This is a genomic window from Lysobacterales bacterium (genome assembly GCA_016721845.1).
GTDB lineage: Bacteria > Pseudomonadota > Gammaproteobacteria > Xanthomonadales > Ahniellaceae > JADKHK01.
Window position 1 is genome coordinate 235,001 of record JADKHK010000005.1, and the last position, 57,671, is coordinate 292,671.

Genomic DNA, 57,671 nt, shown 5'->3' on the forward strand with positions numbered 1-57,671 from the left:
CGTTGCAAAGGTAGGGGATGAGGTGTGGCTAGGAGTGAAAAGCTAATCGAACCTGGAGATAGCTGGTTCTCCTCGAAAGCTATTTAGGTAGCGCCTCATATGTATCCTCTTGGGGGTAGAGCACTGTTATGGCTAGCGGGTCATCGCGACTTAGCAAACCATTGCAAACTCCGAATACCAAGACGGACTGTATGGGAGACACACGGCGGGTGCGAACGTCCGTCGTGAAAAGGGAAACAACCCAGACCCTCAGCTAAGGTCCCAAAATTACCGCTCAGTGGAAAACGATGTGGGAAGGCTAAAACAGCCAGGAGGTTGGCTTAGAAGCAGCCACCCTTTAAAGAAAGCGTAATAGCTCACTGGTCGAGTCGGCCTGCGCGGAAGATTTAACGGGGCTAAGCGGTATACCGAAGCTAGGGATGCACAGCAATGTGCGTGGTAGAGGAGCGTTCTGTACGCCTGCGAAGGTGGCTTGTAAAGGCTGCTGGAGGTATCAGAAGTGCGAATGCTGACATGAGTAACGATAATGCGGGTGAAAAGCCCGCACGCCGAAAGCCCCAGGTTTCCTTGCGCAACGTTCATCGGCGCAGGGTGAGTCGGCCCCTAAGGCGAGGCAGAAATGCGTAGTCGATGGAAAGCTGGTTAATATTCCAGCACCGCTCGTGATTGCGATGGGATGACGGAGAAGGCTAGGTGTACCGGGCGTTGGTTGTCCCGGGGAAAGGCGGTAGGTGTGGGTCTTAGGCAAATCCGGGACCCTCTACACCGAGCACCGAGACGAGTTCATTAGAACGAAGTCACCGAGGCCACGCTTCCAGGAAAAGTCTCTAAGCTTCAGATCACGAGGACCGTACCGTAAACCGACACAGGTAGGCAGGGTGAGAATCCCAAGGCGCTTGAGAGAACTCGGGTGAAGGAACTAGGCAACATAGCACCGTAACTTCGGGAGAAGGTGCGCCCAGTATCGTGGTGATATGCATCACTGAGCGATATTGGGCCGCAGTGACCAGGCCGCTGCGACTGTTTATCAAAAACACAGCACTCTGCAAACACGTAAGTGGACGTATAGGGTGTGACGCCTGCCCGGTGCCGGAAGGTTAATTGATGGGGTCAGCGCAAGCGAAGCTCTTGATCGAAGCCCCGGTAAACGGCGGCCGTAACTATAACGGTCCTAAGGTAGCGAAATTCCTTGTCGGGTAAGTTCCGACCTGCACGAATGGCGTAACGACAGCGGCGCTGTCTCCACCCGAGACTCAGTGAAATTGAAATCGCTGTGAAGATGCAGCGTTCCCGCGGCAAGACGGAAAGACCCCGTGAACCTTTACTACAGCTTTACACTGAACGTTGAGTTCGTCTGTGTAGCATAGGTGGGAGCCTTTGAAGTCCAGGCGCTAGCTTGGATGGAGGCGACGTTGAAATACCACCCTGATGTGCTTGACGTTCTAACCTAGGCCCGTAATCCGGGTCAGGGACCGTGTATGGTGGGTAGTTTGACTGGGGCGGTCTCCTCCTAAAGAGTAACGGAGGAGCACGAAGGTGAGCTCAGCGCGGTCGGACATCGCGCAGTGTGTGCAATGGCATAAGCTCGCTTGACTGCAAGATCGACGGATCAAGCAGGTACGAAAGTAGGTCATAGTGATCCGGTGGTTCTGTATGGAAGGGCCATCGCTCAACGGATAAAAGGTACTCCGGGGATAACAGGCTGATACCGCCCAAGAGTTCATATCGACGGCGGTGTTTGGCACCTCGATGTCGGCTCATCACATCCTGGGGCTGTAGTCGGTCCCAAGGGTATGGCTGTTCGCCATTTAAAGTGGTACGCGAGCTGGGTTCAGAACGTCGTGAGACAGTTCGGTCCCTATCTGTCGTGGGCGTTGGATATTTGAGAGGGGCTGCTCCTAGTACGAGAGGACCGGAGTGGACGTATCTCTGGTGTTCCGGTTGTCACGCCAGTGGCATTGCCGGGTAGCTAAATACGGAAGAGATAACCGCTGAAAGCATCTAAGCGGGAAACTCGCCTCAAGATGAGATATCCCGGGACACAAGTCCCCTAAAGGAACGATGAAGACTACGTCGTTGATAGGCAGGGTGTGTAAGACCGTGAGGTTCAGCTAACCTGTACTAATGATCCGTGTGGCTTGTCCCTATAACCTCAAGACGCTTTACGCCTCGATGACACATCGAAGCAAGCCTCTTACCTTGTTACGTCCCATCACCCCATGCGAGTCCGCGCTCATGCGCGACTCCAGCCGTCTCCTTGGCGGCCATAGCGCAGTGGTCCCACCTGTTCCCTTCCCGAACACAGAAGTGAAACGCTGCAGCGCCGATGGTAGTGTCGCTTAAGCGATGCAAGAGTAGGTCACCGCCAAGGGCTTTATCCTCAAAACCCTGCATCGTTCTCGATGCGGGGTTTTGTTTTTTCCGGATCGGGCGCACGAACAGATCGTCAAATGTCGCAATTGACAACCCCGGTGTCGTGTGATGTTCTGAGACGACGTTGACGAAGAATTAACAAGAGTCCCGCCGTGCGATCCAGCCGCTTCGACCAATCCCGCTTGCGCCGCCACGCGGCTTGGAGGACATGGTGAGCGCCTCGACTGCCGAAACCACGGATGACCTGCGCGTTGCGTTGACGCATGCCCGCAGCCTTCTGAGCCAGAGCCCGGCCTTGGCTGCCGAGCAAGCGCGAGAAATCCTCCGTGTCGTTCCCGGGCAGTCGGATGCCGAGTTGCTATTGGCCGGCGCTTTGCGTCGCATCGGTGATCTGGACCACGCCCGCGCACTGTTGCATCCGTTGCGCCAGAAGTACCCGCGCTCGGCGCCGATTTGGCTGGAGTGGGGCGAGTTGTGTGCATGCGCCGGCGAAGACGAAATCGCGGCTCGCGCATTGAAGCGGGCCGTCGACCTTGACCCCGGGTTGGTTCGCGGCTGGCTGGCGTTGGCCGACCACTGCAGTGCAACCGAGGACGCTCGCGGTGCAGCGGTCGCCTACGCGCAATTTCTCCGTCACTCGACGCGCGATCCCGAACTGTTGCGCGCTGCGGAGGCGCTCTGCGCGAACCAGATACCCGACGCCGAGCACCTGCTGCGCGTCCGTCTCTACAAGGCGCCGACCGATGTCGCCGCGATCCGGATGCTGGCCGAGGTCGCGGCACGCCTGGGGCGTCACGATGACGCCGAGCACCTGCTTGCTCGTTGCCTCGAACTTTCGCCGCAGTTCGCCGCGGCCCGTCAGCAATACGCGATGCTGCTGCATCGCAACAACAAGCCGCAGCTGGCATTGGCGCAGATCGACTGGTTGCAGCGCGAAGATCCGGGCAATGCCAGCGTCAGCAACTTGAAGGCAGCCGTGTTGTGCCGCACCGGCGACTACGGCCCGGCCATCGATATCTATCGCGACCTGGTCCGCCAGTTTCCGAATCAGGCCAAGTTGTTCCTCAGCTACGGCCATGCGCTGAAGACAGCGGGTCGTGGCGACGAGGCGATTGCGGCCTATCGTCGCTGCATCGCCATCGAACCTGGTTTCGGCGAAGCGTACTGGAGCCTCGCCAACCTCAAGACCTTCCGCTTCGACAGCAATGATGTGGCGACGATGCGGACGCAGTTGCGACGTGACGACTTGCCTCAGGAACAGCGCGCGCAATTCGAGTTCGCGCTGGGCAAGGCGACAGAGGATGACGAAGCCTATGCCGAGTCGTTTGCGCACTACGCGCAAGGCAACGCCTTGCGCCGCGACATGATTCCCTATGACCCCGCCGACGCCAGGGTGAGGGTGCAGCGTTCGAAAGCATTGTTCGCGGCCAACTTCTTTGCTGAACGCGTGGGTTGGGGGGCCGAGCAGCCCGATCCGATCTTCGTGGTTGGGCTGCCGCGCTCCGGCTCGACCCTGATCGAGCAGATCCTGTCGAGCCATTCCGCGGTCGAGGGCACGATGGAGCTGCCCGAAATCATTTCGATCACGCGTGAATTGCGCGAGGAGTCGATCGGTAGCGGTCGCGGTTCCTATCACGATGCGCTCGAACGCAAGTCGGCGGATGAAATTCGCGCCCTAGGCCTTGCCTACCTCGGACGGACGCGCATCCAGCGCAAGCAGGACATGCCGTTCTTCATCGACAAGATGCCGAACAACTTCTTCCATGTCGGCCTGATTCACCTGATCTTGCCGAACGCCAAGATCATCGATGCCCGCCGGCATCCGCTGGCATGCTGCTTTTCCGGGTTCAAGCAGTATTTTGCGCGCGGTCAGAACTTCAGCTACGGGCTGGAGGATCTTGGTCACTACTACCGCGATTACGTCGAGCTGATGGCGCATTTCGACGCCGTGCTCCCGGGGCGGGTGCATCGCGTGATCTACGAGCGGATGGTCGATGACACCGAAAGCGAGGTGCGACGGCTGCTCGACTATTGCGGCCTGGCCTTCGAGGACCGGTGCCTGCGCTTCTTCGAGAACAACCGGCCGGTGCGCACCGCAAGCTCGGAACAGGTGAGGCGTCCGATTTACCGCGAGGGCATCGACCACTGGCGACATTTCGAGCCGTGGTTGGGTCCACTCAAGACGGTCTTGGGCGACGTGCTCGAACACTATCCCGATCCGCCCGGTTTTCCGGTCGGGCGGCAACAACGAAGCAACCACGACACGATGGGAGATGGACCATGAGGGGCAACACACTTACACGGCGCACGGCATTGTCGCGTGCCCCGCTCGCTGCGGCGATCTGGCTGGCGATCGGCAGCACCGTCGCGATCGCCCAGGACAGCGCGCCCGCTGCGGACGCAGAAAAGACGAGCGAGCAGAAGAAGGACGATGGCGCCGTTCTCGAGACGATCACGGTGACCGCCCAGAAGCGCACCGAGAATCTCCAGGAAGTGCCGATCAGCCTGCAGGTGCTCGGCACCGAGACCCTGGAAGAGCTGAATATCGGCGACTTCGATGACTTCGCGGTGTTGCTGCCCAGCGTATCCATCGACAGCGGTGGCCCTGGCTTCACGCGTGTGTACATGCGCGGCGTCGCGTCCGGCGAAAACGGCAACCATTCCGGTCCGCAGCCGAGCGTCGGCATGTATCTCGACGAACAGCCGATCACCACGATCGTCGGTGCACTCGACGTGCATGTCTACGACATGGAACGGGTCGAATCTCTGGCCGGCCCGCAAGGCACGCTGTACGGCGCTTCATCGCAGGCCGGCACCATCCGCCTGATCTCGAACAAGCCCGACCCGACCGCATTTGCGGCTGGCTATGGCGTCGAGGTGAACACGGTCGAGCACGGCGGCAACGGTTTCGTCACCGAAGGTTTCGTCAATCTGCCGATCAATGAATCGACGGCCTTGCGCGTGGTCGGCTGGGACAAGCGCGACGCCGGCTTCGTCGACAATGTCTACGGCGAACGCACCTTCCCGTCCTCGGGCATTACCGACGACAACGCCGACCTGGTCAACGACAACTACAACGACTACAAGACGATCGGCGCGCGCGCCGCCTTGAAGATCGATTTCAACGACAGCTGGTCGGTGACGCCGACGATCATGACCCAGCGCCAGAAGCAGCGCGGCATCTACGGGTATGAAGAAGCCGTCGGCGATCTCGAAGTGTTCCAGACCTACCCGGAACGGGTCGAAGACGACTGGCGCCAGCTGGCATTGACCGTGCAGGGCAAGGTCGGCAATTTCGACCTGACCTACGCCTTCGCGCACCTCAAGCGCGATGTCGAAGGCGAGTCGGACTATTCCGACTACGGCTACTGGTACGACACCCTGTTCGGCTACGGCACCTATTTCTACGATGACAACGGCGATCTGGTGAATCCGTCTCAGTACATCCAGAGCGAGGACGGCTACCGCAAGCGCAGTCATGAATTGCGCATCGCGTCACCGGCCGAGGATCGCCTGCGTTTCGTCGCCGGCGTGTTCTGGCAACAGCAGTCGCACGACATCCAGCAGCGCTACAAGGTGGATGACCTGGCCTCCGACCTGTCGGTCACCGGTTGGGAAGACACGATCTGGCTGACCAAGCAGGTGCGCCAGGACCACGACGAAGCGATCTTCGGCGAGCTCTCGTACGATCTGACCGAGCAGTTCACCGCGACGGTCGGCGTGCGCTCGTTCAAGGCCGAGAACAGCCTCCAGGGCTTCTTCGGATTTGCACGCGGCTATTCGTCGCAGAGTTCACGTCCGCCGGAACAGCGCTACGGTGAAGCCGGTTGTGCGGCCGTGTACGGTGACGACGCCTCGCAGTGGGAAGACTTCCACGGCGCGCCCTGCAACCAGTTCCAGAAGAGCACCGACGAAAGCGACTGGCTGGGCCGGGTCAACTTGTCGTACACGTTCGATCCGGAACACATGGTCTATGCGACCTGGTCGGAAGGCTATCGCCCGGGCGGCATCAACCGTCGCGGCACACTGCCGCCGTATTTGTCCGACTTCCTGACCAACTGGGAGGCAGGTTGGAAGACCTCATGGGCCGACAACTCGGTGATTTGGAATGGCGCCGTATTCCAGGAAGACTGGGACAACTTCCAGTTCTCATTGTTGGGTCTCAACGGGCTGACCGACATCCGCAACGCAAACGCAGCGCGGATCCGAGGTCTGGAAACCGACCTGACCTGGGCCGCAACCTACAATCTGCGCCTCAGTGGCGGTATCGCGATGTATGACGCCAAGCTGACGGACGACTATTGCAGCGAAACTCAGGAGGATGGGTCCCTGTACGACGTTTGTCCGGCCGACATGATCGGCGCACCGAGTGGAACGCGTTTGCCGATCAGTGCCAAGTTCAAGGGCAATGTCAGCGCGCGCTACAGCTGGGATGGCGAGATGGAGCCGTTCTTCATGGCCACCGTCTCGCACGAAGGCAAGCGTGAGTCCGACCTGCGGCTCGAGACACGCGCGATCCTCGGTGACCTGCCGGCCTATACGACGCTGGACCTGTCGGCCGGATTCAACTGGAACACGTGGAACATCGACGTCTTCCTGAAGAATGCCACCGACGAGCGCGCCCAGTTCAGCCGCTCCGTGCAGTGCCCGGAATCGGTCTGCGGCGAGCAGCGTTATATCTCGACCAATCAGCCGCGCACGCTCGGCATCCGCGTCTCCCAGGAATTCTGATTCCTGCAGCCGCGCCCGACCCGTTGCATGACGGGCCGGGGCAACAAAAAAAACCCGCCAGCAATGGCGGGTTTTTTTTCGTTCGATGCTCGACGACCGTGGTCAGGACAAGGCGTAACCGAACTGCTGTCGGAACTGGTCGGCGAACTGGTCGTAGTCGAAGCGCTGGTTCTGCGGGCCGAGGTGCTCGATCTTGATCGCACCCATCAGCGACGCGATGCGGCCGGCAGTGGCCATGTCCATGCCATTCATCAGCCCGAAGATCAGGCCGGCGCGATAAGCGTCGCCGCAGCCGGTGGGATCGACCACACGCATCGCCGTCGCGGCCGGGATGTGCATCATGCCGGACTTGGTGTGGACCTCCGAACCCTTCGGGCCGCGCGTGATCAGGTAGGCCTGCACGCGCGAGGCGATGTCCTTCTCGCTCCAGCCGGTGCGCTCCTGCAGCAGGCTCGATTCGTAATCGTTCACGGTCACGTAGGTGGCCTGTTCGATCATCTGCGACAGCTCGCGGCCATTGAACAAGGGCATCGCCTGGCCCGGATCGAAGATGAAGGGTATGCCGAGCTCGGCGAACTCGTTCGCGTTCTGCAGCATCGCTTCATAACCATCGGGCCCGACGATGCCGAACTTCACGTCAGCCACGTCACGCACGTGATTCTCGTAGGAACGCATCATCGCGCCGGGATGAAAGGCGGTGATCTGGTTGTCATCGAGATCGGTGGTGATGAAGGCCTGTGCGGTGTACAGGTCCTCGATCTCCTTGACGTGCCTGAGCGTGATGCCGCAAGCGTCGAAGTGTTCGCGATAGGCCGCGAAATCCTGGCCGACCGTGGCCATCGGGATTGGGTCGCCGCCCAGCAGCTTCAGGTTGTAGGCGATATTGCCGGCGCAGCCGCCGAACTCGCGGCGCATGCGTGGCACCAGGAAGGACACGTTCAGGATGTGCACCTTGTCCGGCAGGATGTGGTTCTTGAACTGGTCCGGGAACACCATGATGGTGTCGTAGGCGAGGGAACCGCAGATCAGTGCCGACATGATGAATCCTTGATTTCGAAGGGCGCGAGTCTAGCGGCTCGCGTCGAGGCGTTCGCGCAACAGTTCGTTGACCTGAGCCGGGTTGGCCTTGCCCTTGGTCGCCTTCATGGCCTGGCCGACGAGGAACTGAAACAGTTTCGCGTCGCCGCCGCGATATTTCTCGACCTGGTCCGGGAATTGCGCCAGCAGGTCGTCGAGTACCTTCCCGATCGCGCCGGTATCGCTGATCTGGCGCAGGCCGCGCGCGTCGATGATGGCGTCGGCCGAGCCTTCTCCGGCCCACATCGCCGCGAACACGTCCTTGGCGATCTTGCCGCTGATGGTGCCGTCGACGATGCGTGCGAGCAGCGCGGCAAGATCATGGGCAACGATGCGCGATGCGGTGATCTCGATCTGCGCCTCGTTCAGCGCTGCAGCCAGTTCGCCGTTGACCCAGTTCGCGGCCAGCTTCGCCTGTTCCGGCAGCACCACAAGCACGGCTTCGAAATAGTCGCTGGTGGCACGGTCTGCGGTGAGCGTGTCGGCGTCGTAGGGGGTCAGGCCGAGCGTGTCGATGTAGCGTGCCCGGCGCGTATCCGGCAGTTCCGGCAGCGCGGCACGCAACGTGTCGAATTCGGCGGGCGTGATGCGAATCGGCGGTAGGTCCGGGTCCGGGAAATAGCGGTAATCCTCGGCGTCTTCCTTGCTGCGCATGGTCCGCGTCTTGTTCGCGGCGGCATCGTACAGACGCGTTTCCTGGACGATGCGTTCGCCGTTCTCGATCGCCCGGATCTGGCGTTCGATCTCGTAGTCGATGGCCTTTTCGACGAAGCGGAACGAGTTGACGTTCTTGATCTCGCAGCGCGTGCCGAGCGCCGTACCGGGTTTGTGCACCGAGACGTTGGCGTCGCAGCGGAACGAGCCTTCCTGCAGGTTGCCGTCGCAGATGCCGAGCCAGCGCACCAGGCGATGCACCGCCTTCATGTACGCCACGGCCTCGGCCGACGAATGCAGGACCGGTTCCGAAACCACTTCGATCAAGGGCGTGCCGGCGCGATTCAGGTCGATGCCGGAGGCGGCATGGAAGGCATCGTGCACCGACTTGCCGGCGTCCTCCTCGAGATGCGCGCGGGTCAACTGCACGGTGATTTCGCGGCCGTCGTCGAGACGCGCGAGCACGTGGCCACCGGACACGATCGGACGTTCGTACTGCGAGATCTGGTAGCCCTTGGGAGAGTCCGGGTAAAAGTAGTTCTTGCGCGCGAAGATCGATTCTGCGGCCACGTCGGCACCGACGGCCAGGCCGAACATCGCGGCCTTGCGGATCGCCTCGACATTCGGCACCGGCAGAGTGCCCGGCAGCGCGACATCGACGAAGCTCGCCTGGGTGTTCGGTTCGGCGCCATAGGCCGTGGATGCGCCCGAGAACAGCTTGCTCTGCGTGCTCAACTGCACGTGGATTTCGAGACCGATGACGGCCTGCCAGTCGCTCATCGCAGCGCTCCCGGGGCCAGCGCCAGATGCCAGTCGCTGCGCGTTTGCAGCGCATGCCCGGCGGCGAACAGGCGGGCCTCGTCGAAGGCCCGGCCGATCAGTTGCAGGCCGGCGGGCAGGCCATCGATGAAGCCCGCAGGTACCGACATCGCCGGCAAGCCCGCGAGATTGACCGCGACCGTGTTGATGTCGGCGGCATACATCGCCAGCGGATCGGCGGTCTTCTCGCCCAGTTTGAACGCGACATCGGGCGTGGTCGGGCCGGCGATCAGGTCGACGTCGTCGAACGCGCGCGCGAAGTCGTTCGCGATCAGTCGTCGCACCTGCTGTGCACGCAGGTAGTAGGCGTCGTAGTAGCCCGACGACAACACGTAGGTGCCGGTCAGGATGCGCCGTTTCACCTCGGTGCCGAATCCTTCGGCGCGCGAGTGGCTGTAGAGGTCGCGCAGACCCTTCACCTCGGCGGCGCGGTGGCCGTAGCGGACGCCGTCATAGCGTGCGAGATTGCTCGACGCTTCCGCCGGTGCGATCACGTAATACGCGGGGATCGACAGCGGCAGCGCGGGCAGGTCGATGTCGACCAGCACGGCACCGGCGGCTTCGAGTTCGCGCAGTGCCGCGTGCACGGTCGCTTGCATGGCATCGCGCACGCCGGCGCTGAACAGTTCGCGCGCGATGCCGATGCGCAGTCCGTGCACGCCGTGTCCGAGCGCGGCGCGGTAGTCGTCGACCGGGCGGTCGACCGAGGTTGCGTCACGCGGATCGTGGCCGGCCATCACCTGCAGCACCTCGGCACAATCCGCGGCGGAGCGTGCGATCACGCCGGCCTGATCGAGGCTGGAGGCATAGGCGACCATGCCGTAGCGCGACACGCGGCCATAGGTGGGCTTGAAGCCGGTGACGCCGCAGAAAGCCGCCGGCTGGCGCACCGAACCGCCGGTGTCCGAGCCGGTCGCGAAGGCCACGACATTGGCCGCGACGATGGCCGCCGAGCCGCCCGACGAGCCACCCGGCACGCGCGTGGTATCCCACGGATTCAGCACCGGTCCAGAGGCGCTGTTTTCGTTCGACGAGCCCATCGCAAACTCGTCCATGTTGGTCTTGCCGATCGACACGGCACCTGCGGCAGCCAGACGCTCGACGATGGTCGCGTCATAGGGCGGCACGAAGTCGGCTAGCATCTTCGATCCGCAGGTCGTGCGCAGCCCCTGCGTGCAGAACAGATCCTTGTGCGCGAACGGGATGCCGGCCAGCCTGCCGTCGGCGGACGCCGGGGCCCCGTCGTGGCCGAGCGTGATCAGCGCATTCAGTCCCGCAGCGGATTCGGCACGCGCACGCGCGTCGCCGACGATATCTCGGCCGGCGGCACGCGCGGCGCGTTGCGAAGCCAGCGTCAGCGCACTCATTCGATCACCTTCGGCACCAGGAACAGGCCGGATTCCATCTCCGGCGCGATGCGTTCGAGCGCGCCGGACCGGTCGGCCTCGGTCACCATGTCCGGGCGCAGCGCTGCGGCCACGTCAAGCGGATGCGCCATCGGCGCCAGGCCTGCGACCGGCGCGTCCTGCAGTTGTGCGATCAAGCCGAGCAAGCCGTCGAGATCGCGGGCGAGACGCATCTCTTCCTCGACGGGCAGATCGAGTCGGGCGAGATGCGCCAGACGATGCAATTGGGCGGTTTCGAGGGCCATGGGCAGCTTCGTGACAAGACCGCCATTTTGCTGGGGAATCGCCTTGTCCCACAAGCGCGCGCGCGTTAGAGTCCCGCGCCATTTGCGAACCCGGTGCGCGCTTTGCGCCCGAGCCGTTCGCAATCACTCCCCAAATACTGGATTCGCGCCATGTTCAAGAGCCTGCGCGGCGTCTTCTCGAACGATCTTTCGATCGATCTCGGCACTGCCAATACCCTCGTCTATACCCGCGGTCAGGGCATCGTCCTGAACGAACCCTCGGTCGTCGCCATTCGTCAGGACCGCGGTCCCGGCGGCCCCCGTGCCGTCGCTGCAGTGGGTTGGGAAGCCAAGCGCATGCTGGGCCGTACCCCCGGCAACATCGTCACCATCCGTCCGATGAAGGATGGTGTCATCGCCGACTTCACGATGGCCGAGCAGATGCTGCAGCAGTTCATCAAGAAGGTGCACAAGTCGCGCTTCCTGCGACCGAGCCCGCGCGTGCTGATCTGCGTGCCCTACGGTTCTACCCAGGTGGAGCGTCGTGCGATCAAGGAATCGGCCGAGAATGCCGGTGCCCGCGATGTCTACCTGATCGAGGAGCCGATGGCGGCCGCCATCGGTGCCGGCATTCCGGTGCACGAGGCGCGCGGCTCGATGGTCGTCGACATCGGCGGCGGCACCTCGGAAGTCGCGGTGATCTCGTTGAACGGCATCGTCTACGCCGCGTCGGTGCGCATCGGCGGCGACAAGTTCGACGAAGCCATCATCAACTACGTGCGCCGCAACCACGGCACCCTGATCGGCGAATCCACGGCCGAGCGCATCAAGATCGAGATCGGTTGCGCTTACCCGCAGTCGGACGTGCGCGAGATCGAAGTCTCCGGCCGCAATCTCGCCGAAGGCGTGCCGCGCATGTTCACGATCAATGCCAACGAGATCCTCGAAGCCCTGCACGAGCCGCTGGCCGGCATCGTCGGTGCGATCCGCGCCGCGCTCGAACAGACGCCGCCGGAACTGTGCTCGGACGTGGCCGAACGCGGCATCGTGCTGACCGGTGGTGGCGCCCTGCTCAAGGATCTCGATCGCCTGATCTCGGAAGAGACCGGTCTCGCCGTGCATGTCGCCGACGATCCGCTGACCTGCGTCGCCCGTGGTGGCGGCCGTGCACTCGAGTTGATCGACCTGCACGGCAGCGAATTCTTCTCGCCGGAATAAGCGCCGCGTCGGGAGTTCGCCATGCCGGTCTACAGCGCTGAAGGCGCGCCGCTGTTCTCGGAAGGGTCGGGCGGCTCGCTGCGTTTGCTGGCCTACCTGGCGATCGCCGCCGCCCTGATGGCGGTGGATTTGCGCACCGGCCTGCTGCATCAGGCGCGCGCCGCTGCGGGCGCGGTGGTCGCGCCGCTGCAGACGATCGCGACGGCGCCCTTGCGGGTCGCCAAGGCGGCACGTGAAGCGACGGTGCAGCGCGCCGGCCTGGTGACCGAGAACGCCGACCTGCGCAAGCAACTGCTGTTCGCGCAGGCCAAGCTCGATCGCCTGGCGATCGTGCAGGAGCAGAACAATCGCCTGCGCGAACTGCTCGATGCGCGGCAGAAACTCGGACTGAAGGCGCAGTTGGTCGAGCTGATCGATGTCGATCTCGATCCGTACCGGCACCGCATCCTGATCAACCAGGGCAGCATGCATGGGGTCTTCGTCGGTGAAGCGGTGATCGATGCCAAGGGACTGGTCGGGCAGGTGCTCGACGTCGAGCAGGAGCATGCGACCGTGATCCTGCTGAGCGATCCCAGTCATGCCGTGCCGGTGCGCGTGCAACGCACCGGCCTGCGCGTGATCGCCTATGGCAGCGGCGACCCTGCGCGCGTGGAATTGCCGCATGTCCCGTTCAGTGCCGACATCAAGGTGGGCGACTTGCTGGTCACGTCCGGCATCGGCGGGCGCTTCCCGCCGGGTCTTCCGGTCGCGATCGTGTACGAAGTGCAGACCGACAACAGTGCAACTTTTGCGGTGGCGGAAGCACGCCCGCTCGCAGGGATCTCCAATGCCGCCGAACTGCTGCTGGTCAGCGACGAAGCCCTGGCCCTGAGCCCCTTGCCGGCACCGGACAGCGAGTTCGTCGGGCCGCCCGAAGGTCTGGGCGCCGGTGCGCCGGTCGAGGAATCGCCATGAGCCGCAGCCGATCATTGACCGCCTGGTTGCTGCTCAGCATTGTCCTGGCTTCGGTCCTGACCCTGATCGCCCTGCCCGAGCCGTTGCGCGTGTTGCGTCCGTTCTGGCTGGCCCTGATCGTCATCTACTGGACGATCGAAGCGCCCGAGCACTACGGCATCGGCTTTGCATTCCTGCTCGGGCTGCTGCAGGACGTGCTGATCGGCACGGTGCTGGGCGAGCACGCGTTCCGACTCGCGATCATCAGCTTCATCGTGTTGCGTTTTCGCTCGCGCATGCGGTTCTTTCCGATGTGGCAGCAGGCGCTGGCGGTCGGTGCGTTGCTGCTGAACGACCGCATCGTGGTGCTGCTGCTGCGTGCGATCGCCGGCGAATTCGCGATCGACTGGCGCTACTGGCTGGCGCCGCTGGTCGGTGCGGCGCTGTGGCCCTGGATCTTCCTGTTGCTCGATGATCTGCGTTCGCGCGGACGGCAACGCGACGCATGATCAGGTTCGGGCGCAGCAGGCGTGCGGTGAAGGATCCGGTGCAGGAGTCCAACCTGTTCCGCGTCCGGGCTGCCGAGGGTTTCCTGATCATCGCGATCTGCCTTGCGGTGCTGGTGGCCCGTTATGTCTGGCTGCAAGTGCTGCGCCACGACGAATTCAGCGGCCGTGCCGACGAAAACCGGATCAAGCTCAAACCGTTGCCGCCGAGTCGAGGCCTGATCTACGACCGCAACGGGGTGCTGCTGGCCGAGAACATCCTCGATTACCGTCTGGAGCTGATTCCGGAGCAGGTCGGCGATGTCGCGGAGACCTTGCAGCGGCTCGGTCAGGTGATCGCGATTTCGGCCGACGATCGCGACCAGTTCGAGGCGCTTCGCAAGGTCAAGCGGCGCTTCCACAACATTCCGCTGCGCTATGCGTTGAGCGAGCAGGAAGTGTCGCGCTTCGCGCTCGAGCGGCATCGTTTCCCGGGCGTGGAAGTGGTGCCTTATCTGACCCGTTTCTATCCGCAGGGCAGTGATTTCGCGCATGTCATCGGCTACGTCGGACGCATCGACAGCGAAGACCGCGAGCGCCTGGAAGAGGCGCGCTACAGCGCGACCACGCACATCGGCAAGACCGGCATCGAGCGCTACTACGAAGACCTGCTGCTTGGCGACGTCGGTTACGAACGCATCGAAACCAATGCCGAAGGCCGCGCGCTGCGCGTGCTCGGGCGCGTGCCGTCGAAGCCGGGCCAGCATTTGCGCCTGAGCATCGATGCCCACCTGCAGCGGGCGACCGTGGCGGCTTTTGCCGGACGCCCCGGCGCTGCGGTCGCGATCGATCCGCGCAATGGCGAAGTGCTGGCGATGGTGTCGCAGCCGGCCTTCGATCCGAATCTGTTCGTCAACGGCATTTCGCGTCGCGATTACGCCGATCTGCTGAATGCCGTGCAGCGGCCGCTCTACAACCGTGCCGTACTCGGCGGTTACGAGCCGGGTTCGACGATCAAGCCGTTCATCGGCCTCATGGGCTTGCGGCTCGGGTTGCGCACGCCGGAAACCACGATCTGGTCGAGCGGCGAATACCGCCTGCCCGGACAGAACGCGGTCTGGCGCGACTGGAAGCGCGGCGGCCATGGCACGGTGAATCTGCGCGAGGCGCTGGCGCAGTCGGTGAATACCTATTTCTACGATCTCGCGGTCGACACCGGCATCGATCGCATGGAACCCGAGATGCGTGCTTTCGGCTTCGGTGCGCCGACCGGTCTCGACCTGACCGGCGAGCCCTCCGGGGTGGTGCCTTCGCGCAGCTGGAAGCAGAAGCGCTTCGGCAAGGCCTGGTATCCGGGCGAGACCGTGATCGCCGGCATCGGGCAGGGCTATTGGGTGGTGACGCCGGTGCAGCTCGCGCATGCGCTGGCGACGCTGGCAGCGCGTGGGGTGTCGCATCCGCCGCACCTGCTGATGAGCCTTCAGGCAGGCATCGATACACCGCCGCAACCGGTGCCGATCGCCGCGAACGGCCCCCCGATCGTTGCCGCGCCGGAAATGTGGGAGGCAGTCCGCGACGGCATGGAAGCGGTGATGCATTCGCCGACCGGCACTGCGCGCGCGTTCGGCATCGACGCGCCCTATCGCATCGCCGGCAAGAGCGGCACCGCCCAGCGGGCGCGCCGTCGTGGCAATCAGGAATACAACGAGAACACCACGCCGGAGCATTTGCGGCATCAGGCGCTGTTCGTGGCCTTTGCGCCGGCCGATGCGCCGACGATCGCGGTCGCGCTGGTGGTCGAACATGGCAGCAGTGGTTCGAAGGCGGCGGCACCGGTGGCGCGCGCGATCCTCGATGCCTACCTGCTTCGACCGAAGCCGGAGCCGGCACCGTGATCGATTTCGATCTGATGGCGCGGCTGGAACACCGGCTTGCGCGCTGGCTGAAGCGGCCGCGCGTCGATCTGGCCTTGCTCGCGGCCTTGCTGGCGGTCGCGGCGGCGGGTCTCGTGGTGCTCTTCAGCGCCAGTGCCGAAGACCCCGGTCAGGTCGTGAATCAGGCCCTGCGCCTGACCCTCGGCTTCAGCGTGTTGTTCGTGTTCGCGCGCATTCCGCCGACCGCATTCCGGACCTGGACGCCGTGGTTCTACGCCTTCACCGTGATGTTGCTGATCGCGGTGCTGATCTTTGGCGAAGGCCGCGGCGCCCATCGCTGGCTCGATTTCAAGCTGATCCGCTTCCAGCCCTCGGAGTTCGCCAAGCTGGCGTTGCCGATGATGGTCGCCTGGTACCTGCATGACCGCGCCCTGCCGCCGACCTGGCGCAATCTCGCCGTGTGCGCCGTGCTGATCGGGTTGCCGGCCGGACTGATCATGGACCAGCCCGATCTCGGCACCGCGCTGTTGGTCCTGGCCAGCGGTGCGTTCGTGGTCTTCCTCGCCGGGCTCAGCTGGGGTCGCATCGCATTGATCATCGGCGCTGCGCTGGCGGCTCTGCCGGTGCTCTGGCATGGCATGCACGAATACCAGCGCAACCGCGTGCGCATGTTCCTCGATCCCGAGGCTGACCCGCTGGGCAACGGCTGGAACATCATCCAGTCGCAGATTGCCGTCGGGTCCGGCGGTGTGGTCGGCAAGGGCTGGCTCGGTTCGACGCAGGCCCGCCTCGACTTTCTGCCCGAGCACACCACCGACTTCATCTTCGCGGTGTTCTCCGAAGAGTTCGGCCTGATCGGCGTGATCGCGATCATCGCCGCCTACCTGTTCATCATCGGCCGCGGACTGTGGATTGCCGCGAACGCGCGCGATACCTATTCGCGCCTGCTGGCCGGTTCGATCAGCATGACGTTCTTCGTCTACGTCATGGTCAACGGCGGCATGATCGCCGGGCTGATGCCGGTGGTGGGCGTGCCGATGCCGCTGGTGAGTTACGGCGGTACCTCGGCGGTCAGCCTGCTCGCCGGCTTTGGCATCCTGATGTCGATTCACGCGAACCGCCTGCGCGGGCGCTAGGCTAGGGGCTTCCATGAACGGATTTGGCATGACTGCACTGCTACGGCTTGTCCTGATCGTCCTCATCGCCTCCGTGCCGTCCCTCGCAGGAGCGAAAACGCGCGAGTCCCATCCGGGGGCCAACGCGCTGTTGCGCGAGCTGCGCCAGGAGACTCACGCCGATCGTGCGACGGTACAGCGTTGGCGCACGCTGCTGGCGCAGGCGAAGAAGCAGGACAGCATCCTCGTCGCGATCAGTCGGCCGGCCGAGAAGACCAAGCCCTGGAAGGACTATCGGCCCATTTTCATGACCGCCCAGCGTCGCGACGCCGGCATCGCCTTCTATCGCGACAACCAGGTCCTGCTCGACCAGGTCGCGCACGACACCGGCGTGCCGGCCGAGATCATCGTCGCGATCATCGGCGTCGAGACCAGCTACGGCCGCATCACCGGTTCTTACAAGGTCATCGATGCGTTGACCACGCTGGCGCTGTACTACCCGCCGCGTGCGCCGTTCTTTCGGGGCGAACTGAAGCAGTTGCTCAAGTTGGACGGCCAGTTCCCGCAGCCGCTGGAGGAGTTGAAAGGGTCCTATGCCGGTGCGATGGGCTGGGGCCAGTTCATGCCGACCAGCTTCGCGCAGTGGGCGAAGGATGGCGACGGCGATGGCCGCATCGACCTGTGGGCATCGAAGCCGGACATCGTGCACTCGGTGGCCAATTATTTTGTCGCGCATGGCTGGACCCGCGGTGCCCCCGTCACCGGCCGCGCGATCGCCGCGCCGGACGCGACCTTGCCCGAGATCCGCGCCACCGAGACCATCCACAGCATCGATACGCTGGCCAAGGCCGGCTACACGCTGGCCGAGCAGTTCGATGGCACCTCACCGGCGACCTTGCTGGTGCTGGACGGTGCCGAAGGCACCGAACACTGGATCACCTTCCAGAACTTCTACGTGATCTCGCGCTACAACCGCTCGCCGCTGTACAGCATGGCGGTCTGGCAACTGGCGCAGGAGATCGCGCGCGGCGCGACGGCGACACCGTGATCGGGGCGCGTCTCGTCCTGGTCGGCGCGGTCGCGCTGCTCGCGGCCTGCGGACGCGACGGCGTGCGTCCGGGGGTGCCGCCCTCCGGTCCCGGCCGCGACAGCGCGCCAGTCGGGGATGTCGATGTCAGTCGGATCCCCGAGCCGGTGCCGCGTGCCGAGCCGCGCGCGCAGTACGGCAACCACTCGCCCTATACCGTGCTGGGTCGCAGCTATCGCGTACTGGACAGCGCCGAGGGTTACCGCGAACGCGGTGTCGCGTCGTGGTACGGCACCAAGTTCCACGGCAAGCTGACCTCGACGCGCGAACCCTACGACATGTATGCGTTCACGGCGGCGCACAAGACCTTGCCGCTGCCGACCTATGTGCGCGTGACCAATCTCGGCAATGGCGAGCAGCTGATCGTGCGCGTGAATGATCGCGGTCCCTTCCACGACGGCCGCATCATCGATCTGTCGTATGCCGCGGCGATCCGCCTCGGCATTGCCGCCACCGGTACCGGCCTGGTCGAAGTGGAAGCCATCGATCCCGAGCATCCGCAGGCCGGCGCGTCGCCGCGCCCGCAAACCGCCACGCCGCATCCGCTCTATGTGCAGGCCGGTTCATTCGCCAGCCGCGATAATGCCGTGCGATTGCGTGATCGACTGGAAGCGGCCGGTTTCGACGACCTTTTCCTCGATCGCGTGCTCACCCGCGGCGAGTTGTTCCATCGCGTGCGCCTCGGGCCGGTCGATTCGATCGATGCGGCCGACGCGCTGATCGAACGTCTCGCCGCGATCGGCATCCGCGCTCTCTCGACGCAAGTCGAGTAACCCTTCCCCATCGAGTTCCGCTGTGTCCATGAATGTTTCCCTGAAGTCCCTGATCGTCGCGTTCGCCCTGTCCACCGGCGCCTTGGCGCAAACCGCCGCGCCGCCCGCGACGCCGCTGTCCCTGCCTGCGGGCGGAGCCGCGAACGTGGTCGCGCCGGTGCCGCCGCCACCGACGGTGAGCGCGAAGCAGTATGTGCTGGTCGACTACCAGACCGGCCGCGTGCTGGCTGAGCAGGGCGGCGACGAACGCGTGCCGCCGGCCTCGATCACCAAGGTCATGACCTCCTACGTCGTCGCCGCCGAACGCAAGGCCGGCAAGATCAAGGACACGGACCTGGTCACGATCAGCGAGAACGCCTGGCGGCACGGCGGCGCGGTCACCGATGGCTCGACCAGTTTCCTCGAGCTGAACTCGCAGGTGCCGCTTGGCGACCTGCTCAAGGGCATGATCATCCAGTCCGGCAACGACGCATCGATCGCCATCGCCGAGCACGTGGCCGGTTCCGAATCGACCTTCGCGGCACTGATGAACCAGTACGCCGAGAAGCTCGGCCTGAAGAATTCGCACTTCGTGAATTCGCATGGTCTGTTCGACCCCGAGCACTACATGAGCGCGCACGACATCGCCGAACTGTCGCGCGCACTGATCCGCGATTTCCCCGAGGAGTATGCGCATTACTCGCTCAAGGACTACACCTGGAACGCACACACCCAGCGCAACCGCAACATCCTGCTGTGGCGCGACCCGAGCGTGGACGGCATCAAGACCGGGCATCTGAGTCAGGCCGGTTATTGCCTGGCCGCTTCCGCGAAGCGTGGCGACACGCGCCTGATCGCGGTGGTGATGAACACGGCCGGCGAGAAGGTGCGTGCCGACGAGGCGCACGCGTTGCTCAACTACGGCTTCCGCTTCTTCGAGACGCACAAGGTCTACGAAGCGATGGCGCCGGTCAGCGATGTGACGCTGTGGCATGGTGAAGCGGCCAAGGCCCGGTTGGGTGTTGCGCAGCCGGTGCTGGTCACGTTGCCGCGCGGGTCCTATCAGCGACTGGCCGCGACCATGAACGTGCAGAAACCTTTGTCCGCACCCTTGAACAAGGGCCAGGCCGTCGGCACCTTCAAGCTGGCGCTGGATGGCCAGACCGTCTACGAAGCGCCGCTTGTCGCGCTGGAAGATTACGCCGAAGGCGGATTCTTCAAGCGCATGAGCGATTCGGTCTGGTTGTGGTTTGACGACGGCGAGTGAGTGATGACTGAGCAGACGACGGAACGTGGCTTCACGTTTCCGACCACGCTGGAGGTGAGTGCAATGGGCGCGGCCGACGCCGGGCTGCTGCACATCGTGCCGGATGTGCTGGCGGGGGTCGGCGTCGACGTGATTGCTGGGTCCTTGCGCCAGCGGCCGTCGCGCGAGGGCCGCTACGTTTCGGTCACGGTCGCGTTCGCGTGCCCGGACCGGGAGACCTACGACGCCGTGCAGCGTGAACTGCGCGCGCATCCGGCGGTGAAGTGGACGCTCTGAGCCCGCGACCGCTGCAAGTGCGCCAATTCGGGCGCATGGCCTACGAACCGGTGTGGCGCGCAATGCAGCGCTTTACCGACACGCGCGGTGCCGACACCCAGGACGAACTCTGGGTGCTTGAACACGATCCGGTGTTCACGCTGGGTCAGGCCGGCAAGTGGGAACACGTGCTGTTGCCGGGCGAGATTCCGGTTGTGCCGGTCGATCGCGGTGGCCAGGTGACCTATCACGGTCCCGGCCAGATCGTTGCCTATCCCCTGTTCGACCTGCGGCGTCTCGGCATCGGCGTGCGCGAGCTGGTGCAGCGGATCGAGCAGGCCATCATCGACACCTTGGCGCGTTACGACATCGTGGCCGCGCGCCGCGACGGCGCACCCGGCGTCTATGTCGGCGACGCCAAGATTGCCGCGCTCGGGCTGCGCGTGCGTCGCGGCTGTTCCTTCCATGGCCTCGCCTTCAATGTGCAAATGGACTTGACGCCTTTCGGGCGCATCAACCCTTGCGGTTACCAGGGCCTGGCGGTGACCCAGGTGTTAGACTGCGGCGGCCCGGGCGCGCTGTCCGTGGTGGCCGCCGACCTGATCGACGCGATGTGCGTGCAGTTCGGCTTTGCCGCGATCGCAGCGGACGCACACCTACCCGAACCCGCGGACGCCTGAGATGAGCGAGACTCCCAGCAAGACCATTCCGCTGAACCTGGTCGAGGCCCCGGGCCTGACGCCGGGCGCGAAGCAGATCGCGCGCGACAAGATCGCCCGCAACCCGGTCACCTTCGATGCCGAGCGTCCGTTGCTGCGCAAGCCGGACTGGATCCGCGTGCGCCTGCCGAGCACGAATGCGGTCGAAGTGCTGAAGCACAAGTTGCGCGAGAACGCGCTGGTGACGGTCTGCGAAGAGGCCTCCTGTCCGAACATCCACGAATGTTTCTCGAAGGGCACGGCCACCTTCATGATCCTCGGCGAAGTGTGCACGCGCCGCTGCTCGTTCTGCGACGTCGCGCATGGCCGACCGAAGCCGCCGGATGCGAACGAACCGAAGCAGCTGGCGCAGACCATCGCCGACATGAAGCTGCGGTACGTCGTCATCACCTCGGTCGACCGCGATGATTTGATGGACGGCGGGGCCGGCCATTTCGCCGACTGCATTCGCGAGACGCGTGGGCTCAGTCCGGACATCCGCATCGAAATTCTCACGCCCGACTTCCGCGGCAAGGGTCGTGTCGATCGCGCGCTCGCGGCACTGGCGGCGAATCCGCCGGACGTGTTCAACCACAATCTGGAAACCGTGCGTCGCGTCTATCGCGAAGTGCGTCCCGGGGCCGACTACGACTGGTCGCTGCGTCTTCTGCGGCAGTTCAAGGCCGAGCACCCGGGCATTCCGACCAAGTCCGGGATCATGCTCGGGCTGGGCGAGACGCTGGACGAAGTTCGTGAAGCCATGGCCGACCTGCGCGCGCATGCGGTCGACATGATCACGGTCGGCCAGTATCTGCAGCCCTCGCGCCACCATCATCCGGTCGAGCGCTATTGGACACCGGACGAATTCAAAGAGATTGAAACGATCGGTTACGCGCTCGGCTTCGGCCATGTCGCTTCCGGTCCGCTGGTCCGCTCCTCCTACCACGCCGACCAGATGGCCCACGCCGCCGGCTATGCCTGACGGCACCCGCGGGAACCTCCGGGTTGGGCTAATGTCGAACCCTCCAATGTCGTCTCGGGAATTGCCATGAACTTGCGTCTGATCGCTGCCATTGCCTTCGTCGTCGCACCCTTCGGCGTGGCCCTGACCAAGTCCGAGGCGGCGGCTGTCTACAGCTACAAGCCGAGCAGCGAGCAGGCCCAGGCGGCGTTGCTGGCGACCCGCTTCCTGACCAATTTCCATTACAAGCGCGTGCCGCTGGATGACGCGATGTCGAAGACCATCTTCGACCGCTATCTGGAATCGCTGGATGGCGACAAGCTGTTTCTCACTGCCGCCGATGTCAGCGAATTTCGCGCCTATGCCGACGCGCTTGACGACGCCATCTTCGACCAGCGACTGGCGCCGCCTTTCGAGATTTATGCGCGCTATGTCCAGCGTGTCGCCGAACGCACCGCGCATGCGCGCGCATTGCTCGCGAAGGGCTTCGATTTCGGCGTCGACGAGCAATATCGGTTCGATCGCGAACATGCGCTCTGGGCCGCCGATGCGAAGGAGCTCGACGAACTCTGGCGCCTGCGCGTCAAGAACGACTGGCTGCGCCTGAAGCTGGCCGGGCGCGACGACCAGGGCATCCGCGACACGCTCGACAAGCGATATGCCGGGTTCGAGAAGCGCCTCGGCGAACTCGATGGCGACGATGTGTTCCAGACCTTCATGAATGCCTATTCGTCGGCGATCGAGCCACATACCAACTACATGTCGCCGCGCGCCTCGGAAAACTTCAACATCCAGATGCGCCTGTCGCTGGAAGGCATCGGCGCGGTGTTGAGCCGCGAGGACGAATACACCACCATCCGCCAGATCGTGAAGGGCGGCCCGGCCGATCTGTCGGACAAGCTCCAGGTCGGTGATCGCATCGTCGCGGTCGGGCAGGGTGACAAGGGCGCACTGACCGACGTCGTCGGCTGGCGCATCGACGATGTGGTCGACCTGATCCGCGGCAAGAAGGGCACGACCGTGCGCCTCGATGTGCTCGCCGCCGACGCCGGCGCCGACGGCAAGCCGGTCCAGCTGACCCTGGTGCGCGACAAGGTGCGCCTGGAAGAACAGGCGGCGAAGTCGGAACTGATCGAGGTCGGGACCGGCAAGTCGGCGCATCGCATCGGCGTGGTGCGGCTGCCAACCTTCTATCACGACTTCGAAGGTGCACGTCGCGGTGACGCCAACTACGCCAGCTCGACGCGCGACGTCGCCAAACTGATCAAGGAACTGAAGGGTAAGCAGATCGATGGCCTGGTGATCGACCTGCGCGGCAACGGCGGTGGTTCGCTGACCGAAGCATCGGATCTGTCCGGCCTGTTCATCGACGAAGGTCCGGTGGTGCAGGTGCGGGACGCCCAAGGCCGGGTCACGATCGAGGGTGATGCCGAGAAGGGCGCCGCCTGGGACGGCCCGCTGGCCGTGATGATCGACCGCGAGTCCGCGTCGGCTTCGGAGATCTTCGCGGCGGCGATGCAGGACTTCGGCCGGGCCCTGATCATCGGCGAGAACTCGTTCGGCAAGGGCACGGTGCAGAACCTGATCGACCTCGACCAGTATGCACGCGATCCGAGCGTGCACTTCGGCCAGCTCAAGCTCACCGTCGCGCAGTTCTTCCGCATCAATGGGGGCAGCACGCAGCATCGCGGCGTGGTGCCCGATATCGCTTATCCGCAAACCGCCTGGGGCAGCGAGGACTTCGGCGAGAGTTCGCTCGACTTCGCGTTGCCCTATACCGAAGTCAAGGCCGCCGACTTCGTGCGCAGCGGCGACCTGTCAGCGCTGAAGCCGTTGCTGGAAACGCGCCACGAGACCCGCATCGCCAAGGACCAGGAGTTCAAGTGGTGGTTCGACGACCTGGCCGAGTACCAGAAGCAGCGCGAGCGCAAGGACATGTCCTTGCTCGAGAGTGCGCGTCGCAGCGAGCGCGATCAGAACGAGCTGAAGCGCGCCGAGCGCAAGGCGGCACGGATCGCTGCCGGCATCGATCCGCCGGGGAAGGAAAGCGTCGATGGCGATGATGGTTTGCTGGCCGACGAGCGTCGCAACGACAAGGCTGCGGCAGACGCGGAGGATGCGGTCGAGAAGCCCGATTTCCTGCTGCGCGAAGGCGCCTACATTCTCGCCGATGCGATCGATCTGCTCAGCACCGACCAGCGTCTCGCGGCGCAGGTGAAGAGCTTCGATCTGCACGCCGACAAGCCTGTCGTCGACTGAACGCTCAGTCGGCGTAGCGCCGCTTCAACAACTCGTAGACCGCACGCAGGCCCATCGCCTCGCCGCCGCGCGGGCGACCGGGGCGTTCGCTGTCGTTCCAGGCGTAGGTGTCGAGGTGCAGCCACGGGATGCCGGGCACCACGAAGCGCTGCAGGTACAAGGCCGCGGTGATCGCGCCGGCATGGCGTGAGGCGCCGCTGTTGGCGAGATCGGCGATGCCGGACTCGAGCATCGTCAGGTAGGGCTGCCACAGCGGCATCGGCCACAGCGGGTCCTGGACATCGCGACCGACGGCCACGAGCTGGTCGCGCAGCGCCTCATCGTTGCCGAACAGCGCCGGCAAGTCCGGACCGAGCGCGATCCGGGCAGCGCCGGTCAGGGTCGCGAAATCGATGATCAGGGCCGGTTTCGATTCCGCGGCGTAACTCAGCGCGTCGCACAGGATCACGCGGCCTTCGGCGTCGGTATTGTCGATCTCGACCGTGATGCCGGAGCGCGTCCGGATCACTTCGCCGGGCCGGTAGGCGTTCGCGCTGATCGCGTTCTCCACCGCCGGCACCAGCAGTCGCATGCGGATCGGCAGACGCCGTTCCAGCACCAGTTCGGCCAACGCGATCGCATGCGCGGCGCCGCCCATGTCCTTCTTCATGTGGCGCATGCCGTCGGCGGCCTTGATGTCGAGGCCGCCGGTATCGAAGCAGACACCCTTGCCGACGATCGCGACTTCCGGATGGGTCGGGTCGCCGGCCAGCACTTCCAGCAGGCGCGGAGCCCGATGGCTGGCGCGGCCGACGGCGTGGATCGCAGGGAAATTCGCGTCGAGCAATTCGTTGCCGATCCATTCGCGGTAGTCGGCGCCGAAGCGCGTCGCGATCGCGCGCATGGCCTCGCCGAGCTCGGCCGGCCCCATGTGTTCGGTCGGCGTGTTCACCAGGTCGCGCGTGCGCGTCGTTGCGGCCGCCAGCGCGGCGACTTCATCCAGATATTGCCCCAGCGGCGCCAGCAGCCTGGCCGGTTCGCGGCGCGGCTTCTTGTAGCGCGTGAACTGGTAGCTGCCGAGCGCGAAACCGAGGGCGACGCGCGCGGCGTCCAGCGGGAGCCCGCGCTCGGACAAGGTGTAGTCGCCGTGCGGCAGCGTCTGCGGCAGATGCGCCAGCGTGTTCACGTCGCTGCCATTGGCGACGCCGACCAGGACTTCGGCGATACCGCCGTCGTCGTTCGGCACGATGCACAGCGTCAGCGGCAGCGCCTTGAACTGCTGGCTCGCGATCCAGCGCCGGGTGCGCTCGCCGGCGCTCGCAAGATAGGCGTCGAGGTCGGCGGCGGTCAGCGCGACCAGGGGGATGGTGTCGGACATCAGTTCACTCCAGAAACATGCGGCTGCTGCACGTCCAGCCACGCGCACAATTGATGCAGATCGGCGACTTCCAGATCGGGACGCAGCGCATGCGGCCATGCCCGACCGTCGCGATTCAACCAGATCGCGAACAGGCCTGCGTGCTTGGCACCGAGCACGTCGAGTTCCGGATCGTCCCCGATGTGTGCGATCTGCGTCGGCATCAGATCCAGCACCGCGCACAGGTGCGCGAAGATCGCGCCGTCGGGTTTCATCACGCCGACGTCCCGCGCCGAAATGCGCTGCTCGAAATGCGCGGCCAGACCAATCTGTTCCAGATCGGCATTGCCGTTCGACAGGCTGGCCAGGCGGAAGCGCGCCGACAGCCGGGTCAGTGCGGCGGCAGCATCGGGATAGAGCGTGACTTCGTTGCGCGCCGCATAGAACGCCGCGTAGGCCGACTCGACCAGCTGCTCGCGTCCGGGTTGATCGGCCAGCACCTCGTGCAGGCTGCGGCGACGCTGGGCGCTGTAGTCGTGGGCGAGATCGGGATGGCGCGCGGCGATGTCATCGCGATGCGCACGCAGGCGCTCGTTCGGCCAATGTGCCGCGATCGCCGGTACCTGCGCATGCAGCCATTGCTGCAGACGACGTTCGGCGTGCAGGATGGTCGGCGCGATGGGCCAGAGCGTGTCGTCGAGATCGAAGCTCAGTGCGCGGATCACGCACCGGCTCCGGGCGCTTGCGGCGCGGCGGGGACGGGTTCCGGCAGCGGCGTGGTGACAGCGGCGCCGTCGGCGGGTGCAGGTTCCTTCTTCAACAGATCAAGCAGGCGCTGCTCGCGCGTCGCGAAAGTCTGGTTGAGCAGTCGCGCCTCGCCGATCGGCAGCAATTTGCGCCGCTTCAGCCAGCTCGTCGTGGCCGGGGCTTCGAGGAAGCGCACGTAACGCATCGCGACTTCACTCGGGATCAGGTCGCCCCGGTGCACGAAATACAGTGGTGTGGTCAGCAGATATTCGCCGCTGCGGATGGTCTTGAGCAGGGGCGTCACGCCTTCGACCTTGATCGCGCGCAGCTTCTTGTTGGCGAACACGTTCGACAGTGCGCTGACGCCGAGCGCACTCGGATCGATTGCGATCGCCGCTTCGAGTTGTTCGGTGTTGAGATACCAGCGGCTCGCCGCGACCGGGCGGTGCCCGGCGCCGAACAGGGCGCGGCGCAGGCCGTATTCGGCGCCATCGAGCGGACCGGCGACCGCATACAGGTTGATCGCGCGCGGCGGTCCTCCGACCTGGTCCCAGCGCGTAATCTTGCCGAGATAGATGTCGCGGATCTGGCGCAGGCTGAGCGAGGGCGTCGGATTGCCCGGATGGGTGATCAGGGTCAGGGCTTCCCAGGCGACCGGGTAGAAATCGAGGACGACCTCGTCCGGCTTCAGGGCATGCGGGCCGCGTGCGGTCAGCGCGATCTCGACCTCGCCGCGCGCCACCGCCTCGATCGCGCTGACGGTCGACAAGGTCGACAATCGCACCCGGCGTTGTTCCCCCGCCTGGAACAAGCGCACCGATTCGTCGCCGAAGGCGCGCATGCTGACGCTGTCGGCACGACCGTCGATGACGTTCTGGGCATGGATCGGGGCGCAGGCCAGCGACAGCGCACAGGCAAGGCGGAAGAGGCGCGGCGACAACGAAAAACGCATGGGCGAAGACACGGAAGTGCAGCGCGCACCTTAGCATGCACGCCGCACTTCGGTCTGAATGGCGCGGCCTCGGCGGCGCTTATTCGACCAGCATGTAGAAGGCGCTGCGACCGCGCACGACGGTCAGCAGCAACTGCTCGCTGCGCCGCTTTGCGATGCGATTTTCGAGTTCGGTCAGGTCGCGTACCTCGACCTGGTTGACGGCCGCGATCAGGTCATTCACACGCAAGCCGTTCTTGGCCGCACGCGAGTCGTTGCCGACGGCGGTCACCAGCACGCCGCTCAGACCCTGGCGTCGGAACTTGTCGGGCAGGTCGCCGAGGGTCGCTCCGGCGAGGCCGGCATCGAGTTTGTCGCCGCTGGCCTGCCGCAGTTCAGTCGGCTTCAGGGTCGCGGTCAGCGTGAGCGGAGCGCTCTCGCGCAGCACCGAGATCGTGACCTGGGTGCCCACCGGCAACAGGCCCTCAAGGTTGGCAAGTTCGTTCGCGGCATTCACCGGCTTGCCGTTCAATGACGTGATCACGTCGCCCTCGCGCAGACCGGCCGCAGCGGCCGGCGAACTCGCGAGCACGCGCGTCACCACCGCGCCCTTGGCGGCTTTCAGGCCCAGCATCGGCGCGAGGTCGGCGGTCACGTCCTGGGTGTCGACCCCGAGCGAGCCGCGCTTCACTTCGCCATAGGCGAGCAATTGCCGCATCACGTCGCGCGCCAGCTTGGCCGGGATCGCGAAGCCGATGCCGACATTGCCGCCCGAGGGCGAATAGATCGCCGTATTGATGCCGACCAGTTCCCCGCGCAGGTTGACCAGCGCTCCGCCGGAGTTGCCGGGATTGATTGACGCATCGGTCTGGATGAAGTCCTGGACGCCGACGCCGCGCAGACCCGATCTCCCCATCGCGGAGACGATGCCCGACGTAACCGATTGCCCGATGCCGAACGGATTGCCGATCGCGACCACGAAATCGCCGACGCGCAACTGGTCCGAATTGGCCAGCGGCAGGGCGGCCAGCCGCTCGGCCGGAATCTGGATCAGGGCGACGTCCGAATCCGGATCGCTGCCGATGAACTTGCCTTTCAGCGTCCGGCCGTCGGACAGCGTGACCTGGATGTCGTCGGCGCCATCGATGACGTGGTTGTTGGTCAGCACATAACCCTTGACGGCATCGACGATCACGCCGGAACCCAGCGACTGCTGGACGCGTTCGCGGGGGGTGGCCGGGCTGTTGAAGAAGCGCCGGAAGAAGGGATCGTCGAAGAACGGATCGCGCACCTTCACATGCGTTTGCGAATTGATGTTGACGACCGCCGGCTGGGCGCGTTCGATCATCGGTGCCAGCGAGGGCAGCGGCTGCCCGTCGACGGCGGCCGGCAATTGTGCCCAGGCCGGTGCGGCCAGCAGCCAGGGCAGCACGAACATCAGCGAGCGGATCGACATCGGCGGTACTCCGGGAAGTGGCGCGGGGTGCGTGAATTGGGGGCAGTCCTCGGACCTGCAAGCGGGCCGCGGGTTCCATTGCCCTCACGACGCTTTTCCGCGGCGCAGCAATGATTTGCACGACGACGCCAGGCGGGAACAGCGGTTGACACCCTCTGACACGAAGCGTAAGGTGCCGATCCGCTGAGTCACAACATCTAGTGGTGAGGAGCCTTCATGAACCCAACCAATTGGGTTTGCCATGAGGTTGAACCGGTCGGTGCCGCAGGGCGCCGCGGCCTCGCCGCAACTCACGGAACCCGTCTTTGATGAGAAACGATGGGCAGCGCTGCTGCACCGTCGCGGGCGGTTTCCGGGTCGTGGCTGGCGGGGATGACGACACCTTGTGGGAGGAAACAACGGAATGAGTTCGGTGCGCCTTGAAGCTGTGGCCCGCGAGACGGTGGAAATCCCGCTGCAGCCGGCTTCGTTCGACATTTGGGACAAGAAATACCGTCTGAAGAGCAAGCGCGGTGAGGCGATCGATGAAACCATCGACGACACCTACAAGCGTGTCGCCAAGGCGCTTTCCGAAACCGAACAGACCGCCGAGAAGCAGAAGTACTGGTACGAACGGTTCCTGTGGGCATTGCGCCGCGGTGCGATTCCGGCCGGCCGCATCACCTCGAACGCGGGCGCGCTGGAGCACAAGCCGGCGACCAGCACGATCAACTGCACCGTCTCCGGCATCATCACCGACTCGATGGATGACATCCTCGGCAAGGTCCACGAGGCCGGGCTGACGCTGAAGGCCGGTTGCGGCATCGGTTACGAATTCTCGACGCTGCGCCCGAAAGGCGCGTTCGTCGCCGGCGCGGGTGCGTACACCTCGGGTCCGATGTCGTTCATGGATATCTACGACAAGATGTGCTTCACCGTGTCGTCGGCCGGTGGCCGTCGCGGCGCGCAGATGGGCACCTTCGATGTGTCGCATCCGGACGTCAAGGATTTCATCCGCGCCAAGCGCGAGGACGGGCGCCTGCGCCAGTTCAACCTCAGCCTGTTGATCACCGATGAATTCATGGACGCGGTCGCGGCTGACGGCGACTGGCCGCTGGTGTTTCCGGTGCACGTCAAGGAACAGGGCGAAGTCGAACTCGGCGATGCCACCCAGGTGGTCTGGCGCGACTGGCCGACCAAGCAGAACTACGTTTCGCGCGACGACGGTCTGGTCGCGTGCAAGATCTATGGCCACATCCGTGCGCGGCACCTGTGGGACATGATCATGGTCTCGACCTACGATTTTGCCGAGCCCGGGTTCATTCTCATCGACCGCGTCAACGAGATGAACAACAACTGGTGGTGCGAAACCATCCGCGCCACCAATCCCTGCGGCGAACAGCCGCTGCCGCCCTACGGGTCCTGCCTGCTCGGCTCGGTGAATCTCACCAAGTTCGTGCGCGATCCGTTCACCGCCAAGGCGCGCTTCGACTGGGACGAGTACAAGGAAGTCGTGCGCGTGTTCACCCGCATGCTCGACAACGTCGTCGAGATCAATGGCCTGCCGCTGGAACAGCAGCGCCACGAGATCACCAGCAAACGGCGTCACGGCATGGGCTTCCTCGGTCTCGGCAGCACACTGACCATGCTGCGCATGGGTTATGGCTCGAACGAATCCTGCAAGTTCACCGAGGACGTGTCGCGCGACATGGCCGTGGCCGGCTGGGAAGTGGCGTTGTCGCTGGCCGAAGAAAAAGGCCCGGCACCGATCATGGACCAGGACTTCACCGTCACCGGTGAAATGCTGCGCAAGCGCCCGGAAATGATCCGCGACGGCATCAAGATCGGCGACGTGCTCAAGGGTCGCGTGCTGCACGCCAAGTATTCGCGCTACATGCAACGCGTGGCATCGGTGGCGCCGGAGCTGGTGGCCAGGCTGGCCGAGACCGGCGCGCGCTTCACCCACCACAGCTCGATCGCGCCGACCGGCACGATCTCGCTGTCGCTGGCGAACAATGCATCGAACGGCATCGAGCCGAGCTTCGCGCACCACTACAGCCGCAACGTCATCCGCGAAGGCAAGAAGTCGAAGGAAAAGGTCGAGGTCTATTCCTACGAACTGCTGGCCTACCGTACGCTGGTGAACGCGAAGGCGATGCCCTACGCAACCGATGCCGAGTCGAAGCTGCCGGACTACTTCGTGTCCGCGGACGACATCACGCCGAAGGCGCATGTCGACATTCAGGCGGCGTCGCAGATCTGGGTCGATTCGTCGATCAGCAAGACTGCGAACGTGCCGACCGACTATGCCTACGAGGATTTCAAGGACATCTATCGCTACGCCTACGAAAAAGGCTTGAAGGGATGCACGACTTTCCGCTTCAATCCCGCCGCGTTCCAGGGCGTGCTCGTGAAGGAGCAGGATCTCGAGAACACGACGTACCGCTTCGAGCTCGAAGATGGTTCGCTGGTCGAGGTCAAAGGCAACGAAGAAATCGAATACGACGGTGAGATTCACACTGCGGCGAATTTGTTCGATGCACTGAAAGAGGGCTACTACGGAAAATTCTGATCGGACGCGTCCGAATTCGTGCGGATGTTGCGTTAGATCAATGTGTGCGTCGGTGGAAGCGCCGACGATGCAACGGGCCATGGATGGCACGTTCGGCCGGGCGTGGCAACACGATCGGCCTTCGGCCGTCCGGGTAACCGGCGGTTGCGGTGGCGGGACCGGATGCCGACCACTGACCACAATAAAATCAACTGAAGCAGCTGGAGGGTTCGTCCCATGAGTAATGATTCGATGATGTCCAACGTGGCCGATGCAATGGCCGACATGAAAGCCGCCGTAGCCGACAAGGCCAGCGACGCGATGGCCGGTGCGAAGAAGGTCGTCGCCAAGGCGAAGAAGGCCGTCGTCAAGGCCGAGAAGGCCGTGGTGAAGAAGGCCGGCGCGGCCAAGAAGGCCGTGAAGAAGGTCGTCGCGAAGGCGAAGAAGGCCGCCGCTCCGAAGAAGGCCGCGAAGAAGGCCGCCAAGCCGGCAGCGAAGAAGGCTGCACCGAAGAAGGCCGCCAAGAAGGCCGCTCCGAAGAAGGCCGCCAAGAAGGCCGCTCCGAAGAAAGCGGCGAAGAAGGCTGCCAAGCCGGCCGCGAAGAGAGTCGTGAAGAAGGCCGCTCCGAAGAAGGCTGCGAAGCCGGCAGCGAAGAAGGCCGCTCCGAAGAAAGCAGCCAAGAAGGCTGCAAAGAAGAAGTAATTGCACGGGCGACCTGGTCGCCCTGCGTTTTGGCGGTCCAGCGGGCGCTGCAATCTAGGCGTTTCGCAATTGACGGGCCGAGGTCTCGCACACGCCGGGTCAGCGTGTGTTTGAGGCGCGTCCACCGGCGTTTGCGCTTGCGCAACACCGGTTCGGACATCCTCCTGCGCATGACCATGCGCAGGAGCCTCTTTCCAGAGATGTCGCGCGATCAAGCATCGCGCGGCGTCGGCGCTTCGGCGCCTTTCGACAACCATGCAGCGCGGAGACGCGCCAGACCGGACGGGAACAGCGATGGCGATCAAGATCGGCAAGAAGATCAAGGGCTACAACGTGGTGCGGGCCGACGACAAGGCCAGGGCCCTTCCCGAAGTCGCCATGAGCGCGCCGGTCGAAGCCATCGCGATGCCGAAGTCCGCTGAAGTCATCCAGATGACCGAGCAGGTCGAGCGCCCGGACGTGCTGATCGGCTCGACCTACAAGGTCAAGTCGCCGCTGTTCGAGCATGCGCTGTACGTGACGCTCAACGACATCGTGCTGAATCAGGGCACCGAGCACGAACTGCGGCGCCCGTTCGAAGTCTTCATCAACTCCAAGAACATGGACCACTTCCAGTGGATCGTGGCGCTGACGCGCATCATGAGCGCGGTGTTCCGCAAGGGCGGCGACGTCACCTTCCTGGTCGAGGAAATGAAGGCGGTGTTCGATCCGCGTGGTGGCTACTTCAAGGCCGGCGGGGTCTACATGCCCTCGATCGTCGCCGAGATCGGCACCGTGGTTGAAGCGCATCTGAAGTCGATCGGTCTGATCCACGATCCCGAAATGAGCGTGGAAGCGCGCAAGCTCATCGCCGAGAAGCGCGCGCAATACGAGTCGCGCTCAAAAAAAAACACTGACGTAGAAGCGGAAGCGGCCGTAGTGCCGGCCGACCTGGCCGAGAAGTTTCCGCCCAGCGCGACCATGTGCAACAAGTGCAATACGCGAGCCAGCATCATCATGGACGGCTGCGCCACCTGCCTGAATTGCGGCTATTCGAAATGCGGCTGAGCGTTTGACGCGGCGAGCGCTGCGCGCACCGCGCGGCGCCAGATTTCGGACTTGCCGCTCGCCGCGATCGATGCGTGCGCCGGGCTGGTCGACGGCAGGACAGTGCCTTCAACGGACCATCCGGGGAAATGACGACGCAGGCTGGATGCGGCCTTGTGACCGTTGAACAGGATGCGGCGGATTGACGGATGAGCGGCGAGCAGGCCCGGGACGTCGTTCGGCTGCTCGCTCATCGTATCGATGGCGCTGTCGAGGCTGCCGTCGCGTTCGCATTCGGCGAGCACGTCCCACACGGCGATGCCGGCCCTGTGCAGTGCCTGCACGCGCAGGGCGTAGTCGGCGGACGGATCGAAACCGAGCAGTTCGCCGAGAATCGGCCAGAACTGGTTGCGCGGATGGGCGTAGTACTGCTGGGCCCGGAGCGAGGCGACACCGGGCATCGAGCCCAGAATCAGTACGCGCGCATGTGCTGCGATCAGCGGTGGAAAACTTCGTGCCTGCATCGTCAACGCCGCTCGAAGGATTGGTCGGTGCCGCCGAGCGCCACACCCATCGGTCCGAAGCGACGTTCGATGAAACGCACATGGTCGTCGGCCACCAGCACGACGGTACTGGCGCGGGTGCCGTAGGGTTCGCCGACGATGAAGGCTGCGGACAGGCGTCGCTCCCAATCCATCGGCACACCGGTCTGCGGCAGTTCGTCGTCGGCCGCGAGGCGCGGATCGGCGAGCGCGTCGAACAGCGGTGCGACATCGTCGGTGCCGGTCTCGATCCAGTCGACCATGCGCGCGCGCAATTGCAGCGCCTTCGGCCAGGGGGTGTTCAAGTCCGCGTTCGACAGCGCGTGGACGCCGAGCTCGACGGCGCGCATGCGCACCTCGGGATGACTGCCGGCGTACCAGAGCCCATTCGGCTCGAAGGCCAGCAGGTTGTAGCGGCCGAAGTCGTGCGCATGCGCTTGCAGCGAACTCAGTTCGTCGTGCAAGTCACTGGCCGATGCCGCGCGCCGCACCAGATCACCGCGTGAGCGCAAGCCGGATTCCGGCGCCCCGGTGCGGACATTGGTGACCGCGAGCACGCGTCCTGCGCGCGTGGCCAGCAACCAGCTGCCACCGGCCTGCAGGTCGCGGCCACCGAAGACCTGCGGCGCATCCTCATGGAAGTCCGCGGCGGCGCTGGGACGGGCATGGAACTCGTCGCGGTTCGCAGCGAGCACGAGCCGATAACGCGGATGCTGGTTCAAGGCGAAGGCGATCAGGCACATGGGCGGCGCAGCGGGACAATCCGCGGGTTTGCGTCTATAAACGCGTGGGGATCTGAAACATGGCGTGGCCAGAATCGCGGCGCAAGCCCGGCCAATCCGCCGTCACCAACAGCGAAGGGAGACCACCATGAGCACGAGCCGCACCACGCGCCGCGAGGCACTGCGCATCCTGACCGTCGCCGCCAGCGCCAGTGCGCTCGGCCTGAGCGGTTGCGACAGCGATTCGAACAGTCCCGATCCCGGCACGCCACAAGGCAGCGGCGCGATCGTGCCGAGCGATGCGCTGTACCCGCAGGGCGTGGCATCGGGCGATCCGCGTCCGGATGCGGTGGTGGTGTGGACGCGTTTCTCCGAGAGCGGCCAACACGCCGATGCCAGCCTGCGCCTGCAGGTGTCGACGGCCGAGAGCTTCGGGCAACTGCTGGTCAATCACGACTTCACCGCGCGCGCTGACGCGGATGGCTGTCTCAAGGTGCGTGTCACCGGATTGACCGCCGGCACTCGCTACTTCTATCGCTTCCTGTTGCCACGCAACGGCGATTTTCTCGCGTCGCCGACCGGTCGCACCAGGACCGCGCGCGCCGCGACCGATGCGACGCCGGTCAAGTTCGCGGCGATCAGCTGCAACGATTACATCGGCCGCTATTTCACCACCCTGATGCCCCTGCTCAACGAAGACCTCGACTTCGTGCTGCACCTCGGTGACTCGATCTACGAGACCACCGGCGACCCGAGTTTCCAGGGCGGTGCCGCGGCGCGCGCGATCACCTTCGATGACCGCAATGGCGCGATCACGCTCGGTGCCGCGGGTTCGACCTTCCAGGCCGCGAAGAGCCTCGACAACTACCGGCAATTGCATCGCGTCTACCGCAATGACGGTCTGATGAAGCAGCTCTACCAGCGCTTCCCGGTCGTCGCGATCTGGGACGATCACGAGTTCTCGGATGATTCGTGGAAGGCGATGGGCACCTATCGCGACGGACTGTTCGAGGAGCTGGACGAAGAGCGTCGCCGCAATGCCGAGCAGGCCTACTTCGAATTCATGCCGGTCGATACCGATCTCGGCGGTGCGCAGGCGGCACTGGGTGTCGATCGCGCGAACCTGTATCCGCGGACCGTGCTGTATCGCAAGCTGCGGTTCGGTCGCGATCTTGAATTGTTCCTCAGCGACTATCGTTCCTATCGCCCCGACCACCTGATTCCCGAAGATGCATTCCCGGGTGCCGTGGTGATGGATCGCGCTGCGCTGACGCAATTCTTCGCTGCCCAGCACATCCCCTACGAAGCCGTGCGCGCGCAATTCTCGCCCTACCTCGACATCGACCAGCCGCAGTTCGCGGTCTACAAGCAGGTGTTGCAGGCGACCCTGACCCAGGCCTACCTCAATGAAGGCGTCGACCTCGGTCAGGCCGCCTTGCGCGCCCAGAACGCGGCGCGCGGCTTCGTCGCGACCACGATCCTGAATTCGCTGCTGCAGCAGTACAACGCGGCGGTGCCGGCGGGGCAACGCGTGCCGCTGATTCCGGATGCGCTGATCGCGACGCTGGATACCGGCATGGCCTGGTACACGCTCGGCAAGACCTCGCTGTTCGGGTCGGTCGGGTCGCGCTACTTCGTGGTCGAGCAGACCTTCCAGATCTACGCGGCGTGGCTCGCGACGACGCGCGGCCTGCAGACCCAGAATGCCCTCGGCGACACCCAGTTGAACTGGCTGGCGGCGCAGATGGCGGCCTCGACCGCGAAATGGAAAGTGCTGGCGAGTTCGGTCTCGACGCGACCTCTGGTGCTCGATCTGACGCCCCCGCCGCTGGGCGTGCCGGCGCCATTCAACCAGCGCTTCCTGCTCAATGTCGATCAGTGGGACGGGTTCCCGCAGGGCAAACAAGGTTTGTTCGCGCGTCTGCCGGCAGGCAGTGTGGTGCTGTCCGGCGACATCCACGCGACCCTCGTCGGCACCCAGGCGGTGACCGGTGGCGCGATCGCCGAATTCACCACGCCGGCGGTGTCGTCGGCGAGTTTCCGCGAACTGCTCGCAACCACGGCGGCGAATGATCCGTTGCTGGCACCGCTTGCCGCGGCCTTGTTGCCGGCGCTCGACCAGCTGATCGCGCCCGCCGGCCTGAGCTACGTGCAGACCACGCGCCCCGGCCACACCGTACTCGACAGCAGTCCCGGCGAGTTCAAGGCCAATATCCGCCAGTACGACCCGCTCGTGGTCCTGAGTCCGCCGCCGGCCTCGGCCCCTGCGCCACAACGGGACCTCCACTACCGCTTCGATGGCCAGAATTTGTCCGGAACACCGACGCCCGGGTGACTTTCGACAGTCTGAGGTGGCGGAAACGGCTATGATTACGGCGTTTCCGCCACTCTTTCTGAGCAGAGCGTCGGGGCAAGCTATCGGCATGCGGACCATCCGTCCGCCCTTCGGAGCGTGTCATGAGTGTTTTGTCTGCCGTTCGTAGTCTTGGTCTTGCGGCACTGATCGCGGCCCTGCCGACCGCGGCCCAGGAAGCTGGCGATGCGCCGGCCCTGATTTCCGATACCCAGTACACCGCCGTGTTCACCCAGTCGCAGAGTTCGTGGCTGTTGCATCCGGCCGCGGCTGGCGCGCTGATGCGCCTCGACGTGCGCTGCCGCGACGATGCCGCGATCGCCCCGGGCCTGTGGCTGGTCACGACCGATGCGGTGGGCCAGGTCGAACTGGTCGCGCCGTCGGTCACCGTGCTGCCGCCCGGACATCCTGAGCGCATTCCGCTGCTGGCCTGCGATTCGGCGGTGAGCGGCGGCCTGCACCTGCCGGCCAAATTCATCCAGACGCTGGCGCGCGAACACGGCGCGGTGCGCATCGATGGTTGAGCGGCCGACCGCGCTGCGACTCGGCATCCTCGTCTTCGACGGCGTGATGATGTCGAGTATCGCGGCGCCGAGCGATGCCTTGCGCGTGGCCGACAAGCTGGCGCAACTGCGCTTCGGCGCTGCGGCCCCGGCATTCCGCACCGAATTGATCCACGCCCGCGGCAGCAACGCGGTGATGACGTCCAGCGGCATGACCCTGTCCGGGATCGTGCCGCTCGAACGCGATCCGGATGTCTTGCTGATTCCCGGTGTGATGCATGGCAGCGCCGGCGAATTGCTGAGCCTGACCGCCGGCATGGAAATGGAAATCGCGCTGATTCGGTCCATGCATTTGCGCGGCGTGCGTGTCGCCGGCAGTTGCACCGGCACCTTCCTGCTGGCGATGAGCGGCCTGCTCGACGGCCGTCCCGCCACCACCAGCTGGTGGCTGGCCGCCGCGTTCCGGCAGGCCTTCCCGCTGGTCGAATTGCAGGCGGATGAACTGGTGGTCGAGTCCGGTGAAGTGACGACCGCGGGTGGCGCCTCGGCGGTGCTGGATTTTGTGCTGCGCCAGATCGCGCGGGTCACCGATGCCGCACTGGCGCAGCAGACCGCGAAGCTGCTGCTGGTCGATCCCGAGCGCCAGAGCCAGGCGCCGTACGTGTCGGCGGCGTTGATCGAAAAGCCGCGTTCGACCCTGACCGAAAAGATCGAGAAACTGCTGTCGCAGGAAATGCATCGCGCACTCAGCGTCAGCGAGATCGCGACGCATGTCGGCACCAGCGAACGGACCTTGCTGCGCCATTGCCAGACCCAGTTCGGCGAAGGTCCGCTGGCGCACCTGCAGCGGCTGCGGGTCGAGCGCGCGAAGGCCTTGCTCGAAACCAGCCGGCTCAGTTTCGACGAAATCGTCGAACGTTGCGGCTACTCCGATGCCGCGAGCTTCCGCAAGCTGTTCAAGCGCGAAACCCACCTCACGCCGGCCGATTACCGAGAACGCTTCACGCTGCGCGCGCACTAGCCGCGCAGCGTCGGCTTCACCAGATCTGCACCCGCGTCGCGTCCGGTCGCACCATCGCATCGCCGGCCTTGCAGCCGAATGCCTCGGCGAAGCCGTCCAGGTTGGCGTAGGGGCCGTTGACCCGGAACTTGCCGGGCGAATGCGGGCCGACATTGACCTGGATCTTCAGCGCTTCGTCGGTGTAGCTACGGCGCCAGATCTGCGCCCAGCCGTGGAAGAAGCGCTGTCGCGGCGTGAGCCCATCGATCATCGCCGCCGCACGGTCCTTGAGCGCGAAGTCGAGCGCGCCGTAGGCCATGGTCACGCCGCCCAGATCACCGATGTTCTCGCCGAGCGAGACGCGACCGTTGAGCTTCAGCCCGGGCAGCGCCTCGAATTCGCCGGCCTGCGCCACCAGCTTCTCGGCGCGGGCGTCAAATGCCATGCGGTCCTTGGCAGTCCACCACATGTTCAGGCGACCTTGCGCATCGAAGCGCGAACCGGAATCGTCGAAGCCGTGCAGCAATTCGTGGCCGATGACCGCGCCGATGGCACCGTAGTTCAAGGCGTCGTCGGCGTTCATGTCGAAGAACGGCGGCTGCAGGATGCCCGCGGGAAACACGATCTCGTTCCAGGTCGCGTTGTAATACGCGTTCACCTGCTGCGGTGGCATGTTCCATTCGCGGCGATCGACGGGCTGGCCGATCTTGGCGAGGTTGAGCTTGGTCAGGTGCCGTTGCAGGGTGCGGACATTCGCGAAGTGTGCGTCGCGCGACAAGGCCACGTCGCCGTAGTCCTTCCATACCTCGGTGTAGCCGATCTTCGGCGTGAACGTCGACCACTTTTCGATGGCCTGTGCGCGGGTCGCATCACCCATCCACGGCAATTGTTCCAAGTGCGCACGCAGCGCGGTCTTGAGATTGCCGATCATGGTCATCATGCGCGCCTTCGCTTCCGGCGGGAAATGTCGGGCCACGAAGAGTTGCCCGAGCGGGTCGCCTAGCAAGGTGTTCATCTGGTCGATGGTCCGCTGGTCGCGCGGCTTCAGTGCTTTCTGTCCGCGCAATACGGTCCCGGTGAAGGCGAAGTCGGCATCGACGAAGCGCTTCGACAGGTTCGCCGCGGCGCCGTTCACCAGGTTCCAGCGCAAATAGGCCTGCCAGTCCTTGACCGGGGTCTTCGCCAGTTCGCGCTGCATCGCCGCAAAGAAAGCCGGATGCGACAGCGAGAAATCCTTCGCGCCGGTCACGCCCACGGTGTCGAAGAAGCTGCGCCAGTCGAAGGCGGGCGTGACCGCATTCGCGGCGTCGAGCGTGACGACGTTGTAACTCTTGTTCGGATCGCGCAGTTCCTCGCGCGGCAGCGCCGCTTCGGCGAGACGTGTTTCCAGTGCGAACACGGCATCGGCCTGCTTGCGCGCCTGCTTCGCCTTGACGCCGGACAGTTCGAGCATGCGCGCGATGTGCGCACGATACTGGTCGCGCAACTTGACCGAATCGGCATCGGTTCGCGTGTAGTAGTCGCGATTCGGCAGGCCGAGCCCGCCCTGGGTGGCGTAGGCGATGACGCGCGAAGTGTCCTTCAGATCCTGGCGGACGCCGAGTCCGAACAACACCGGCGTGCCGCGGGCATGCCATTGCCGGACCAGGGCCACGACATCGTTGCGCTTGCGCAGACGGTCGATGGCCGCGAGGTCGTCGGCGATGGGTGCGGCGTCGCGTTTCTCGATCGCCGCTTCGTCGAGTGCGGCGGCGTAGAACGATCCGACCAGCACTTGCGGCGAACCGGCGGCAATCGTGCGCACCGCCATCGCCTCGCGCGCGATCTCGCGCAGCTTGGCGTTGTTGCGCTCGTCCAGTTCGTTGAACGTGCCCCAGCTTGAATAGGCCGCCGGCACCGGGTTGTTCTTGAGCCACGTCCCGTTCGCGTGCTGATAGAAGTCGCTGCAGGCCGCAGTCGCCGGGTCGAAGTTCTTCGGGTCGAGGCCCGATGCATTCGTTTGTGCGAGCAAGGGGCTGATGGCCAGCGCCATGGCGGTGGCGAGCAGGGAACGAATCAGCATGGGCGATCTCCAGAGCAACGGAATCCGCCATCTTAGGTGCGCGTCGCAATGGCCCGACGCGGCACGGGACGAGCCGTCGCCGATCAGGGATGTTCCGCTTCGGCGTGTTCGCGTTCGTGCCGGATCAGGTAAACGCCGCTGGCGACGATGATGCCGGCGCCGATGAAGACGTAACGGTCCGGGAGCGTCTGCCACAGCAGCCAGTCGAGCAGCACGCCCCAGGCCAGCGCGGTGTATTCGAACGGCGCGATCGCCGAGGCTTCACCGAGCTTGAAGGCGATCGTCACCGCGTATTGCGCCAGTGCACCGGTGACGCCGATGACGACGATCGCCGGCCAGTGTTCGCTGGCGATCGGCGTCCAGTCCGGCCAGGCGAGCAGGCCGGCGCCAAGCCCGACCATCACGGTCATCCACAGCACCATGCTTTGGGTACTGTCGGTCTTGCCGAGCGTGCGCACGGTGATCGCCGACAGCGAATAGCCGAGGGCCGAGGCGATCGCGGCGAGACTGCCGAGGCTCATCCAGCCTTCGCCGGTCGGACGCATCGCGACGATCACGCCGACCAGACCGACGCAGATTGCGATCCAGCGCCGCGGCCCGACCTGTTCGCCGAGCAGCGGCGCCGACAGCGCCGTGATCAGCAGCGGCGCGATGAAGAACAGGGTGTAGGCGTCCGCCATCGGCAGACGCTTCAGTGCGTAGGCGAAGGTCGCGAGCATGACGATCGAGAGCAGGCCGCGCAGCAGGTGCATCGACCAGCGAATGCGCAGCAGCGACACCGGCGCCACCGTTGCGACCGCCCACAGAAACACCAGTGGCGCCGAGGACAGGCCACGCAAGGCTGCGACCTGCATCGGCGGGTAGTGCGGCGCCAGCCACTTCATGCCGGCGTCCATCAACGAGAACAGCCCGACCGCCGCGACCATCGCGATCACGGCCCGGGCATAGCGGCTTCGGTGCGGGACGGAGGCGACAGGCATCCGTCCAGTCTAGCCGGTCGACGCAGCGCGCCTGCGTCGCGGCACCTTTGCTTGCGATCAGCTGCCGCTGCGCACCAGCAGCGATTTCGCGATCGCGCCATGGACCTGGCCGACGCCACGCACCAGGTGCATCATCGAGAACAGCAGGATCACGCCGGCCGTAAACAACAGCGGCAGGGCGACTTCCGGCGGCAGCGCCATCAACCCGAACTCGACATCGTCGGCGCGCATGTGCTGGCTCATCCAGCCGAGGCGGTCGGCGAGGTAGAGCAGGGGTGCGGCGATGAAACCGAACGCGAGCGAGAAGCCGGTCACGGTCAGCGTGAAGTAGACGATGCCGAGCGGCAGCATGATGAACAGGTACAGGATCGTCGACCAGGTCCGCACGTCGCCGAGCATCTCCTTGATGCGATCCATCCATCCGACCGAGCGATCCGAATACAAGGGTCGACGCGGCATGCGCGTGCCGAGCATGGTCTCGACGATGCGGCCTTCGACCAGCGACAACACCCGCGTCAAACCGAGGAACAGCAGGAAGAACGGAATGCCGATGATCAGGATGGCCAGGCCGGCGCTCAGGCTCAGGCCGGCAGTGGCGAAAGTGAAATAGATGATGCCGGTCGCCATCGACAGCAGCAGATAGAAGATCGCGCCATAGGTGCGCGGATCGGCGGCCACCCCGAAGAAGCGCCCGGCGAGCGAGCGTCGCGGCGTCGCCTTCGGTGGCTCGATCGCGCGCCGCACCTTGTATTCGGTATCGCGGTAGATCGACGCGACCTCATCCGGGGCGCCATAGCTCGACGCGACCTTGGCAATCACCTGGGCTTCCGATTGTCCCGATTGCTCGGCCAATTCGGACCGCAGGAACTCCTCGGCGTCGTACAGCGCGTCCTGCACGAGCGCGGGATCGGCCCCCGACAGCGCTGCACGCAGCGCATCCAGGTAGGCATCGATCGTGGTGGGCAGGGCGGTGTTCATGCTGTTTTCTCCGCAAGGGTCTGATCAATGAGGGTTCGATCCACGAAATCGCGCGTGGCGCTCCAGGACTCGGCCCATTCGCGCTGGACTTCGCGGCCCAGTTCGGTGATGTGGTAGTAGCGTCGCGGTGGACCCGATATCGACGGTTCGACCTCGCTTTCGGCCAGGCCAGCGCCTTCGAGGTTGCGCAATACCGGATACAGCGCGCTCTGCTTGCCGGCGATGACGCCTTCGCTCGAACCCTCGAGCAGCTTGGCGATCTGGTAGCCGTACAGCGGCTGCGTGGCCCGCGACAGCACGGTCAGCAGCACCAGCGATACGGTGCCTGCCGCGAGTTCTTTCTGGAATTTCTTGAGGAACAACTCGGTATCGGTCATCGCACTGTACTCCTGTGTTGCCAGTATATCGAAGTACGCAATACTGTGAACATGACTGAAGACATAGCGCAACACATTGTCAAAGATGTGTCGATTTGTGGCAGTGCGGCATGACCTTCGGCAGGAGCGCCCTCTAGTCTCGCCGCGCCTCAGATCTTGTTCGGCGCGCAAGGCGCGCTCCCAGGGGGGACAAGTCGTTCCAGGTCGAGGGTTGCAGCGCCATGCGCTGCGTTGTTGTGCATGACAGGACCCGACGCGACGACCGCTGGTCGCCCCGCATTCGGGCCATGTCTGGTTCTGCCGATACCCACATCACCCATCGCCGGAGACATCGAGACCATGAAGTTCCAGAGCCTTCTGATCGCCACTGCCATTTCCGCCGTTCTTGCCACCGGTTCCGCCAGCGCCATGCGCCTCGACGATCCGGCGGTCGAAGCCAATGCGCGCCACCTGATTTCGGCCAATGCCGGCAAGGTGTTCACGGCGGCCGACGATCAGTTCGCGCTGCGCAACATGACGGTGGATGCCGACGGCACGGAACACGTGCGCTTCACCCGGACCTACAAGAGCCTGCCGGTGATCGGTGGCGATTTCGTGGTGCATTCGCAAAAAGGCCGCCTGCTGTCGGTCAGCCAGACCATGAACAGCAAGATGCGCCCGTCGATGGCGACCAACATCAGTGACGAGGACGCGATCATCGCGGCCGGCACCGCCTTCGGTACCGGCTTCAAGGGCATGCCGAGTGCGCGCCAGGTCGTGTACGCGCGCAACATGGCCCCGCGTCTCGCGTTCGAAGTCGTGATGATGGGCGAGAAGCGCGATCAGACGCCGACCGAGATGCATTACTTCGTCGATGCCAAGTCCGGCGCCATCCTCGACCAGTGGGACATGGTGCACACCGCGAAGCCGGGTTCCGGCGGCGGTGGCGGTACCGCTGCGGTCGGCACGGGTCGCACCCTGCTGTACGGCGATGTCGTCCTCAACACGGCCTCCGCAAGCGGTACGTTCAACCTGACCGACACCACCCGCGGTGGTGGCGCCACGTACGACGCCCTGAACCGCACGTACTCGACGGCGGCCCGCGGCGCGACGTTGTTCACCGACGCCGACAACACCTGGGGCAACAACGCGACGTCGGACCGCGCCACCGTGGCCGCCGATGCGCACTACGGCGTGGCGACGACCTGGGACTACTACAAGAACAACCATGGCCGGAACGGCATCTTCAACGACGGCAAAGGCGTGAAGAGCTACGTCCATGTCGGCAACGGCTGGATCAATGCCGCCTGGTACGCCAACGCGATGTATTACGGCGACGGTGGCAGCGGCTATGCGCCGCTGGTGTCGCTTGACGTCGCCGGCCACGAAATGAGCCATGGCGTCAACCAGGCCGAAGCCAATCTCGCCTACTCGAACGACTCCGGTGGCCTGAACGAGGCGAACTCGGACATCATGGGCACGATGGTGGAGTTCTACGCGAACAACCCCAGTGATCCGGGCGACTACAAGATCGGCGAGGAGCTGTCTTCCAGCCCGCTGCGCTACATGTATGACCCGAACCTGGACGGCAACGCGTCCTACGACTGCTATCCGGCTGGCGGTCTGGGTGGTGTGGACCCGCACTATTCCTCGGGCCCGGCCAACCACTTCTTCTACCTGCTGGCTGAAGGCACCACCTCGCTGACCAAGACCTGCGCTGCGGGCGACAGCAAGAACGCCACCGGCAGCGGTTCGCTCTCCGGCATCGGCCGCACCGCCGCCGCCGCGATCTGGTACCGCGCGATCCGTGACTACATGACCTCGAGCACGACCTACCCGGGTGCGCGCAGCGCAACCCTGCAGGCCGCGACGGCGATCTATGGCGCCGGTTCGTCGCAGTACAACGCCGTTGCGGCCGCGTGGAGCGCGATCAACGTCAACTGATCGGCTGCGTCCGCACCGTTCGAGCAGAGGCCCGCGCAAGCGGGCCTTTTGCTGTGGTGCCCGGACGATCGGTCATTCGAAGCCACTGGCGAAGCCGGCGAAGAAGCTGTCCAGCGGTGCTTCGGCGGCCCCGACATCGCAGGCGCCGCCACGTTGCTGAGTGGGGTCATCGACGCAGCGCGGCTGCAGATCGAGACCGGCATAGTTCGCCGCAAACGTGCTGTCCGGACAGACGTCGATCAAGGCCGATCCCGGTCGCGGGCGGAAGTCATTGCTCGCGACGTCGCGATAGCCGGCGGCATCCACGCCGCCAACCATGCAGGCGCTCGTCGTACCCGAACTGCCGAGCAGTTGGTCGTAGGCAACTGCGATCATCTGCACGCTGGCATTCGATGCGCCGCTGAAGTGCTGGGCCGGCACAAGAGTTCCGGCCGTGGTGCGGGCGCGGTTGTCGAGCAGGCTGACGCCACGAAAACTCGTGAACTGTGCCGGATCGTTGACCCGTGAGCCGAGGCCGACGATCGTGTTGCCGGTCTGGTCGTACTGGTCCGAGCGATCGCGCATCAGGTTGCGGGTGATCACGCTGCTCTCGAAGCGCGTCGACGGACCCCAGGAAAAGAAGGCCGGATTGCCGTAGGCGCAGTTGTCGCTGAGCAGGGTCTGCGACACGTAGGCACTGACCTTGTCCAGGTAGAGACCGCCACCCTGTCCGCTACCGGCGCCTTCCGAGGGACAGTTGTTGCCGGCGACATTGGCTTCGATGCGCGAGCAGAATTGCCCGGCCGCACACTGCACGCGCCAGTAGTTCGGATAGTCGCGTTGCAGCTGCAGTTGGCCGCCGACGGCGTAGATGCCGCCGCCGTAGCGGTTCGCGTGGTTGTTGCGCACGGTCAGTTCCTGCGCGTCGAACAGCCAGCCGCTGCCGAGCAGGGCGATGCCGCCGCCATCGTTGGCGCGGTTCTGTTCGACGATCAGTCCGGTGGCCGTGGTGTAGGGAATCTCGTCGCCATAGGCCCCGACATAGACATTGCTGCTGTCCGCACCGATGCCGCCGCCGCGATAGGCCGAGTTGTTGCGAATGACGACGCGATCGGCGCGCAGCTTGATCAGCGCACGCTTGCCGGCGATGCCGCCACCGAGACCGTTGCGTGCGGTGTTGCCCCGGATATCGACGTCTTCGCCGATGTCGATGCTGGCCGGGCTGAGCGTGCCGGGGCCCTCGATCATCAAGCCACCGCCGTCAAACTCGGTGCTGTTGTCGTGGATCTCCATGCGGCGCACGGTGACTGACCAGCGCCCGTACAGGTCGATGCCACCGCCGACGCCATCGTCACCGCCACCGCCGCCGCTGAGGTTGATGCGATCGAGGCTGAGGGTGTAGCTGCTGCCGGTGGTTTCGCGCACGCTCAGCACCGATGCGCGGCCGTCGCCGACGATCGTGCTGCGTCCGACCTGGATCGCATTCGCAGCGCAATCGCTCCAGCCGCCGCTGAGGGCAAGCGACTGGTTGCTGATGGCGAGATGTTGCGCGGTCAGCACCGCGGTGCTCGCGATCCGGATCTCATCCGGGCCGGACAACCCGTCGGCCAGCGTGATCGCAGTCGCGAGCGAGGACGTGTTGCAGTCGCTGCCGGGTCCGACGGTCAGCACCGCGGCCTGCGGAGCGGACGCGGCGAGTGCCAATGCAGCAAGGACTGAGAAACGATGGACGCGCATGAATGTTCTTCCCGTGTGCACGCCGTTGGCGGCTTCGAGAGAGAGAACGGGATGGCTGCGGTGAACGTATCAGCGATGCTGAACGCCCGGTTCAGTGGGCGAGACGCTGCATCAATGCGGCGAGTCGTGGCCGTTGCGGTGCCTGCTTCGCGAGCACCGGATCGAGGATGCGCCGCGCCGCGTCGGCATGTCGGCGCGCCGCAGCGGCATCGCCGTCCGCGAGGTCGAGTTCGGCAAGATCGAGTTCGACGTCACCGACACCGACATAGTCCGGGTTGCGCGTGCGGGCCCAATGCTCGCCGGCGCGGCGCAGCAGGTCGCGCGCGCCATCGACGTGTCCGAGGCGTGCTTCGACGAGGCCTCGCGTCCGCAGCAAGGCGCCGACACGCGGGCTGTCCGGTCCGCCCAGCGCGTCGACGCGAACCTGGTCCAGGTGGGCGAGCGCCTTGATCGCAGAACCGTAGCGGCGCTCCCATTCGGCAAGATGCAATTGCTGGCGGGCGCGCTGCAGGTCCCAGTCGTTGCCGGGCAGATCGGCGATCGGTTGCGCCAGGAGCTCGCGCGATTCCTCGGGTTTGCCCATGAACATCAGCAGGCGCCCGAGGTTCTGGCTCAGGTTCGCGAGTTGGTAGGGTTCGTCGCGCGCATGCTGCCGATACACCGCCAGCGCCTCGCGCAGAAAGGGTTCGGCGCGTGCGTAGTCGCCCTGCTCCTCGTACAGCGAGCCGACGTTGTTCAAGTCGATCGCGAAGCTCGGATCGTGCGGATCCAGGGTGGCGCGGCCGATGTCGAGTGCCGCCACCAGTTGTTCGGTGGCTTCCAGCGTCCGGCCCTGCTCGTAGTAGGCGGAGCCGAGCGAACTGTAGGCATTCGCGAGCAGAAAGCTGTCGTGGCCGAGCAGGTGCTCGCGTTGCGCGATGATGTCCTTGAGCACGGTGATCGAACCGTCGGCATCGCCCTGCGCGCGCAGGACGGCGGCGTGCGTGGTCATCAACCCCAGCAGATCGGGATCGTCCGCCGCCATCGTGCGGCGCAGGGTGCGCAGGGCACGCTCCGATTCGGCGCTCGCTTCGGCGTGGTGTCCGGCCAGCATCAGTGCTTCGGCGAGGTACATGCGCAATCTTGCGGTGCCTTCGCCGTCCGCGCCGCGCCGCGTGCTGCTCTCGGCGATCGCCTGGCGCAGCAGGGCTGAGGCTGCAGCGTGGCGGCGCTGCTTGGCCAGCATGAAGCCGATGTCGCCGCGCAGGTCGATCGCCAGCACGTCCATGCCGGCCTGCTCGGCCACGGCCAGCGCCTCGCGATAACGGGCTTCGGCCGCGACATAGTTGGCGCGGTCATCGAGGGCCGACGCCAAGGTGCGGCGATGTTCGATGCGCACCGCCGCGGGCTGTCGCGAGCTGTCGGCGAGTTCGATAGCGGAACGCAGCACCGCCGTTGCCCGTTCCGGTTCGCCGAGATAGCCGTAGATCCTGCCCAGCACGCCCTGCATGCGGACGCGGGTGGCGGCATCCAGGTCCTGGCGCTGCGACAGCACGTCGGTGCCGCGGTCGATCAGCCCGACCGGGGTCAGCACGCGCGCTTTGCCGGCACCGGGCTCGGCCTCGCGGAACACGTCGACGAGAAAGTCGCTGACCGCCGCCGCCGCCGCGGCTTCGTCGCGCGCCTTGTATTCAGCGCGATAGGCGTGCTCGCGTTCGACCTGCAACCAGGCCGCTGTGCCGACGATCAGCACGACGGCCGTCGTCCCCAGCGTGACGCCGAGCGGGTGACGACGCAGGAACTTGCCGATGCGGTACAGCGTGGTGTCCGGACGGGCCTTGATGGGACGACCGCGCAACCAGCGTTCGAGGTCTTCCGCGAATGCCTCGGCGGAGGCGTAACGACGCTGCGGTTCGGGGGCGCAGGCGCGTGCGACGATGGCATCCAGGTCGCCGCGCAGGCGACGTTGCCACGCCGGTGCTGCGCGCTGGCTGGGTGCCGTGACGCGCCCGTCCTCGGCGACCTTGGGTTCGCGTGCGCTCAACAGTTCGCACAGCACCAGCCCGAGTGCGTAGACATCGGTGGCCGTGCTGATCGGATCGTTGCGTTTCTGTTCCGGGCTGGCGTAGGCCGGCGTGAACCAGGGCTGGGTCGCGGTCGCGTAGCGTTCGCCGGGCGCAAACAGCTTGGCGATGCCGAAGTCGAGCAGGACCGGACGGCCATCGTCGCGCAACAGGATGTTGCCGGGCTTGATGTCGCGATGGATCACCAGGCGCTGGTGCGCGTAATGGACGCCGCGCGCGATCTGCGCCACCAGGCGCGCGCGTTCACGCAGGTCGAGGCCGCGATCGCTGCAGGCCGTGGTCAGCGGCTCGCCACGCACGTATTCCATGACCAGATAGGGATGGCCATCATCGGTCTCGCCGCCGTCGAGCAGGCGTGCGATCAGCGGATGGTCGAGCGAGGCCAGGATCTGGCGTTCATGCCGCAACTGCGCAGCGGCATCGCTGGACGCGATGGCGCGATTGATCTTGATCGCGGCCTGTTGCTCGTACTGCGCGTCGGCCCGTTCGGCCAGCCAGACCACGCCTGCGCCACCGGCGCCGATCTCGCGCAGCAAGCGCCATTGCCCGAGGCGCACGCCGGCATGGCCGACGGCACTGCCACTGTTCAGGGCCTGGTCGAAGCGATCGGTCAGCGGTTGTGCGGCGGCGTCGGCCGCGAGCAGGGCGTGCAACTCGGCCTGCAGTGCAGTATCAAGGTCGAGCGTCGCCAGCCAGACCGCGCGTTGCGTCGCCGGCATCGACACCGCCTGGTTGAACAAGTCTTCCAGTTGCTGGAAGCGCGACGACGCCATCAGGCCAGGCGTTCCTTCATCCATGCACGTGCGAAACGCAGGTCGCGGTTCACCGTGGCCAGCGAGACATCGAGCGTCTGCGCGACTTCCTCGAGCCCGAGCCCGACCAGGAAATGCAGCTCGATCACGTCGGCCTTGCGCGGATCGAGCGTGCGCAGTTCCGCCAGGGTCTCATGCAGCGATTCGACTTCGCCATTGATTGCCTCGCCGGGTTCGAATTCGGCGGCAGACAAGGTCACGTGGATCTGGCCACCGCCATGTTTCATCGCGGCATCACGGCGCGCGAGATCGTGCAGGAAATTGCGCATCGCGACCGCGACGGTCTTGAAGAAGTGCGCGCGGTCCTGCCAGTTCACATCGGCTTCGAGCAGATTGGCAATGACTTCGTTGGCGAGTTCGGTCGGTGCCAACTGCTCGCGCGGATGCGCCATGCGCACGCGTTGCGCAGCGATCTGGCGCAGACGGTCGTAGACCAGCGCGAGCACCTGGTCGGCGGCACCGGCTTCGCCGCCGCTCCATGCACGCAGCAGGCGCGTCAATTGCGGGTGTGTCGTGTCGTCCATCGTGTTCCCCGTGGCTAGCCCGGGTTCGCGACGCGCCAAAGGACCGGCACGAGCACGAGCAATGACGCCAGGCGCAGCGATTCTATGAGCCAGCCCCATCGACCATGATCTGCCAGACGGCACAGGGACCAGGCCGAGACCGCGACCCAGCCGCCGTACGCCAGGACCGCCGTCCAGGGCCAGCGATCGGATACCGCGAGGCAATGGGTGCCTGCGCCGAGCACGATCAGGAACTGCACGAACAGGTAGGCCGATTCGAACCGCGACAAGGGCGGGTTGAACTTGCGCTTCGCGTTCTCGAGATCGAAATCGGGCTTCGGAAAACGTGCGGCGACGTCGGCCGGACGCCAGCCCGGCGGCTTGATGAACACGCGCAGCTTGTCCGCCCAAGACTGCGCATGCCAGGCATCCTTGGCGAGCGCCGCGAACACTTCCAGGTTCGCCCACAGCGGCGAGAAGGTGCCGAGGCGACTGCGCGTGCCGTAGACGCAGGGCTCGCGCTCGTCCTCGTCGATGAAGCTGCCGAACATCCGGTCCCAGAGGATCAGGATGCCGCCGTAGTTCTTGTCGAGGTATTTGTCGTTCACCGCATGGTGCACGCGATGGTTCGAGGGCGAGGCGAACACGCGGTCGAACCAGCCGAGCTTTCCGATCTGTTCGGTATGGATCCAGTACTGGTAGAGCAGGTCGATCAGCCCGACGACGATGAACACGATCAGCGGGAAGCCGAGCACGGCCATCGGCAAGTAGAAGATCCAGCCAAGCAGGAAGCGTGAACTGGTCTGGCGCAGCGCCGTCGAGAGATTGAACTCCTCGGACGAATGATGGACCACGTGCGTCGCCCACAGGATGCCGACCTCGTGGCTCATGCGGTGATGCCAGTAATAGAGGAAATCGTAGAGCAGCAGGCCGAGCGCCCAGGTCCACCAGGCATCGACCGGCAAGGTCGTCACGCGCAGATGCTCGAAGCAGAACGCGTAGATCGCGATGATCACGAGCTTGGTCGCGAGTTCGGTGATCTGCGAGGTCGTTCCGAGCGACAGCGACGCAAGCGTGTCGTTGACGCGATAGACCGATCGTCCGCGCGCACGCGCCACGCCGAACTCGATCAGCATCAGCACGAAAAACACCGGGATGGCGTAGACGATGGGATTCATCGGGATTCACTCCGACTTGGGTCGCCAGATGTCGACCGCGAACTCGGGCTCGTAAGGCGGCACATTGCATTCAATGACATCGCCGGGTGCGATCTGCAAGGTGATCCCGGCGACATCGGCATGGACCGGCAACGCATTGATCCTGCGGTCGACGAGCACCGCGACATGCGCCGACAGCGGCTCATGGCGGCGTACCCACTCCAGCACGCGGAACACCGAGTGCCCCTGGTACAGCACGTCATCGACGACCACGACGCGGCGCCCGGCGAAATTCGCCTGCGCCTGCAGCGGTGTTTCGGTCAGCGCGGTATCCGGATGCAGCAAGGTCAGGTCATCGCCGTAGCGCTTCACCTTCAGGTCGGTGCGGGTGATCTCGAGTTCGGGCCGCAACCGCGCCAGTCGCTCGTGCAGCATCGCCGCCAGCGGTGCGCCGCGACGCAACACCCCGACCAGCACCACCGGATGCGCATCCAGCTGCATCGACAATTGTCGTGCCATCCGCTCCATCACCGCATCGAGGTCGTGCGTCGTGTAGGCGCGGAAGCGTTGTTCGGTCATGACGGGGACTCCGGGGTTGCAGGTTCGCGATTCGGCTCGGGCCGCAGCCACAGCCAGGTGCCGGTCATCGTCATGATGGCGCTGCCGGTAGCGGCCATCCACCATTTGGGGGCGGTCACGAACATGATGACGGCGCAGGCGACCATGGTGATCGTGGCGGCCCATTTGGCGCGACGGCTGACGGCGCCGCTGGCTTCCCAGTCACGGATCATCGGACCGAACACGCGATGCGCCTGCATCCAGTCGTGCAGCCGCTTCGAGCCACGTGCAGCGGCCCAGGCCGCGAGCAGGATGAAGGGCGTGGTCGGCAGGCCGGGCAGCGCGATGCCGATGACGCCAAGTGCGAGCATGGCCCAGGCGAACAGGAGATAGGCCCAGCGCGGGATCAGGGGATGCGGTTTCACGGTCCGCTAGCTTAATGCCTCGCCCGCAGCCTGCGGGTGTGGCTTCGGCTCGACCGGACCAGGCCGGGGGTCCATGAGTCCGGTACGAGCCGTCGACACACCGGGATGGCGCCGTCCTGGCGGGTGATCCCGGGACCCCGACGCACTCCGGCATCGTGTCCGTTCCGGGCCGTGGGGCCCGGAGTCCCTGTCCTTCGTTCAGGCGGCTTCGCGTGCGTAGTCGCCCTCGAGCCAGCCCCACAGCGCGATTTCGGCGGCATCGTCCATCGGAATGCGCAGCGCCACCGTACGCACATCGCCGATCTGCAAAGCCGGCCCGAAGCGCTCGGTCTTCAGGCCGAGATTGCGGATCAAGCGTTCGACGCCGACGCTGGTGACGGTGACGATCTCCTGGATGCCGTTGCGGCGTACGAAGCGCAGCATTTCCCGGATCATCGCGACCGGGGTTTCATTCATGCCGAAACGCGCGCCCTGCTCATGCCTGGCCACGGCGAAGCGACTGGCTTCCCAGATCGTCGGGTCGCTGGGCGCGGCATGGCCGTGCAGCAATTCCGGGAACACGTCCTTGAGCATGTACGGGCCGGTGGTCGGCAACAGCCGCCAACTGCCGGTGGCGCGGCGCGCGTCGTCCGGATGGCGGGCGACGATGTAGGTCGGTTCGAGGCGATCGAACCAGTCCTTTTCCTTGCCGTGATGGCTTTCCACCTGCCACTGCAGACGTTCGGCGAACATCTCGTGACGCAGGGCATACATGCTGTCGAGCAAGGGGGCGGAGATGTTCTTCCAGTCAGGCCGACCAATCAGGATCTCTTGCATGGCAATCGCTCCGGCGGGGTAAGGCGCGGAGTGATCACAGCGTCAAGCTGTCGTATTGGGCAGCTGTCAGTTCTGACAGGTTGACGGGATTTCGGTGACGGCGATCCCGGTTCCGGCGCGCCATCACGGCCGGGCGGGGCGAACCCGATTCAGTCCAGCAGGCCGAGCACCATGGCCTTGGCGACGGCCTGCTGGCGGGTGGCGACGCCAAGCTTCGAACAGGCATTGCGCAGGTGGAAGATCACGGTGCGTTCGCTGATCGCGAGCAGCTGCGCGATATCCCAGCCGCTCTTGCCTTCGGCCGCCCATTTCAGGCACTCGCGCTCGCGCTGGCTGAGCGCGCGGATGTCGCGCATGCGACTGCCGAACATCAGGTTCGACGCGGCCTGGTGGACATAGGTCGCGAGCAGCATCGCTTCCGCGCAGACGGTCGACTCGGTGATCGGATGATTCGGGTCGGCCGCTGCATACGACATCATGCCGAACTGGCAGCCGAGGCCATGCAGGGGCACGCTCAGACCCTTTGCCAGGCCGAAGTCGCGGGCTTCGTCGACGATGCGCTGGCCCACCGGGTCGGGTCGCGCCAGTTCTCCCGGCGAGCGTGCCAGTTCGCTCCACAGCGTCGGCACGACATGGGTGCGCGAATAGTTCACGGTCGGATCGCGGAAGGTGTAGCCGGCTTCGAGGTAGTGATTGCGCCAGTCGTCCGGGTAGCCGTTGAGCACGAATTGCTCGCTGCGTGTCGGCGTGACCGCCACCAGTGCACCGTAGATCCAGTGCTCGAAGCCGAGTTCGCTCGCGATGGCGTCGACCGAACGCGTCAGCGATTCGACCGTCTCGGCGGCCGCGATCCGCACAAGCGTGTCGATGTTGACCAGCGGACGTGCCGGGGGAGGGGCGCGCAGGTTCATGGCGACCCGATGCTAGCGCGACAGTTTGTCACCACAATAGCCCTCCCCCGTTCGGCAATGGCGATGCGCAAGATCCTCCACATCGACATGGACGCGTTCTACGCCTCGGTCGAGCAGCGTGACGATCCGACCCTGCGCGGGCGCCCGGTGGTGGTCGCATGGAAGGGTGCGCGTTCGGTCGTCTGTGCCGCGAGCTACGAGGCGCGGACGTTTGGCGTGCGCTCGGCGATGCCGGCCCTGCGCGCCGAGGCGCTGTGTCCGCAAGCGGTCTTCGTGCCGCCCGATTTCGCGCGGTACCGGGAGGCTTCGCGACGAGTGCGGGAGATCTTCGCGCGCCACACCGACCTGATCGAACCCCTGTCGCTGGACGAGGCCTATCTCGACGTCAGCACGAACAAGCAAGGCATCGCCAGCGCGACCGCGATCGCCCGATCCATCCGCGCCGACATCCGCGACGAGACCGGATTGACGGCGTCGGCCGGGGTGGCGCCGAACAAGTTCATCGCCAAGATCGCGTCCGACTGGAACAAGCCGGATGGCCTGTTCGTGGTGCGGCCGGAACAGGTGCTGGATTTCCTGGCCCCACTGCCGGTCGGGCGGATCCCCGGGGTCGGCCGGGTGATGGAAAGCAAGCTCGCGACGCTCGGCATCGTCACCGTGGCCGATCTGCGCGCAGCCGAACTTCCGGCGCTGGAGGCGCGTTTCGGGCGTTACGGCCGGCGCCTGCATGAACTGTCGCTCGGCATCGACGAGCGCGCCGTGGTGGCCGAGCGGCCGACGCAGCAGATCTCGGCCGAGGACACCTACGCCGACGACGTGCCGCTGGCGGCGACCGGGCCGATGATCGAAGCGCTGGCGCAGAAAGTCTGGCGTGCGGCCGAGCGCGAGCCGGAACGCGTCGCGCGCACCGTGGTGTTGAAGTTGAAGACGCGCGAGTTCCGGATCCTGACGCGCAGCCTGACGCCGCCGATGGCCCCTGCCGACGCCGCCGCGCTGACGCGCATCGCGCTGGCACTGCGCGAACGCGTTGAACTGCCGGCCAGCACGCGGTATCGACTGGTCGGCGTCGGTCTCGGCGGCTTCGTCGATCGCCACGATGCATCGATCCAGCCCGGGTTGTTCGCATCCGACTGATACCCTCGGCTGCCCGAAGGAGTCCTCCATGTCGAACCCCGCTCCAATCTCGTTCAGCGCCGCCGAACTGCGCGATTATTTTGCCGGCCAGGCCCTGGTCGGCATGTTGCCGATGCCGAGCCGCCCCGGCGTGTTGCCGCTCACCGTCGACCAGATGGCCGAGCGCGCCTACGAATATGCGGATGCACTGCTGCGCGCACGCGGCAAACGCCAGCCCTGAACTTTCCCGACCGCCGGGCGTCACTGCTACGCTTGCGCATCGTTTGTGATCGCCCATGTCCGCCGACCTCGCGTCCTACGCCCGCCATCCCTGGTCCAAGCCGCTGGCCGCAGTGATCAATGCACTGCTGGTCGCGCTGTTGGTGTACCTGCTGACACGTTTCCTGTGGCTGGCGCTGGACTGGAATGCGCCGCTGCCGAGCGCCGGACCGCTGCCGGCCAACGACCCGGCCGCCGCGGCCCCGGCGCCGTCCCTGTCGCGCTGGCATCTGTTCGGCAATGCCGGATTGTTGCTCGACCATCGGGCCCTGGCGAATGCACCGGAAACGAATCTTCCGATCGATCTGCGCGGCGTGCTCGCCGGCGAAGATCCGAAGCATGGTCGGGCCTTCATCGCCGATGCCAATGGTGAGCGCGGCTACAACGTCGGGCAGGAAGTTGCGCCCGGCGTCACTCTCGATGCCGTCTATCCGGATCGTGTCGCGTTGTCGCGTGGCGGCGCCATCGAAGTCCTGAAATTGCGCACCCCGGAAGCGACGGGCGTGCCCGCGGCCGCGACCACCGATGGTCAACGCACGGCCGTGGTCACGCCGTTCACGACGCCCGCGACCCGTCCGGCAACTGCGGCGGTGGCGAATGCGCCGATCGATCGCACGATGTTCGGCCAGGTCACCGCACCCAATCTGCCGATGACCGGCGTCGACATGGAAAAAGTGAAGCAGCAGCTGGGCGTCGATCCGGCCGTGCTCGCGAACCAGATCACGCCGATGCCGGTGATGGAGAACGGCCAGTTCGTCGGTGTCCGCCTCAATGGCGGGCAACACGCCGCCGTGTTGCAGAAGCTCGGCCTGCAGCCCGAGGACGTGGTCACCGCAATCAACGGCGTGTCGGTCACCGACCCTTCGCGCATTGGTCCTGCGGTCGCCGGCCTGTCGCAGGCCTCGCGCATCGAAGTCACGGTGCGCCGCGACGGCAAGCCGCACACCCTGACCGTCGATATTCCCCGCTGATTCGAAACTTCGGAGCATTCATGAGCCCACGTCCGCTGGCCCTGCTGATCGCCCTTGCATTTGCCGCCCCGCTTGCGGCCCAGCAGGCTCCGGGTGCGCCCTTGTTGAATGGCAAGAACACCTTGAACCTGAAGGACGCCGACGTGCGCACCTTCATCAGCACGGTCAGCGAGATCACCGGGAAGAATTTCATCGTCGATCCGCGCGTCGAAGGCAAGGTCAACATCATCTCGACCCAGCCGATGGACAAGGACGAGGTCTATCGCGTCTTCGAATCGGTGCTGCGCGTGCATGGCTTCGCGCTGGTGCCGGCCGGCGACGTGATCAAGGTGCTGCCGGAAGCGGTCGCGGTGCAGGACGGCGCCGCGTCATCGCCCGTGGTCGGGCCGGATTCGCTGACCACGCGCGTGATCCCGCTCAAGTACGTATCGCCGAATGCGCTGCTGACCGTGCTGCGACCGCTGATTCCGCAGAGCGGCCAGATTGTCGCCAGCCCGTCCGGCAACGCCATCATCGTCACCGATCGCGCCGGCAACGTCGCGCGCATCGAGAGCATCATCGGGCGCATCGACACGATCAGCGACAGCGCGGTCGAGGCGATTCCGCTGCAGCACGCGAACGCGCAGGAAGTCGCCAGCACGCTCAACAAGCTCGGTGGCGGCGATGCCAATGGGGCCAAGTCGGCGATGGTGGTCGCCGATGCGCGCACCAATTCGATCCTGCTGTCCGGCGAGAGCAGCGCCCGCCTCAAGGCGCGCGCGATGATCACCCACCTCGACACGCCGCTCGATGCCGGCGAGAGCACCCAGGTCGTGTATCTGCGTTATGCCGATGCCGAGCAACTGGTCGCGGTGCTCGACACGGTCGCCGCGACCCTGACCGGCGGCAGCACGGCGAAGGATTCGGCGCGCGTGGCCACCATCCAGGCGCACAAGGACACCAACGCGCTGATCATCACCGCGGCGCCGGCCGTGTTCCGCTCGCTGCAGTCGGTGATCCGCAATCTCGATGTGCGCCGTGCCCAGGTGCTGATCGAGGCGCTGATTGCGGAAGTCAGCGACGAGACCGCGCGCGAGATCGGCATTCAGTGGCAGGCGACCGACGGCTTGTCGCAGGAAGGCGTGGTCGGCGGCACCAATTTTCCGACGACGGGCAACGGCGGCATCGTCGGCGCGATCACCAATCCGCTGGGCGCGCTGGGCGCGCTGGGCTCGGGCCTGAACCTCGGGTACATCACTGGCACCACCACCATCACCGGCGCGAATGGAGAAGAATCGACGGTGTATGAAGTCGGCGCGCTCGCCAAGCTGCTGCGTGGCGACAGTCGCTCGAACATCCTCAGCGAACCCAGCATCGTCACCCTCGACAACAAGGAAGCGACGATCAAGGTGGGCCAGGAAGTCCCGTTCCTGACCGGTCAGTACACGAACACCGGCAGCAGCGGCGGCGGTGCGAACCAGCCAACGAATCCGTTCCAGACGATCGAGCGCAAGGACGTTGGCCTGACGCTCAAGGTGACACCCCACATCAACGAAGGCGACGAAGTGGCGCTCGACCTGAATCAGGTCGTGTCTTCGCTGGCGCCCTCGGTCGATGGTGCCTCCGACCTGATCACCAACAACCGCGAGATTTCGACGTCTGTGCTGGTCAAGGACGGCGGCATGCTCGTGCTCGGCGGCCTGACCACGCACGAAATGACCGAGAGCATCTCCAAGGTGCCGGCGCTCGGCGACATTCCGCTGCTCGGCAACCTGTTCAAGTACCGCAAGGCCAACATGGTCAAGCGCAACCTGATGATCTTCCTGCGTCCGCGCATCCTGCGCGATGCGAATCAGGAAGCGATCCTCTCGCAGGAGAAGTACAACTTCCTGCGCGCCGAGCAACTGCGTGTGAACGCCTTGCCCGGCAACACCACCCCTGAACGCGACCAGCCCTTGATGCCGGCAGCGCCGACGGCGCTCCCCGACGAGGCGCAATGATGCAGCAGGTTC

48 protein-coding genes and 2 rRNA genes (2 of these 50 running past the window's edge) are annotated in these 57,671 nt (G+C 65.1%); 28 read left to right on the forward strand and 22 right to left on the reverse strand.

The annotated features are described in order from the left end of the window. The 4 genes from IPP28_03480 to IPP28_03495 form a co-directional block, all read left to right on the forward strand. Window positions 1-2,146: ribosomal RNA gene (locus IPP28_03480) — 23S ribosomal RNA — on the forward strand; it begins 724 nt to the left of the window's first position. A gap of 110 nt (window positions 2,147-2,256) precedes the next feature. After that, window positions 2,257-2,371: ribosomal RNA gene (rrf, locus tag IPP28_03485) — 5S ribosomal RNA — on the forward strand. Window positions 2,372-2,581: 210 nt separating this feature from the next. Continuing rightward, complete coding sequence (locus IPP28_03490; protein ID MBL0040112.1) at window positions 2,582-4,657, forward strand: sulfotransferase; 2,076 nt, start codon at window positions 2,582-2,584, stop codon at window positions 4,655-4,657. Beyond that, entirely contained in the window at window positions 4,654-7,104 is a 2,451-nt protein-coding gene (locus IPP28_03495; protein ID MBL0040113.1) for a TonB-dependent receptor, read from the forward strand. Before IPP28_03490 ends, IPP28_03495 begins: the two co-directional genes overlap by 4 nt. A 102-nt stretch (window positions 7,105-7,206) precedes the next feature. Here IPP28_03495 and IPP28_03500 read toward each other — a convergent pair whose 3' ends face one another. Genes IPP28_03500 through gatC form a run of 4 tightly spaced genes read right to left on the reverse strand, consistent with a single transcriptional unit; the run spans window position 7,207 to window position 11,305 of the window. Next, a complete protein-coding gene (locus IPP28_03500; GenBank protein ID MBL0040114.1) occupies window positions 7,207-8,142 on the reverse strand; it encodes a carbohydrate kinase family protein in 936 nt (311 codons plus the stop codon). 30 nt (window positions 8,143-8,172) lie between these two features. Beyond that, window positions 8,173-9,615, reverse strand: coding sequence for an Asp-tRNA(Asn)/Glu-tRNA(Gln) amidotransferase subunit GatB (gatB, locus tag IPP28_03505; protein ID MBL0040115.1), 1,443 nt, complete (start codon window positions 9,613-9,615; stop codon window positions 8,173-8,175). Beyond that, window positions 9,612-11,021, reverse strand: a complete 1,410-nt coding sequence (gatA, locus tag IPP28_03510; GenBank protein ID MBL0040116.1) for an Asp-tRNA(Asn)/Glu-tRNA(Gln) amidotransferase subunit GatA — start codon at window positions 11,019-11,021, stop codon at window positions 9,612-9,614. Before gatA ends, gatB begins: the two co-directional genes overlap by 4 nt. Beyond that, window positions 11,018-11,305 (reverse strand): Asp-tRNA(Asn)/Glu-tRNA(Gln) amidotransferase subunit GatC, encoded by a 288-nt coding sequence (gatC, locus tag IPP28_03515; protein ID MBL0040117.1) that lies wholly within the window; start codon window positions 11,303-11,305, stop codon window positions 11,018-11,020. Before gatC ends, gatA begins: the two co-directional genes overlap by 4 nt. A 150-nt stretch (window positions 11,306-11,455) precedes the next feature. Here gatC and IPP28_03520 point away from each other — a divergent pair, with 150 nt between their 5' ends. From IPP28_03520 to IPP28_03575, 12 genes are all read left to right on the forward strand, one after another. Further along, window positions 11,456-12,502 (forward strand): rod shape-determining protein, encoded by a 1,047-nt coding sequence (locus IPP28_03520; protein ID MBL0040118.1) that lies wholly within the window; start codon window positions 11,456-11,458, stop codon window positions 12,500-12,502. Between the two features lie 21 nt (window positions 12,503-12,523). Next, window positions 12,524-13,456, forward strand: coding sequence for a rod shape-determining protein MreC (gene mreC, locus IPP28_03525; GenBank protein ID MBL0040119.1), 933 nt, complete (start codon window positions 12,524-12,526; stop codon window positions 13,454-13,456). After that, window positions 13,453-13,944: a rod shape-determining protein MreD gene (gene mreD, locus IPP28_03530; GenBank protein MBL0040120.1), complete on the forward strand. Its 492-nt coding sequence runs from the start codon at window positions 13,453-13,455 to the stop codon at window positions 13,942-13,944. Before mreC ends, mreD begins: the two co-directional genes overlap by 4 nt. Beyond that, window positions 13,941-15,815, forward strand: a complete 1,875-nt coding sequence (mrdA, locus tag IPP28_03535; GenBank protein ID MBL0040121.1) for a penicillin-binding protein 2 — start codon at window positions 13,941-13,943, stop codon at window positions 15,813-15,815. The genes mreD and mrdA overlap by 4 nt, the downstream gene beginning before the upstream one ends. 14 nt (window positions 15,816-15,829) lie before the next feature. Next, a complete protein-coding gene (gene rodA, locus IPP28_03540) occupies window positions 15,830-16,930 on the forward strand; it encodes a rod shape-determining protein RodA (protein MBL0040122.1) in 1,101 nt (366 codons plus the stop codon). A 13-nt stretch (window positions 16,931-16,943) separates the two neighbouring features. Beyond that, entirely contained in the window at window positions 16,944-17,957 is a 1,014-nt protein-coding gene (gene mltB, locus IPP28_03545) for a lytic murein transglycosylase B (GenBank protein ID MBL0040123.1), read from the forward strand. After that, window positions 17,954-18,769, forward strand: a complete 816-nt coding sequence (locus tag IPP28_03550; GenBank protein ID MBL0040124.1) for a septal ring lytic transglycosylase RlpA family protein — start codon at window positions 17,954-17,956, stop codon at window positions 18,767-18,769. The genes mltB and IPP28_03550 overlap by 4 nt, the downstream gene beginning before the upstream one ends. Window positions 18,770-18,797: 28 nt before the next feature. Further along, complete coding sequence (locus IPP28_03555) at window positions 18,798-20,015, forward strand: D-alanyl-D-alanine carboxypeptidase (GenBank protein ID MBL0040125.1); 1,218 nt, start codon at window positions 18,798-18,800, stop codon at window positions 20,013-20,015. Between the two features lie 3 nt (window positions 20,016-20,018). Beyond that, a complete protein-coding gene (locus IPP28_03560; GenBank protein ID MBL0040126.1) occupies window positions 20,019-20,291 on the forward strand; it encodes a DUF493 family protein in 273 nt (90 codons plus the stop codon). 35 nt (window positions 20,292-20,326) lie between these two features. Then, window positions 20,327-20,950 (forward strand): lipoyl(octanoyl) transferase LipB, encoded by a 624-nt coding sequence (gene lipB / locus IPP28_03565; protein ID MBL0040127.1) that lies wholly within the window; start codon window positions 20,327-20,329, stop codon window positions 20,948-20,950. Between the two features lies 1 nt (window position 20,951). Then, window positions 20,952-21,950 (forward strand): lipoyl synthase, encoded by a 999-nt coding sequence (gene lipA, locus IPP28_03570; protein MBL0040128.1) that lies wholly within the window; start codon window positions 20,952-20,954, stop codon window positions 21,948-21,950. 66 nt (window positions 21,951-22,016) lie between these two features. After that, complete coding sequence (locus IPP28_03575) at window positions 22,017-24,188, forward strand: carboxy terminal-processing peptidase (protein ID MBL0040129.1); 2,172 nt, start codon at window positions 22,017-22,019, stop codon at window positions 24,186-24,188. Window positions 24,189-24,192: 4 nt separating this feature from the next. On the opposite strand, the gene IPP28_03580 is transcribed toward IPP28_03575, so the two are convergent. The 4 genes from IPP28_03580 to IPP28_03595 form a co-directional block, all read right to left on the reverse strand. Next, window positions 24,193-25,545 (reverse strand): leucyl aminopeptidase family protein, encoded by a 1,353-nt coding sequence (locus IPP28_03580; GenBank protein ID MBL0040130.1) that lies wholly within the window; start codon window positions 25,543-25,545, stop codon window positions 24,193-24,195. Then, the gene (locus IPP28_03585) at window positions 25,545-26,249 is read right to left on the reverse strand and encodes an HAD family hydrolase (GenBank protein MBL0040131.1); all 705 of its coding nucleotides are present in this window, start codon (window positions 26,247-26,249) and stop codon (window positions 25,545-25,547) included. The genes IPP28_03580 and IPP28_03585 overlap by 1 nt, the downstream gene beginning before the upstream one ends. Further along, a complete protein-coding gene (locus IPP28_03590) occupies window positions 26,246-27,223 on the reverse strand; it encodes a hypothetical protein (GenBank protein ID MBL0040132.1) in 978 nt (325 codons plus the stop codon). The genes IPP28_03585 and IPP28_03590 overlap by 4 nt, the downstream gene beginning before the upstream one ends. Before the next feature lie 79 nt (window positions 27,224-27,302). Then, window positions 27,303-28,658, reverse strand: coding sequence for a Do family serine endopeptidase (locus IPP28_03595; protein ID MBL0040133.1), 1,356 nt, complete (start codon window positions 28,656-28,658; stop codon window positions 27,303-27,305). Between the two features lie 403 nt (window positions 28,659-29,061). Between IPP28_03595 and IPP28_03600 the strand changes: the two genes are divergently transcribed. The 3 genes from IPP28_03600 (at window position 29,062) to IPP28_03610 (ending at window position 32,937) form a co-directional block, all read left to right on the forward strand. After that, on the forward strand, window positions 29,062-31,209 hold the full coding sequence (locus IPP28_03600) for an adenosylcobalamin-dependent ribonucleoside-diphosphate reductase (protein ID MBL0040134.1): 2,148 nt from the start codon (window positions 29,062-29,064) through the stop codon (window positions 31,207-31,209). Window positions 31,210-31,443: 234 nt separating this feature from the next. Next, window positions 31,444-31,890: a hypothetical protein gene (locus tag IPP28_03605; protein ID MBL0040135.1), complete on the forward strand. Its 447-nt coding sequence runs from the start codon at window positions 31,444-31,446 to the stop codon at window positions 31,888-31,890. A 294-nt stretch (window positions 31,891-32,184) separates the two neighbouring features. Then, window positions 32,185-32,937 carry an NrdJb gene (locus tag IPP28_03610; GenBank protein MBL0040136.1) on the forward strand — a complete coding sequence of 251 codons (753 nt, stop codon included), beginning with the start codon at window positions 32,185-32,187 and terminating at the stop codon, window positions 32,935-32,937. Here IPP28_03610 and IPP28_03615 read toward each other — a convergent pair. Then, window positions 32,919-33,440, reverse strand: a complete 522-nt coding sequence (locus tag IPP28_03615) for a DNA-deoxyinosine glycosylase (protein ID MBL0040137.1) — start codon at window positions 33,438-33,440, stop codon at window positions 32,919-32,921. The two genes, IPP28_03610 and IPP28_03615, sit on opposite strands and share 19 nt — an antisense overlap. Window positions 33,441-33,442: 2 nt before the next feature. Then, a complete protein-coding gene (locus IPP28_03620; protein MBL0040138.1) occupies window positions 33,443-34,201 on the reverse strand; it encodes an NRDE family protein in 759 nt (252 codons plus the stop codon). A gap of 127 nt (window positions 34,202-34,328) precedes the next feature. On the opposite strand from IPP28_03620, the gene IPP28_03625 reads away from it, so the two are divergent. The 3 genes from IPP28_03625 to IPP28_03635 all read left to right on the forward strand — a co-directional run bounded on the left by IPP28_03625 (window position 34,329) and on the right by IPP28_03635 (window position 38,057). Next, the gene (locus IPP28_03625; GenBank protein MBL0040139.1) at window positions 34,329-36,515 is read left to right on the forward strand and encodes an alkaline phosphatase D family protein; all 2,187 of its coding nucleotides are present in this window, start codon (window positions 34,329-34,331) and stop codon (window positions 36,513-36,515) included. 122 nt (window positions 36,516-36,637) lie between these two features. Beyond that, window positions 36,638-37,057: a hypothetical protein gene (locus IPP28_03630; protein MBL0040140.1), complete on the forward strand. Its 420-nt coding sequence runs from the start codon at window positions 36,638-36,640 to the stop codon at window positions 37,055-37,057. After that, window positions 37,050-38,057: a helix-turn-helix domain-containing protein gene (locus IPP28_03635; GenBank protein ID MBL0040141.1), complete on the forward strand. Its 1,008-nt coding sequence runs from the start codon at window positions 37,050-37,052 to the stop codon at window positions 38,055-38,057. Before IPP28_03630 ends, IPP28_03635 begins: the two co-directional genes overlap by 8 nt. Window positions 38,058-38,073: 16 nt before the next feature. On the opposite strand, the gene IPP28_03640 is transcribed toward IPP28_03635, so the two are convergent. The 4 genes from IPP28_03640 to IPP28_03655 all read right to left on the reverse strand — a co-directional run bounded on the left by IPP28_03640 (window position 38,074) and on the right by IPP28_03655 (window position 42,433). Next, window positions 38,074-40,098, reverse strand: a complete 2,025-nt coding sequence (locus IPP28_03640; GenBank protein ID MBL0040142.1) for a M13 family metallopeptidase — start codon at window positions 40,096-40,098, stop codon at window positions 38,074-38,076. Between the two features lie 83 nt (window positions 40,099-40,181). Continuing rightward, window positions 40,182-41,024, reverse strand: coding sequence for a DMT family transporter (locus IPP28_03645; protein MBL0040143.1), 843 nt, complete (start codon window positions 41,022-41,024; stop codon window positions 40,182-40,184). 111 nt (window positions 41,025-41,135) lie between these two features. After that, complete coding sequence (locus tag IPP28_03650; GenBank protein MBL0040144.1) at window positions 41,136-42,056, reverse strand: sensor domain-containing protein; 921 nt, start codon at window positions 42,054-42,056, stop codon at window positions 41,136-41,138. After that, window positions 42,053-42,433 carry a PadR family transcriptional regulator gene (locus tag IPP28_03655; protein ID MBL0040145.1) on the reverse strand — a complete coding sequence of 127 codons (381 nt, stop codon included), beginning with the start codon at window positions 42,431-42,433 and terminating at the stop codon, window positions 42,053-42,055. The genes IPP28_03650 and IPP28_03655 overlap by 4 nt, the downstream gene beginning before the upstream one ends. A gap of 339 nt (window positions 42,434-42,772) precedes the next feature. On the opposite strand from IPP28_03655, the gene IPP28_03660 reads away from it, so the two are divergent. After that, entirely contained in the window at window positions 42,773-44,356 is a 1,584-nt protein-coding gene (locus IPP28_03660; GenBank protein ID MBL0040146.1) for a M4 family metallopeptidase, read from the forward strand. 72 nt (window positions 44,357-44,428) lie between these two features. Here IPP28_03660 and IPP28_03665 read toward each other — a convergent pair whose 3' ends face one another. From IPP28_03665 to IPP28_03700, 8 genes are all read right to left on the reverse strand, one after another. Continuing rightward, window positions 44,429-46,072, reverse strand: coding sequence for a right-handed parallel beta-helix repeat-containing protein (locus tag IPP28_03665; protein ID MBL0040147.1), 1,644 nt, complete (start codon window positions 46,070-46,072; stop codon window positions 44,429-44,431). A gap of 91 nt (window positions 46,073-46,163) precedes the next feature. After that, window positions 46,164-48,908 carry a serine/threonine protein kinase gene (locus IPP28_03670; protein MBL0040148.1) on the reverse strand — a complete coding sequence of 915 codons (2,745 nt, stop codon included), beginning with the start codon at window positions 48,906-48,908 and terminating at the stop codon, window positions 46,164-46,166. Continuing rightward, window positions 48,908-49,471 carry a sigma-70 family RNA polymerase sigma factor gene (locus tag IPP28_03675; GenBank protein MBL0040149.1) on the reverse strand — a complete coding sequence of 188 codons (564 nt, stop codon included), beginning with the start codon at window positions 49,469-49,471 and terminating at the stop codon, window positions 48,908-48,910. Before IPP28_03675 ends, IPP28_03670 begins: the two co-directional genes overlap by 1 nt. Before the next feature lie 14 nt (window positions 49,472-49,485). Continuing rightward, window positions 49,486-50,628, reverse strand: coding sequence for a sterol desaturase family protein (locus IPP28_03680; protein ID MBL0040150.1), 1,143 nt, complete (start codon window positions 50,626-50,628; stop codon window positions 49,486-49,488). A 6-nt stretch (window positions 50,629-50,634) separates the two neighbouring features. Further along, window positions 50,635-51,186, reverse strand: coding sequence for a phosphoribosyltransferase (locus tag IPP28_03685; GenBank protein ID MBL0040151.1), 552 nt, complete (start codon window positions 51,184-51,186; stop codon window positions 50,635-50,637). Continuing rightward, window positions 51,183-51,536, reverse strand: a complete 354-nt coding sequence (locus tag IPP28_03690; GenBank protein ID MBL0040152.1) for a YbaN family protein — start codon at window positions 51,534-51,536, stop codon at window positions 51,183-51,185. The genes IPP28_03685 and IPP28_03690 overlap by 4 nt, the downstream gene beginning before the upstream one ends. A 252-nt stretch (window positions 51,537-51,788) precedes the next feature. Further along, a complete protein-coding gene (locus tag IPP28_03695) occupies window positions 51,789-52,406 on the reverse strand; it encodes an acyl-homoserine-lactone synthase (protein MBL0040153.1) in 618 nt (205 codons plus the stop codon). Window positions 52,407-52,555: 149 nt separating this feature from the next. Beyond that, complete coding sequence (locus IPP28_03700) at window positions 52,556-53,317, reverse strand: LuxR family transcriptional regulator (GenBank protein MBL0040154.1); 762 nt, start codon at window positions 53,315-53,317, stop codon at window positions 52,556-52,558. 63 nt (window positions 53,318-53,380) lie between these two features. Here IPP28_03700 and dinB point away from each other — a divergent pair, with 63 nt between their 5' ends. The 5 genes in view from dinB to gspE are tightly spaced (at most 55 nt apart) and all read left to right on the forward strand, a layout consistent with a single transcriptional unit that may run on beyond the window. Next, complete coding sequence (dinB, locus tag IPP28_03705; protein MBL0040155.1) at window positions 53,381-54,451, forward strand: DNA polymerase IV; 1,071 nt, start codon at window positions 53,381-53,383, stop codon at window positions 54,449-54,451. A 28-nt stretch (window positions 54,452-54,479) separates the two neighbouring features. Further along, complete coding sequence (locus IPP28_03710) at window positions 54,480-54,671, forward strand: hypothetical protein (GenBank protein MBL0040156.1); 192 nt, start codon at window positions 54,480-54,482, stop codon at window positions 54,669-54,671. 55 nt (window positions 54,672-54,726) lie between these two features. Then, entirely contained in the window at window positions 54,727-55,680 is a 954-nt protein-coding gene (gspC, locus tag IPP28_03715; protein MBL0040157.1) for a type II secretion system protein GspC, read from the forward strand. Window positions 55,681-55,700: 20 nt separating this feature from the next. Beyond that, a complete protein-coding gene (gene gspD / locus IPP28_03720) occupies window positions 55,701-57,659 on the forward strand; it encodes a type II secretion system secretin GspD (protein MBL0040158.1) in 1,959 nt (652 codons plus the stop codon). Then, on the forward strand, window positions 57,656-57,671 hold the start of the coding sequence (gene gspE, locus IPP28_03725) for a type II secretion system ATPase GspE (protein MBL0040159.1). Its footprint extends 1,463 nt past the window's final position; only the first 16 of its 1,479 coding nucleotides appear in the window; it begins with the start codon at window positions 57,656-57,658; its stop codon lies beyond the right edge, outside the window. Before gspD ends, gspE begins: the two co-directional genes overlap by 4 nt.

Coding starts and splice junctions, on each gene's coding strand:
- IPP28_03675 (MBL0040149.1), bottom strand. CDS start 49,471: ATGGACGACACGACACACCCGCAATTGACGCGCCTGCTGCGTGCATGG.
- IPP28_03575 (MBL0040129.1), top strand. CDS start 22,017: ATGAACTTGCGTCTGATCGCTGCCATTGCCTTCGTCGTCGCACCCTTC.
- IPP28_03625 (MBL0040139.1), top strand. CDS start 34,329: ATGAGCACGAGCCGCACCACGCGCCGCGAGGCACTGCGCATCCTGACC.
- IPP28_03700 (MBL0040154.1), bottom strand. CDS start 53,317: ATGAACCTGCGCGCCCCTCCCCCGGCACGTCCGCTGGTCAACATCGAC.
- IPP28_03600 (MBL0040134.1), top strand. CDS start 29,062: ATGAGTTCGGTGCGCCTTGAAGCTGTGGCCCGCGAGACGGTGGAAATC.
- IPP28_03500 (MBL0040114.1), bottom strand. CDS start 8,142: ATGTCGGCACTGATCTGCGGTTCCCTCGCCTACGACACCATCATGGTG.
- IPP28_03610 (MBL0040136.1), top strand. CDS start 32,185: ATGGCGATCAAGATCGGCAAGAAGATCAAGGGCTACAACGTGGTGCGG.
- IPP28_03645 (MBL0040143.1), bottom strand. CDS start 41,024: ATGGTCGCGGCGGTCGGGCTGTTCTCGTTGATGGACGCCGGCATGAAG.
- lipA (MBL0040128.1), top strand. CDS start 20,952: ATGAGCGAGACTCCCAGCAAGACCATTCCGCTGAACCTGGTCGAGGCC.
- IPP28_03655 (MBL0040145.1), bottom strand. CDS start 42,433: ATGACCGATACCGAGTTGTTCCTCAAGAAATTCCAGAAAGAACTCGCG.
- mreD (MBL0040120.1), top strand. CDS start 13,453: ATGAGCCGCAGCCGATCATTGACCGCCTGGTTGCTGCTCAGCATTGTC.
- IPP28_03690 (MBL0040152.1), bottom strand. CDS start 51,536: ATGCTCGCACTTGGCGTCATCGGCATCGCGCTGCCCGGCCTGCCGACC.
- IPP28_03680 (MBL0040150.1), bottom strand. CDS start 50,628: ATGAATCCCATCGTCTACGCCATCCCGGTGTTTTTCGTGCTGATGCTG.
- IPP28_03695 (MBL0040153.1), bottom strand. CDS start 52,406: ATGCAAGAGATCCTGATTGGTCGGCCTGACTGGAAGAACATCTCCGCC.
- gspC (MBL0040157.1), top strand. CDS start 54,727: ATGTCCGCCGACCTCGCGTCCTACGCCCGCCATCCCTGGTCCAAGCCG.
- IPP28_03710 (MBL0040156.1), top strand. CDS start 54,480: ATGTCGAACCCCGCTCCAATCTCGTTCAGCGCCGCCGAACTGCGCGAT.
- IPP28_03665 (MBL0040147.1), bottom strand. CDS start 46,072: ATGCGCGTCCATCGTTTCTCAGTCCTTGCTGCATTGGCACTCGCCGCG.
- mrdA (MBL0040121.1), top strand. CDS start 13,941: ATGATCAGGTTCGGGCGCAGCAGGCGTGCGGTGAAGGATCCGGTGCAG.
- IPP28_03660 (MBL0040146.1), top strand. CDS start 42,773: ATGAAGTTCCAGAGCCTTCTGATCGCCACTGCCATTTCCGCCGTTCTT.
- gatA (MBL0040116.1), bottom strand. CDS start 11,021: ATGAGTGCGCTGACGCTGGCTTCGCAACGCGCCGCGCGTGCCGCCGGC.
- IPP28_03560 (MBL0040126.1), top strand. CDS start 20,019: ATGACTGAGCAGACGACGGAACGTGGCTTCACGTTTCCGACCACGCTG.
- IPP28_03590 (MBL0040132.1), bottom strand. CDS start 27,223: ATGCGTTTTTCGTTGTCGCCGCGCCTCTTCCGCCTTGCCTGTGCGCTG.
- IPP28_03490 (MBL0040112.1), top strand. CDS start 2,582: ATGGTGAGCGCCTCGACTGCCGAAACCACGGATGACCTGCGCGTTGCG.
- rodA (MBL0040122.1), top strand. CDS start 15,830: ATGGCGCGGCTGGAACACCGGCTTGCGCGCTGGCTGAAGCGGCCGCGC.
- IPP28_03685 (MBL0040151.1), bottom strand. CDS start 51,186: ATGACCGAACAACGCTTCCGCGCCTACACGACGCACGACCTCGATGCG.
- IPP28_03635 (MBL0040141.1), top strand. CDS start 37,050: ATGGTTGAGCGGCCGACCGCGCTGCGACTCGGCATCCTCGTCTTCGAC.
- IPP28_03555 (MBL0040125.1), top strand. CDS start 18,798: ATGAATGTTTCCCTGAAGTCCCTGATCGTCGCGTTCGCCCTGTCCACC.
- IPP28_03670 (MBL0040148.1), bottom strand. CDS start 48,908: ATGGCGTCGTCGCGCTTCCAGCAACTGGAAGACTTGTTCAACCAGGCG.
- IPP28_03615 (MBL0040137.1), bottom strand. CDS start 33,440: ATGCAGGCACGAAGTTTTCCACCGCTGATCGCAGCACATGCGCGCGTA.
- IPP28_03650 (MBL0040144.1), bottom strand. CDS start 42,056: ATGAACACCGCCCTGCCCACCACGATCGATGCCTACCTGGATGCGCTG.
- IPP28_03595 (MBL0040133.1), bottom strand. CDS start 28,658: ATGTCGATCCGCTCGCTGATGTTCGTGCTGCCCTGGCTGCTGGCCGCA.
- gatB (MBL0040115.1), bottom strand. CDS start 9,615: ATGAGCGACTGGCAGGCCGTCATCGGTCTCGAAATCCACGTGCAGTTG.
- gspD (MBL0040158.1), top strand. CDS start 55,701: ATGAGCCCACGTCCGCTGGCCCTGCTGATCGCCCTTGCATTTGCCGCC.
- IPP28_03580 (MBL0040130.1), bottom strand. CDS start 25,545: ATGTCCGACACCATCCCCCTGGTCGCGCTGACCGCCGCCGACCTCGAC.
- IPP28_03520 (MBL0040118.1), top strand. CDS start 11,456: ATGTTCAAGAGCCTGCGCGGCGTCTTCTCGAACGATCTTTCGATCGAT.
- IPP28_03640 (MBL0040142.1), bottom strand. CDS start 40,098: ATGCTGATTCGTTCCCTGCTCGCCACCGCCATGGCGCTGGCCATCAGC.
- lipB (MBL0040127.1), top strand. CDS start 20,327: ATGGCCTACGAACCGGTGTGGCGCGCAATGCAGCGCTTTACCGACACG.
- gatC (MBL0040117.1), bottom strand. CDS start 11,305: ATGGCCCTCGAAACCGCCCAATTGCATCGTCTGGCGCATCTCGCCCGA.
- IPP28_03630 (MBL0040140.1), top strand. CDS start 36,638: ATGAGTGTTTTGTCTGCCGTTCGTAGTCTTGGTCTTGCGGCACTGATC.
- mltB (MBL0040123.1), top strand. CDS start 16,944: ATGAACGGATTTGGCATGACTGCACTGCTACGGCTTGTCCTGATCGTC.
- mreC (MBL0040119.1), top strand. CDS start 12,524: ATGCCGGTCTACAGCGCTGAAGGCGCGCCGCTGTTCTCGGAAGGGTCG.
- dinB (MBL0040155.1), top strand. CDS start 53,381: ATGCGCAAGATCCTCCACATCGACATGGACGCGTTCTACGCCTCGGTC.
- IPP28_03495 (MBL0040113.1), top strand. CDS start 4,654: ATGAGGGGCAACACACTTACACGGCGCACGGCATTGTCGCGTGCCCCG.
- IPP28_03620 (MBL0040138.1), bottom strand. CDS start 34,201: ATGTGCCTGATCGCCTTCGCCTTGAACCAGCATCCGCGTTATCGGCTC.
- IPP28_03605 (MBL0040135.1), top strand. CDS start 31,444: ATGTCCAACGTGGCCGATGCAATGGCCGACATGAAAGCCGCCGTAGCC.